54 protein-coding genes, 1 pseudogene and 1 riboswitch (1 of these 56 running past the window's edge) are annotated in these 54968 nt (G+C 70.3%); of the genes and pseudogenes, 20 read left to right on the top strand and 35 right to left on the bottom strand.

Going from position 1 to position 54968, the window contains the following annotated elements; genetic code table 11:
• Both ACFDTC_RS02795 and thiB read right to left on the bottom strand, forming a co-directional pair.
• Positions 1-867: pseudogene (locus ACFDTC_RS02795) on the bottom strand (thiamine/thiamine pyrophosphate ABC transporter permease ThiP); the annotation flags it as partial.
• Between the two features lie 26 nt (positions 868-893).
• A complete protein-coding gene (thiB, locus tag ACFDTC_RS02800; protein WP_375257346.1) occupies positions 894-1874 on the bottom strand; it encodes a thiamine ABC transporter substrate binding subunit in 981 nt (326 codons plus the stop codon).
• Positions 1875-1909: 35 nt separating this feature from the next.
• A riboswitch (TPP riboswitch) is annotated at positions 1910-2010 on the bottom strand.
• Between the two features lie 98 nt (positions 2011-2108).
• Here thiB and aroC point away from each other — a divergent pair.
• A complete protein-coding gene (gene aroC, locus ACFDTC_RS02805) occupies positions 2109-3212 on the top strand; it encodes a chorismate synthase (RefSeq protein WP_375257347.1) in 1104 nt (367 codons plus the stop codon).
• Between the two features lie 6 nt (positions 3213-3218).
• Here the strand turns inward: aroC and ACFDTC_RS02810 are convergent, their stop codons facing one another.
• The 11 genes from ACFDTC_RS02810 to ACFDTC_RS02860 all read right to left on the bottom strand — a co-directional run bounded on the left by ACFDTC_RS02810 (position 3219) and on the right by ACFDTC_RS02860 (position 15213).
• Entirely contained in the window at positions 3219-4097 is an 879-nt protein-coding gene (locus ACFDTC_RS02810) for a DMT family transporter (RefSeq protein WP_375257348.1), read from the bottom strand.
• Between the two features lie 204 nt (positions 4098-4301).
• Positions 4302-5417 (bottom strand): site-specific DNA-methyltransferase, encoded by a 1116-nt coding sequence (locus tag ACFDTC_RS02815; protein WP_375257349.1) that lies wholly within the window; start codon positions 5415-5417, stop codon positions 4302-4304.
• An 89-nt stretch (positions 5418-5506) separates the two neighbouring features.
• Positions 5507-6109: a ribonuclease HII gene (locus ACFDTC_RS02820; protein WP_375257417.1), complete on the bottom strand. Its 603-nt coding sequence runs from the start codon at positions 6107-6109 to the stop codon at positions 5507-5509.
• 154 nt (positions 6110-6263) lie between these two features.
• Positions 6264-7907 carry a chaperonin GroEL gene (gene groL, locus ACFDTC_RS02825; protein WP_375257350.1) on the bottom strand — a complete coding sequence of 548 codons (1644 nt, stop codon included), beginning with the start codon at positions 7905-7907 and terminating at the stop codon, positions 6264-6266.
• A 104-nt stretch (positions 7908-8011) separates the two neighbouring features.
• Positions 8012-8323: a co-chaperone GroES gene (locus ACFDTC_RS02830; RefSeq protein ID WP_375257351.1), complete on the bottom strand. Its 312-nt coding sequence runs from the start codon at positions 8321-8323 to the stop codon at positions 8012-8014.
• A gap of 263 nt (positions 8324-8586) precedes the next feature.
• Entirely contained in the window at positions 8587-10608 is a 2022-nt protein-coding gene (locus ACFDTC_RS02835; RefSeq protein WP_375257352.1) for a M3 family metallopeptidase, read from the bottom strand.
• A 98-nt stretch (positions 10609-10706) separates the two neighbouring features.
• On the bottom strand, positions 10707-11771 hold the full coding sequence (locus ACFDTC_RS02840; RefSeq protein WP_375257353.1) for a ThiF family adenylyltransferase: 1065 nt from the start codon (positions 11769-11771) through the stop codon (positions 10707-10709).
• The gene (dut, locus tag ACFDTC_RS02845; protein ID WP_375257354.1) at positions 11771-12226 is read right to left on the bottom strand and encodes a dUTP diphosphatase; all 456 of its coding nucleotides are present in this window, start codon (positions 12224-12226) and stop codon (positions 11771-11773) included. Before dut ends, ACFDTC_RS02840 begins: the two co-directional genes overlap by 1 nt.
• On the bottom strand, positions 12223-13425 hold the full coding sequence (gene coaBC, locus ACFDTC_RS02850) for a bifunctional phosphopantothenoylcysteine decarboxylase/phosphopantothenate--cysteine ligase CoaBC (protein WP_375257355.1): 1203 nt from the start codon (positions 13423-13425) through the stop codon (positions 12223-12225). The genes dut and coaBC overlap by 4 nt, the downstream gene beginning before the upstream one ends.
• A gap of 73 nt (positions 13426-13498) precedes the next feature.
• Complete coding sequence (locus tag ACFDTC_RS02855) at positions 13499-14296, bottom strand: ChaN family lipoprotein (protein ID WP_375257356.1); 798 nt, start codon at positions 14294-14296, stop codon at positions 13499-13501.
• A 38-nt stretch (positions 14297-14334) separates the two neighbouring features.
• Positions 14335-15213, bottom strand: a complete 879-nt coding sequence (locus ACFDTC_RS02860) for an RNA polymerase factor sigma-32 (RefSeq protein WP_375257357.1) — start codon at positions 15211-15213, stop codon at positions 14335-14337.
• Between the two features lie 268 nt (positions 15214-15481).
• On the opposite strand from ACFDTC_RS02860, the gene ACFDTC_RS02865 reads away from it, so the two are divergent.
• A complete protein-coding gene (locus tag ACFDTC_RS02865; protein WP_375257358.1) occupies positions 15482-16996 on the top strand; it encodes a YifB family Mg chelatase-like AAA ATPase in 1515 nt (504 codons plus the stop codon).
• Here the strand turns inward: ACFDTC_RS02865 and ACFDTC_RS02870 are convergent.
• The 4 genes from ACFDTC_RS02870 to rsmI form a co-directional block, all read right to left on the bottom strand.
• Entirely contained in the window at positions 16966-17865 is a 900-nt protein-coding gene (locus ACFDTC_RS02870) for an alpha/beta hydrolase fold domain-containing protein (RefSeq protein ID WP_375257359.1), read from the bottom strand. The genes ACFDTC_RS02865 and ACFDTC_RS02870 overlap by 31 nt on opposite strands.
• Complete coding sequence (gene gshB / locus ACFDTC_RS02875) at positions 17862-18797, bottom strand: glutathione synthase (RefSeq protein ID WP_375257360.1); 936 nt, start codon at positions 18795-18797, stop codon at positions 17862-17864. The genes ACFDTC_RS02870 and gshB overlap by 4 nt, the downstream gene beginning before the upstream one ends.
• Before the next feature lie 67 nt (positions 18798-18864).
• On the bottom strand, positions 18865-19236 hold the full coding sequence (locus tag ACFDTC_RS02880; protein WP_375257361.1) for a YraN family protein: 372 nt from the start codon (positions 19234-19236) through the stop codon (positions 18865-18867).
• On the bottom strand, positions 19233-20117 hold the full coding sequence (gene rsmI, locus ACFDTC_RS02885; protein WP_375257362.1) for a 16S rRNA (cytidine(1402)-2'-O)-methyltransferase: 885 nt from the start codon (positions 20115-20117) through the stop codon (positions 19233-19235). Before rsmI ends, ACFDTC_RS02880 begins: the two co-directional genes overlap by 4 nt.
• 87 nt (positions 20118-20204) lie before the next feature.
• On the opposite strand from rsmI, the gene ACFDTC_RS02890 reads away from it, so the two are divergent.
• The 4 genes from ACFDTC_RS02890 (at position 20205) to ACFDTC_RS02905 (ending at position 27293) form a co-directional block, all read left to right on the top strand.
• Positions 20205-21374: a penicillin-binding protein activator gene (locus ACFDTC_RS02890; RefSeq protein ID WP_375257363.1), complete on the top strand. Its 1170-nt coding sequence runs from the start codon at positions 20205-20207 to the stop codon at positions 21372-21374.
• A complete protein-coding gene (locus ACFDTC_RS02895) occupies positions 21334-24135 on the top strand; it encodes a [protein-PII] uridylyltransferase (RefSeq protein ID WP_375257364.1) in 2802 nt (933 codons plus the stop codon). Before ACFDTC_RS02890 ends, ACFDTC_RS02895 begins: the two co-directional genes overlap by 41 nt.
• A 129-nt stretch (positions 24136-24264) precedes the next feature.
• On the top strand, positions 24265-25812 hold the full coding sequence (gene murJ, locus ACFDTC_RS02900; protein WP_375257365.1) for a murein biosynthesis integral membrane protein MurJ: 1548 nt from the start codon (positions 24265-24267) through the stop codon (positions 25810-25812).
• Positions 25809-27293 (top strand): phospholipase D family protein, encoded by a 1485-nt coding sequence (locus ACFDTC_RS02905; RefSeq protein ID WP_375257366.1) that lies wholly within the window; start codon positions 25809-25811, stop codon positions 27291-27293. Before murJ ends, ACFDTC_RS02905 begins: the two co-directional genes overlap by 4 nt.
• Positions 27294-27296: 3 nt before the next feature.
• Here ACFDTC_RS02905 and ACFDTC_RS02910 read toward each other — a convergent pair whose 3' ends face one another.
• Positions 27297-27983, bottom strand: a complete 687-nt coding sequence (locus ACFDTC_RS02910; protein ID WP_375257367.1) for a rhomboid family intramembrane serine protease — start codon at positions 27981-27983, stop codon at positions 27297-27299.
• 76 nt (positions 27984-28059) lie between these two features.
• On the opposite strand from ACFDTC_RS02910, the gene trpS reads away from it, so the two are divergent.
• On the top strand, positions 28060-29091 hold the full coding sequence (trpS, locus tag ACFDTC_RS02915) for a tryptophan--tRNA ligase (protein WP_375257368.1): 1032 nt from the start codon (positions 28060-28062) through the stop codon (positions 29089-29091).
• A 6-nt stretch (positions 29092-29097) separates the two neighbouring features.
• Here trpS and ACFDTC_RS02920 read toward each other — a convergent pair whose 3' ends face one another.
• The 4 genes from ACFDTC_RS02920 to ruvC are packed head-to-tail and all read right to left on the bottom strand — an operon-like array spanning position 29098 to position 31933.
• On the bottom strand, positions 29098-29730 hold the full coding sequence (locus ACFDTC_RS02920; protein WP_375257369.1) for a hypothetical protein: 633 nt from the start codon (positions 29728-29730) through the stop codon (positions 29098-29100).
• Complete coding sequence (gene ruvB, locus ACFDTC_RS02925; RefSeq protein ID WP_375257370.1) at positions 29727-30773, bottom strand: Holliday junction branch migration DNA helicase RuvB; 1047 nt, start codon at positions 30771-30773, stop codon at positions 29727-29729. The genes ACFDTC_RS02920 and ruvB overlap by 4 nt, the downstream gene beginning before the upstream one ends.
• 9 nt (positions 30774-30782) lie before the next feature.
• On the bottom strand, positions 30783-31439 hold the full coding sequence (ruvA, locus tag ACFDTC_RS02930) for a Holliday junction branch migration protein RuvA (RefSeq protein WP_375257371.1): 657 nt from the start codon (positions 31437-31439) through the stop codon (positions 30783-30785).
• Positions 31436-31933, bottom strand: coding sequence for a crossover junction endodeoxyribonuclease RuvC (ruvC, locus tag ACFDTC_RS02935; RefSeq protein WP_375257372.1), 498 nt, complete (start codon positions 31931-31933; stop codon positions 31436-31438). Before ruvC ends, ruvA begins: the two co-directional genes overlap by 4 nt.
• Before the next feature lie 323 nt (positions 31934-32256).
• Between ruvC and ACFDTC_RS02940 the strand changes: the two genes are divergently transcribed.
• Positions 32257-32460 (top strand): DUF1127 domain-containing protein, encoded by a 204-nt coding sequence (locus ACFDTC_RS02940; protein ID WP_375257373.1) that lies wholly within the window; start codon positions 32257-32259, stop codon positions 32458-32460.
• A 72-nt stretch (positions 32461-32532) separates the two neighbouring features.
• Here ACFDTC_RS02940 and ACFDTC_RS02945 read toward each other — a convergent pair whose 3' ends face one another.
• The 6 genes from ACFDTC_RS02945 to hemE all read right to left on the bottom strand — a co-directional run bounded on the left by ACFDTC_RS02945 (position 32533) and on the right by hemE (position 38158).
• Positions 32533-32877 carry a hypothetical protein gene (locus tag ACFDTC_RS02945; protein ID WP_375257374.1) on the bottom strand — a complete coding sequence of 115 codons (345 nt, stop codon included), beginning with the start codon at positions 32875-32877 and terminating at the stop codon, positions 32533-32535.
• A gap of 97 nt (positions 32878-32974) precedes the next feature.
• Entirely contained in the window at positions 32975-33853 is an 879-nt protein-coding gene (locus tag ACFDTC_RS02950; RefSeq protein ID WP_375257375.1) for a 50S ribosomal protein L11 methyltransferase, read from the bottom strand.
• 58 nt (positions 33854-33911) lie between these two features.
• Positions 33912-35144, bottom strand: coding sequence for an MFS transporter (locus tag ACFDTC_RS02955; RefSeq protein ID WP_375257376.1), 1233 nt, complete (start codon positions 35142-35144; stop codon positions 33912-33914).
• A gap of 170 nt (positions 35145-35314) precedes the next feature.
• A complete protein-coding gene (locus tag ACFDTC_RS02960) occupies positions 35315-36076 on the bottom strand; it encodes an ABC transporter permease (protein WP_375257418.1) in 762 nt (253 codons plus the stop codon).
• Between the two features lie 8 nt (positions 36077-36084).
• On the bottom strand, positions 36085-37020 hold the full coding sequence (locus ACFDTC_RS02965) for an ABC transporter ATP-binding protein (protein ID WP_375257377.1): 936 nt from the start codon (positions 37018-37020) through the stop codon (positions 36085-36087).
• 103 nt (positions 37021-37123) lie between these two features.
• A complete protein-coding gene (gene hemE, locus ACFDTC_RS02970; RefSeq protein WP_375257378.1) occupies positions 37124-38158 on the bottom strand; it encodes a uroporphyrinogen decarboxylase in 1035 nt (344 codons plus the stop codon).
• Between the two features lie 114 nt (positions 38159-38272).
• On the opposite strand from hemE, the gene hemC reads away from it, so the two are divergent.
• Positions 38273-39235 carry a hydroxymethylbilane synthase gene (hemC, locus tag ACFDTC_RS02975; protein WP_375257379.1) on the top strand — a complete coding sequence of 321 codons (963 nt, stop codon included), beginning with the start codon at positions 38273-38275 and terminating at the stop codon, positions 39233-39235.
• Positions 39236-39311: 76 nt separating this feature from the next.
• Here hemC and ACFDTC_RS02980 read toward each other — a convergent pair whose 3' ends face one another.
• From ACFDTC_RS02980 to ACFDTC_RS02990, 3 genes are all read right to left on the bottom strand, one after another.
• A complete protein-coding gene (locus ACFDTC_RS02980) occupies positions 39312-40286 on the bottom strand; it encodes a quinone oxidoreductase (RefSeq protein WP_375257380.1) in 975 nt (324 codons plus the stop codon).
• Between the two features lie 58 nt (positions 40287-40344).
• Complete coding sequence (locus ACFDTC_RS02985; RefSeq protein WP_375257381.1) at positions 40345-41328, bottom strand: NAD(P)H-quinone oxidoreductase; 984 nt, start codon at positions 41326-41328, stop codon at positions 40345-40347.
• A gap of 74 nt (positions 41329-41402) precedes the next feature.
• Positions 41403-42083 (bottom strand): COQ9 family protein, encoded by a 681-nt coding sequence (locus ACFDTC_RS02990; protein ID WP_375257382.1) that lies wholly within the window; start codon positions 42081-42083, stop codon positions 41403-41405.
• Positions 42084-42228: 145 nt separating this feature from the next.
• On the opposite strand from ACFDTC_RS02990, the gene rpsU reads away from it, so the two are divergent.
• Positions 42229-42435 carry a 30S ribosomal protein S21 gene (rpsU, locus tag ACFDTC_RS02995; protein WP_008207378.1) on the top strand — a complete coding sequence of 69 codons (207 nt, stop codon included), beginning with the start codon at positions 42229-42231 and terminating at the stop codon, positions 42433-42435.
• Between the two features lie 196 nt (positions 42436-42631).
• On the opposite strand, the gene ACFDTC_RS03000 is transcribed toward rpsU, so the two are convergent.
• The gene (locus tag ACFDTC_RS03000; protein WP_375257383.1) at positions 42632-44245 is read right to left on the bottom strand and encodes a serine hydrolase; all 1614 of its coding nucleotides are present in this window, start codon (positions 44243-44245) and stop codon (positions 42632-42634) included.
• Between the two features lie 243 nt (positions 44246-44488).
• On the bottom strand, positions 44489-45187 hold the full coding sequence (locus ACFDTC_RS03005; RefSeq protein ID WP_375257384.1) for an HAD family hydrolase: 699 nt from the start codon (positions 45185-45187) through the stop codon (positions 44489-44491).
• A gap of 137 nt (positions 45188-45324) precedes the next feature.
• On the opposite strand from ACFDTC_RS03005, the gene clpS reads away from it, so the two are divergent.
• From clpS to hemF, 4 genes are all read left to right on the top strand, one after another.
• On the top strand, positions 45325-45681 hold the full coding sequence (clpS, locus tag ACFDTC_RS03010; protein WP_375257385.1) for an ATP-dependent Clp protease adapter ClpS: 357 nt from the start codon (positions 45325-45327) through the stop codon (positions 45679-45681).
• 16 nt (positions 45682-45697) lie between these two features.
• Positions 45698-46738, top strand: coding sequence for a class I SAM-dependent methyltransferase (locus ACFDTC_RS03015; protein WP_375257386.1), 1041 nt, complete (start codon positions 45698-45700; stop codon positions 46736-46738).
• 1 nt (position 46739) lies between these two features.
• Positions 46740-47540 (top strand): SDR family NAD(P)-dependent oxidoreductase, encoded by an 801-nt coding sequence (locus ACFDTC_RS03020; RefSeq protein ID WP_375257387.1) that lies wholly within the window; start codon positions 46740-46742, stop codon positions 47538-47540.
• A gap of 81 nt (positions 47541-47621) precedes the next feature.
• Entirely contained in the window at positions 47622-48512 is an 891-nt protein-coding gene (gene hemF, locus ACFDTC_RS03025; protein WP_375257388.1) for an oxygen-dependent coproporphyrinogen oxidase, read from the top strand.
• A 214-nt stretch (positions 48513-48726) separates the two neighbouring features.
• On the opposite strand, the gene ACFDTC_RS03030 is transcribed toward hemF, so the two are convergent.
• Both ACFDTC_RS03030 and ACFDTC_RS03035 read right to left on the bottom strand, forming a co-directional pair.
• A complete protein-coding gene (locus ACFDTC_RS03030; RefSeq protein WP_375257389.1) occupies positions 48727-49272 on the bottom strand; it encodes a pseudouridine synthase in 546 nt (181 codons plus the stop codon).
• Complete coding sequence (locus ACFDTC_RS03035; RefSeq protein WP_375257390.1) at positions 49269-49724, bottom strand: nucleoside deaminase; 456 nt, start codon at positions 49722-49724, stop codon at positions 49269-49271. Before ACFDTC_RS03035 ends, ACFDTC_RS03030 begins: the two co-directional genes overlap by 4 nt.
• A gap of 76 nt (positions 49725-49800) precedes the next feature.
• On the opposite strand from ACFDTC_RS03035, the gene ACFDTC_RS03040 reads away from it, so the two are divergent.
• From ACFDTC_RS03040 to ACFDTC_RS03065, 6 genes are all read left to right on the top strand, one after another.
• Complete coding sequence (locus tag ACFDTC_RS03040; RefSeq protein WP_375257391.1) at positions 49801-50658, top strand: pseudouridine synthase; 858 nt, start codon at positions 49801-49803, stop codon at positions 50656-50658.
• A gap of 74 nt (positions 50659-50732) precedes the next feature.
• Positions 50733-50921, top strand: a complete 189-nt coding sequence (locus ACFDTC_RS03045) for a hypothetical protein (RefSeq protein ID WP_375257392.1) — start codon at positions 50733-50735, stop codon at positions 50919-50921.
• The gene (locus ACFDTC_RS03050) at positions 50918-51757 is read left to right on the top strand and encodes a hypothetical protein (protein WP_375257393.1); all 840 of its coding nucleotides are present in this window, start codon (positions 50918-50920) and stop codon (positions 51755-51757) included. Before ACFDTC_RS03045 ends, ACFDTC_RS03050 begins: the two co-directional genes overlap by 4 nt.
• Positions 51758-51963: 206 nt before the next feature.
• Positions 51964-52842 (top strand): 5-bromo-4-chloroindolyl phosphate hydrolysis family protein, encoded by an 879-nt coding sequence (locus ACFDTC_RS03055; protein WP_375257394.1) that lies wholly within the window; start codon positions 51964-51966, stop codon positions 52840-52842.
• Positions 52843-52918: 76 nt separating this feature from the next.
• Complete coding sequence (locus tag ACFDTC_RS03060; RefSeq protein WP_375257395.1) at positions 52919-54109, top strand: toxic anion resistance protein; 1191 nt, start codon at positions 52919-52921, stop codon at positions 54107-54109.
• On the top strand, positions 54106-54968 hold the 5' portion of the coding sequence (locus tag ACFDTC_RS03065; RefSeq protein ID WP_375257396.1) for a DUF2927 domain-containing protein. Its footprint extends 127 nt past the window's final position; only the first 863 of its 990 coding nucleotides appear in the window; the start codon lies at positions 54106-54108; its stop codon lies beyond the right edge, outside the window. Before ACFDTC_RS03060 ends, ACFDTC_RS03065 begins: the two co-directional genes overlap by 4 nt.

Below are 54968 nucleotides of genomic sequence, written 5' to 3' on the forward strand. Positions count from 1 at the left end.
CAGCAGGAAGGCGCCCGCCAGCGCGATCCACGCGGCATCCGACAGGCGCGCGGCCTTGCCCTGACCGTCCCAGCGCAGCGGCAGCCGGTCGAGGCCGGTGCCGAAGCCCGCGCCGCGCGACAGGCGCAGCGCCACCCAACCCGCCCCCAGCGCCAGCGCCAGCTGGATCAGCGCCAGCGTCGCCGCGCGCGACAGGTCGAAGTCGAAGCGCATCGCTTGGTAGATCGCCAGCTCGACCGTCGTGGCGCGCGGGCCGCCGCCCAGCGTCAGCGCGACCGCGAAGCTGGTCAGGCAGATGACGAAGATCACCGCGAAGGCGCCGGGCAGCAGCCGGCGCAGCAGCGGCCATTCCAGCGTGGTGAAGATCGCCCAGGGCGTCAGGCGCAGGCTGGCGGCGAGGCGAAAGCGCTCGGCCGGCAGGTCCAGCCAGCCCTGCAGCAGGATCCGCACCGCCAGCGGCAGGTTGAAGAAGACATGCGCGATGACGACGCCGTGCAGCCCGTAGATGTCCATGCGCGGCAGGCCCAGGGCCGCCAGCGCGTCGTTGACCAGCCCGGCCTGACCGAAGAGCGCGATCAGCCCCATGACGGCGACGATCACCGGCAGGATGAAGGGCGCGCCCAGCAGCGCCACCAGCGCGCCGCGCCCGACGAAGCGCCGCCGCGCGAGCGCGCGCGCCACCGGCACCGCCAGCGCGCAGGAAAACGCCGCCGACAGCGCCGCCTGCACGATCGTGAAGCGCAGCGCGGCGAGATCGGCCGCCGACACCGCGCCGGGGCCGCCCGCGCGCACCAGCACGGCGGCGATGGGCCCCAGCGTCAGCGCCGCCAGCATCCCGGCGGCGCACGGCGCCGTCACCCGGGCCATGCCCCCGCCGCCGAGCGCGCGCGGGATCAGCGCGACAGGCCCTGGCGCCACGCCTCGATCGCCTCGTCGCGCAGGGCGGCAGCCTCGTCTTCGGAATAGAACAGCACCTCGTCGGGCAGGTCTAGTTGCTGGAAGCCCGCGGGCCACTGCTCGCGCGGCAGGGCGGCGGGGAAGGACCAGTTGCCGGTGGCGATCATCGACTGGAAATCCTGCGACAGGATGAAGTCCATGAAGTCCTGTGCCAGCTCGGGCTGGTCCGTGCCGGCGACCTTGGCGGCCAGTTCGACCATGAAGTAGTGGCCCTCGGGGAAGATCGCGGCCTTCTTGGTGTCGTCCTCCTCGGCGATGAGGTGGTAGGCGGGCGAGGTGGTGTAGGACAGAACCATGTCGGCCTCGCCATCGGTGAAGAGGCCGTAGCTTTCCGACCAGCCGCGCGTGACGGTGACGATCTTGGGGGCGAGCTGCGCCCAGGCGGCCTGCGCCTCGTCGCCATAGATCGCGTGGACCCACAGCGCCATGGCGAGGCCCGAAATCGAGCTGCGCGGGTCCTGGATCACGATCCGCAGGTCATCGGGGGCGTTCAGCAGCGCGTCGAAGCTGTCGGGCGGGGTGTCGAGCCGCGTGGTGTCGTAGACGAAGGCGGTGTGGCTGTAGTTGAACGGCACGAAGACGTCGTCGTCCCATTCGATCGGCAGGGTCAGCGGCCCAAGGTCGACGCCGTGCGGCGCGAAGAGGCCGCTTTCGCGGGCGCGTTGCGTCACGTCGGTGTTCAGGCCGATGACCACGTCGGCCTCGGTCCGCTCGCCTTCGAGCAACAGGCGCGGCAGCAGGTCGCCGGGCAGGAACTGCAGGTCGCAGTCGCAGCGCGCTTCGAACAGCTCCTCGATCCGGGGGCCGGGGCCCCATTCGGACACGAAGTAGTCGGGCGCGTAGACGGTCAGCGTCTCCTGCTGCGCGGCGGCGGCCGTCGCAAAAGCAAGGCCCGCTGCAAATGTGAGGGCTTTCATGCCATCCTCCACGTTTGCGGCGGAAGGCAAGGATGGGCTTGGCCCGAAACCTTCCCTCCGCCGGTGTTAACCGGGTCAGGTTCGACGGGTTCGCGTGTGCGCATCTCAGCCCGCGTGGGCACCCCGAGGTGACGGGAACCCTAGGGCCGCGCGGGGGGCGCTTCAACCGGAATCCCCTTGAGACGCGGCGCCCCCTGCCCTATCCCGACGCGGCGGCAACCAGGGGAGACGGCCATGAGCGTCAACAGCTTCGGACATCTGTTTCGCGTCACCACCTGGGGCGAAAGCCACGGACCCGCGATCGGCGCGACGGTCGACGGCGTGCCGCCGGGCGTGCCCATCGACGAGGCCGCGCTGCAGCACTGGCTGGACCGCCGCAAGCCCGGGCAGAACAAATACACCACCCAGCGGCGCGAGGCCGACGAAGTGCGCATCCTGTCGGGCGTGTTCGAGGGCGAGACCACCGGCACGCCGGTGCAGCTGATGATCGAGAACACCGACCAGCGCTCGAAGGATTACGGCGACATCGCCGGGAAATTCCGGCCCGGGCACGCGGACATCACCTATTTCCAGAAATACGGAAGGCGCGACTATCGCGGCGGCGGGCGGTCGTCCGCGCGCGAAACCGCGTCGCGGGTGGCGGCGGGCGGGCTGGCGCGTGCCGCGCTGGCGCGCTTGGCCCCTGGCCTGAGCATCCAGGGCGCGATGGTGCAGATGGGCCCGCACGGGATCGACCGCGACCGCTATGACGCGGGCCAGATCGACCGGAACCCGTTCTGGTGCCCCGACGCGCAGACGGCCGACGACTGGGCGACCTACCTCGACGATCTGCGCAAGTCGGGCGAAAGCGTCGGCGCCGTGATCGAGGTGGTGGCGCGCGGCGTGCCGGTGGGCCTGGGCGCGCCGGTCTACGGCAAGCTCGACATCGATCTGGCGAGCGCGATGATGAGCATCAACGCGGTGAAGGGCGTCGAGATCGGCGAGGGCATGGCCGCCGCCGCGCTGACCGGCAGCGCCAACGCGGACGAGATCTTCATGGGGCCGGACGGGCCGCGCTACAGCTCGAACCACGCGGGCGGCATCCTGGGCGGGATTTCCACCGGGCAGAACGTCGTCGTGCGCTTCGCGGTCAAGCCGACCTCGTCGATCCTGACGACGCGGCGCACGATCACCATGGACGGCGAGGAAACCGAGATCGTCACCAAGGGCCGGCACGACCCCTGCGTGGGCATCCGCGCGGTCCCCGTGGGCGAGGCGATGATGGCCTGCGTGCTGCTGGACCACCTGCTGCTGCATCGCGGACAGGTCGGCGACGAGGGCGGCGTGATCGGCGGCTGAGACCGGTCAGGCCCGGACGACCTGCCGGGCCTTCGACAGCTGCACTGCGAGGATGCCGGCCGAGATGATCGCCACGCCGATCAGGTCCATCGGCCCGACGGCCTCGCTGAGGAAGGCGGCGGCGATCAGCACGCCCAGGAACGGGTTGAGGAAGTGGAAGGTCGAGGCGCGCACCGCGCCGATCCGGTCCACCAGGTAGAACCACACCAGCGTCGCCGCGAGCCCCGGCACCAGCGTGGTGTAGAGGAACGCCACGGCCAGCGTGCCCGACCAGTCGATGACGTAGGCCTCAGTCGCCAGCGACACGGGCCAGAGCGCCGCGCTGCCGATCAGCATCTGCAGGCCGACGACCATCAGGAAGTTGCCCCCCGAGGTGGCGCCGCGCACCGCCAGAGTCGCCACGGTCAGCGCGACGACGCCCAGCACGCAGAGCATCACGCCGAACGGGTCGCCCCCGGCCTCGAGCCGCGAGCCCATGATCAGCGCCACGCCCAGCACGCCCGCGACGAGGCCCGCTGCCGCCAGCGGGCGGATCGCCTCGCGGAACACCAGCCAGCCGGCCAGCGCCACGAGCAGCGGCATGGTCGACGCGATGATTGCCGCCAGCGACGCCTCGACCGTCTGCATGGCGACGAAGTTGAGGCCCAGGTACAGCGCGTTCTGGCACAGGCCGAAGACGATCGTGGCGCGCCACTGCGCCCGCGTCAGCCGCCAGCTTTGACCCAGCGCCCAGGCCAGCGCGACCGCGATGAGACCCGAGATGAGGAAGCGCAGCGCCAGCGCGCCCACCGGGGGGGCGGCGGCGACGATGATCCGGGCCGAGGTGAAGGCCGACGACCACATGGCCGCGAAGGCCAGACCCAGAAACAGCGCGCGCAGATCCATGCCCCGAGTGCTAGACGCCCAATGCACCCATGCCAACGTGAAAACGCCGCCGCAGCGCAGCGTGAATGGCCGGTATGCGTTTGGCGACTAACGGAAACGCGAAAAGGCCCCGCCTGCGGGACAGGCGAGGCAAGGCGGCACCCCGGCGACGGGCCGGGGCGCAAGGCATGCGATGTCTGGTGAAGCTGTTGGACGCGCGGCCGTTCAGGCGTGCGGCGCGCCGTCCATCTCGGACCGGATCTGCTGGCGCAGCACGTCGATCGGCACGGTCTTGCCGTCGCGCTTGAAGCACCAGTAGGTCCAGCCGTTGCAGCTGGGCGCGTTTTCCAGCGCGGCGCCGACCTGGTGGATCGAGCCGTTGAGCCCGTCGACGGCCAGCGTGCCGTCGGCGCGGACCTTGGCGGCCTTGCCGTTCATGGAGACCAGCGTCTCGCCCGGGCGGAGCATACCGCGCTCGACCAGCTGGCCGAAGGGCACGCGCGGCTCGGCGCGCTTCGAGCGGGAGACTTCCAGCGCGGTCTTGTCGAGCCGGCGCACGTTGGCGATGCGCTTCTCGGCGACCTCGATATAGGCGTGCTCGCGCTCGATCCCGATGAAGTCGCGGCCCAGCATCTTGGCCACCGCGCCGGTCGTGCCGGTGCCGAAGAACGGGTCGAGCACCACGTCGCCGGGGTTGGTCGCGCCGATCAGCACGCGGTGCAGCAGCGCCTCGGGCTTTTGCGTGGGATGCGCTTTGTCGCCGTTGGCGTCCTTGAGCCGCTCGCCGCCGTTGCAGATCGGCAGCACCCAGTCCGAGCGCATCTGGATGCCCTCGTTCAGGGCCTTCAGCGCCTCGTAGTTGAAGGTGTACTTGGCGCCCTCGCTCTTGGTGGCCCAGATCATCGTCTCGTGCGCGTTGGTCAGCCGCTTGCCGCGGAAGTTCGGCATCGGGTTCGACTTGCGCCAGACCACGTCGTTGAGGATCCAGAAGCCTTCGTTCTGCAGGCTGGCGCCGACGCGGAAGATGTTGTGGTACGACCCGATGACCCAGAGCGCGCCGTTGGGCTTCAGCACCCGGCGCGCGGCGCGCAGCCAGTCGGTGGTGAAGCGGTCGTAGGCGGCGAAGGTGTCGAACTGGTCCCAGTGATCGTCGACGGCGTCGACACGGGAATTGTCCGGGCGGTGCAGGTCGCCGCGCAGCTGAAGGTTGTAGGGCGGATCGGCGAAGATCAGGTCGACCGACGACTCGGGCAAGCTGTCCATGACGGCGACGCAATCGCCGTTCAGGATCGTGTTGAGGGGAAGCGCTGCGGCGCCCTTGGGTTTGGTCATCGTTCTCATGTCTCTGCCTCTGCCCCGGCGCTTGATGCGCTCTGTGGTTGAGGACGAAAATGAGTCAAACCCGATTCGCCGTCAATTTTTAAATTGAATCAGCCAGTTGCGGTTTCTTCTTGATACAAGATATCGTGTACGGGCCGGAACGAACGTCTATGATGTGGGGTGATCCCAAGATTTCGAAGCGCATCCCTGTGGCTTTTCGATCCATACCCGGCGTTGGTCTCCCAGCCGTACCCGGGAAAGTGTTGCGCGAGGTCGCACATATGCGCGTCGCGCCAGCACTTGGCGACGATCGAGGCCGCGGCGATGGACGGGCAGCAGCCGTCGCCCTTCACGATGGTCGTGGCCGCACAGGGCAGTTCGGGCGGCAGGCGGTTGCCGTCGATCAGCAGATGCGCCGGTGCCACGGGCAGCGCCGCGATCGCGCGCCGCATCGCGAGGTAGGTCGCCTGCAGGATGTTGATTGCGTCGATCTCGGCCACGCTGGCCTGGCCCAGGCCCACATGCCCGCCGGCGCGGATCACCAAGTCGAGCGCGACGCGGCGCGGGGCGGGCAGGACCTTGGAATCCGCCAGCCCCTCGGGGATCGCGTGCGCGGGCAGGATCACCGCGGCGGCCACCACGGGCCCGGCAAGCGGCCCGCGGCCGACCTCGTCCACGCCGGCGACGACGCGTCCGGCCGCCCAGTGCGGCATCTCGTATGTCGGCAGTAGCGGCTCCACGCCTCCACTCAAACCGCATCCGCACGCGGCACGCAAGCGGGACGGCGGGGCATCGGCGGCGTGCCGCGCCACGAAAAAGGGGCGCCCCGAAGGACGCCCCCGATGATCCTGGCCAGGATCGGCGTGATTACATCATGCCGCCCATGCCGCCCATGTCGGGCATGCCGCCGCCGGCGCCAGCGCCTTCCTTCTGCGGCTTCTCGGCGACCATCGCCTCGGTGGTGATCAGCAGGCCGGCGATCGAGGATGCGTCCTCGAGCGCGGTGCGGACGACCTTGGCCGGGTCGATGACGCCCCACTTGAACATGTCGCCATATTCGTCGGTCTGAGCGTTGTAGCCGAACTTCAGGTCGCTGGACTCGCGGATCTTGCCCGCGACGACCGAACCGTCGACGCCTGCGTTCTCGGCGATCTGGCGCAGCGGAGCTTCCAGCGCGCGGCGCACGATGGCGATGCCGGCTTCCTGGTCGCTGTTGGCACCCTTGACGCCTTCGAGCGACTTGGCGCCCTGCACCAGGGCGACGCCGCCGCCGACCACGATGCCTTCCTGAACCGCGGCGCGGGTGGCGTTCAGCGCGTCGTCGACGCGGTCCTTGCGCTCCTTCACCTCGATCTCGGTCATGCCGCCGACGCGGATGACGGCAACGCCGCCTGCCAGCTTGGCAACACGCTCCTGCAGCTTCTCGCGGTCGTAGTCGCTGGTCGTCTCTTCGATCTGGTTGCGGATCTGGCTGACGCGCGCCTCGATCTCGGACTTTTCACCGGCGCCGTCAACAATGGTGGTCTCGTCCTTGCTGATCGAGATCTTCTTGGCGGTGCCGAGCATGTCCATGGTGACGTTCTCGAGCTTCATGCCCAGGTCTTCGCTGATGACCTGGCCGCCGGTCAGGATCGCGATGTCCTGCAGCATGGCCTTGCGGCGATCGCCGAAGCCCGGTGCCTTGACGGCCGCGATCTTCAGGCCGCCGCGCAGCTTGTTGACCACGAGGGTGGCCAGCGCTTCGCCTTCCACGTCCTCGGCGATGATCAGCAGCGGCTTCTGCGACTGGATCACCTGCTCGAGCAGCGGAACCATCGGCTGCAGCGACGACAGCTTCTTCTCGTGCAGCAGCACGAAGCAGTCTTCCAGCTCGGCGACCATCTTGTCCGAGTTGGTCACGAAGTACGGCGACAGGTAGCCGCGGTCGAACTGCATGCCCTCGACGACGTCGGTCTCGGTCTCGAGGCCCTTGTTCTCCTCGACGGTGATGACGCCTTCGTTGCCGACCTTCTGCATCGCGTCGGCGATCATGCGGCCGATCTCGGCCTCGCCGTTGGCGGACACGGTGCCGACCTGCGCGACTTCGTCCGAGTTCTCGACCTTGCGGGCGGCGTCACGGATGTGCTGCACGACCTTCGAGGTGGCGAGGTCGATGCCGCGCTTGAGGTCCATCGGGTTCATGCCGGCCGCGACGGCCTTCATGCCTTCCTTGACGATGGCCTGGGCCAGAACGGTCGCGGTGGTGGTGCCGTCACCGGCTTCGTCGTTGGTGCGGCTGGCCACTTCCTTGACCATCTGCGCGCCCATGTTCTCGAACTTATCTTCCAGTTCGATTTCCTTGGCGACGCTGACACCGTCCTTGGTGATGCGCGGTGCGCCGAACGACTTGTCCAGCACCACGTTGCGGCCCTTGGGGCCCAGCGTGACCTTGACGGCGTTGGCCAGCGTGTTGACGCCTTTCAGAATGCGATTGCGGGCGTCGGTATCGAACTTCACGTCCTTGGCAGACATCTGTGCGTTCTCCTGAATGGGGTGGTTTCGGCAGCCGGTGGCGCGATCGGCGCGCCCTGCCCGGGTGCCGGGTATCCGTTACGTATGGAAGAGCCGGGCGCGTCTCAGGCGGCCTTGGCTTCCTTCCGGCCCTCGATGATGCCGAGGATGTCCGATTCCTTCATGATCAGCAGCTCTTCGCCGTCGATCGTGACTTCGGTGCCCGACCACTTGCCGAACAGGATATGATCGCCGGCCGACACGGCCATCGCGATCAGCTCGCCGCTGTCCTTGCGCGAACCCTCGCCACAGGCAACGACGACGCCCTCGGCGGGCTTTTCCTTGGCGCTGTCGGGGATGATCAGACCGCCCTTGGTCTTTTCCTCACCTTCGACGCGGCGAACCAGCACGCGGTCATGAAGCGGTTTGAATGCCATCTTCGAGTCTCCTAGCTCAAAGTTATCCCTCTGGTCCGGCGCGTTCCGCCGGACCGTTATCACTCGCTTTGGTCGAGTGCTAACGAAGCTGAATTAGGCATGGCTCGCGCGCCTGTCAACAACCCGTGTTGCGTTTTTCGCATGTCCGGCGTGCGCTGCGCGCGGATCGGCGCGGTAATGCCCGGCGCGGCCGCCTGCCGCCCCCAAGGCCGGGGACGGCGGGCGGGGCGATGCGGCCTGCAAGGCCGCGAGCGCCGTCGCCGTCACGCCGCCAGGCCGCGCCCCTTCAGCAGCGCCTCGACGCCGGGCATCCGGCCGCGGAACGCCGTGTACAGGGCCTCGGCCTCGGCCGATCCGCCGCGCGACAGGATGTGCCGCTCCAGCTTCTCGGCCATCGCGGGATCGAAGGCGCCGCCCGCTTCTTCGAACGCCTGGAAGGCGTCGGCGTCCATGACCTCGGACCACATGTAGCTGTAGTAGCCGCTGGAATAGCCGTCGCCGGCGAAGACATGCGCGAAATGCGGCGTGGCGTGGCGCATCGCGATCGCCCGCGGCATGCCCAGACCTTCCAGCACCTCGGCCTGCTTCTGCATCGGGTCGGCCGGGGGCGGTCCCGAGTGGAACTCGAGGTCGACCATCGCCGAGGCGATGTATTCCACCGTCTGGAAGCCCATGTCGAAGGTCGCGGCCGCCAGTACGCGGTCGAGCATCTCCTGCGGCATCGCCTCGCCCGTGGTGGCGTGGGTGGCGAATTCGCCCAGCACCTCGGGCACTTCCAGCCAGTGCTCGTAAAGCTGGCTGGGCAGTTCGACGAAGTCGCGTGCCACCGACGTGCCCGAGATCGAGCCGAACTCCACATCCGACAGCAGCTGGTGCAGCGCGTGGCCGAATTCGTGGAACAGCGTGCGCGCGTCGTCGTAGCTCAGCAGCGCGGGCTTGCCCTTCGACGGCTTGGCGAAGTTGCACACGTTGACCACCACCGGCGTGCGCGGCTGCGGCCGCCGCGCCTGGCTGCGGAAGGCCGAGCACCATGCGCCCGAGCGCTTGGACGCCCGCGCGAAGTAGTCGCCGATGAACACGCCCACGTGCTCGCCGTCGCGGGTCACCTCCCACGCCCGGCAATCGGGGTGGTAGAGCGGCACGTCGAGCGGCGCGAAGTCCAGCCCGAACAGCCGGTTGGCGCAGGAAAACGCCGCCTCGATCATCCGGTCGAGCTGCAGGTACGGCTTCAGTGCCGTCTCGTCGAGGTCGTGCAGCGCACGGCGCCGCTTCTCGGCGTAATAGCGCCAGTCCCACGGCTCGAGCCGGCCGTCATGGCCGTCGGCGCGCAGCATCGCCTGCATCTCGGCGGCGTCCGCCTCGGCCTGCGCGCGGGCGGGCGCCCAGACCTGGCCCAGCAGGTCGCGCACCCGGTCGGGGCTTCCGGCCATCTCGGTCTCGAGCTTGTAATGCGCGAAATCGGGATAGCCCAGCAGCGCCGCGCGCTCGGCCCGCAGCGCCAGGATTTCGGCGGCGATGCCGCGGTTGTCGGTCTCGCCGCCGTTGGCACCACGCAGGGTCCAGCCGCGCCAGGCGCGCTCGCGCAGGTCGCGGCGTGGCGAGAATTGCAGGAACGGCACGATGAGCGAACGCGACAGCGTCAGCGCCGGCCCGTCGAGATCCGCCGCCTCGCCCGCCGCGCGCGCCGAGTCGACGACGAAATCGGGCAGGCCGTCCAGATCGCCCTCGGACAGCGGCAGCAGGAAGTCCGCCTCGTCCTTCAGCAGGTTCTGCGTGAACTGCGTGCCCAGCACCGACAGGCGCGACTTGATCGCGGTCATGCGTTCGGCGTCGTCGCCCTCGAGCGCGGCGCCGGCGCGGACGAAGGCGCGGTGCGACAGTTCCAGCACGCGCAGCTCCTCGTCCGACAGGTCACGATCGGCGCGCGTCTCCCACAGGGTGCGGACGCGGTCGAACAGCCGCTTGTTGGCGTAGATCGCGGCGCCGTGCTCGGCCAGCCGGGGGCTGAAGTCGCGCTGCAGCGCCTGCCGCTCGGGGTTGGAATCGCTGCCCGCGAGGTTGAAGAACACGCCCAGCACGCGGTCCAGTGCCTCGCCCGCACCCTCCAGCGCGAGGATCGTGTTCTCGAAGCTGGGCGGCTCGGGGTTGGCGGCGATCGCCTCGATCTCGACGCGGTGCTCGGCCAGCGCCTCGTCGAAGGCGGGGGCAAAGTGCGAATCCTCGATCGCGTCGAAGGGCGGCAGCGCGAAGGGGGTGTCCCAAGGCGCAAGAAGCGGCGTGGTCATCGGTGTCTCCTCGATTTCCCGACTGATCTAGGCCCCGCCCCGGCCCGGCGCAACGGCACGGGATGCCGCCGGTGGGACAGCGGGCGGGGCGATGCGCGTCAGCGCGAGCGGCGACCGGCGGCCCCGCCGCAGACCGGGCAGGCCTCGGCGCGCTTCAGCGCGATGCGCCGCGTCTCGCCCCACAGCGCGTCGTAGATCAGCATCTCGCCGCGCAGTGCCGCTCCGGCGCCCGTTATGACCTTCACCGCCTCGACCGCCATCATCGAGCCCACCACGCCCGGCAGCGGCCCCAACACGCCCGCCTCGGCGCAGCTGGGCGCGAGGCCCGCGGCGGGTTTCTCGAGGAAGACGCAGGCATAGCACGGCCCCTCGTGCGCCGGATCGAACACGCTCACCTGCCCCTCCCATTGCGACAGCGCGCCGGAGACCAGAGGCTTGCCCTGAGCCACGGCCACGCGGTTCACCAGCTGGCGGGTGTCGAAGCTGTCGCAGCCGTCGAGGATCAGGTCGTAATCCTCGAACAACGCGCCGGCGATGTCCTCGGTCAGCGCGCGGTGATAGGGCCGCACGGTCACGAACGGGTTCACGCTCGTCATCGCCGCCTCGGCCGAGAAGACCTTGGGCATGCCGATCCGGTCGTCGCGGTGTATCACCTGGCGCTGCAGGTTCGTGGCATCCACCGCGTCGTCGTCGATCACGCCGATCGTGCCGACGCCCGCCGCGGCGAGGTACAGCAGCGCCGGAGAGCCAAGCCCCCCCGCGCCGACGACGAGAACGCGCGCCTGCTTCAGCCGCTTCTGGCCCGGCCCGCCCAGTTCGCGCAGCACGATGTGACGGGCGTAGCGGTCGAGCTCGCCGTCGGCGAAACGGCCCGGCTCGGGCGCGGGGCGGGCGGCATCCTCCTGCGCCTCGGCGCGGACGCGGACGCGGCGCAGCACGCGGGCATAGGCCGCCCAAAGCACGACGAAACCGCCCAGGATCAGCCAGGGCGCGGCCTCGCCCCCGGTCGCCTCGCGCAGCGGATGCCCGTCGGGCAGGATCAGGTGCAGCCCCACAACGGCGACGAACAGCAGGCCGAGCATGTAGACGCGCGCGCTGCGCGGCGCGCCCGTCAATCGACCCACGCCCCACAGCGCGGCCGCCATTGCCAGGACCAGCAGCATCACGTCCTCCCGGTGGAACCGAACCCGCCGGCGCCGCGCCCGCTGGGGGGCAACGCGTCGACCTCCCGGAAACTGGCCCGCAGAACCGGCGCGACAACCATCTGCGCGATCCTGTCGCCATGCGCGATGCGGAAGGGCGCGCCGCCCGCGTTCATCACGATCACGCCCAGCGGTCCGCGATAGTCGCTGTCGATCGTGCCCGGCGAATTGGGCAGCGTGATCCCGTGCTTCAGCGCCAGCCCGGACCGCGGGCGGATCTGCACCTCGTACCCGTCCGGGATCGCAAGGCGCAGACCGGTGGGCACAAGCGCGCGGCCGCCGGGGGCGATGTCGATCGCCCCACGGTCGGGCAGGTTCGCGCGTAGGTCGGCGCCGGCGGCGCCCTCGGTCTCGTAGCGCGGCAGGCCCAGCGCGCGGTCGGCGCCGTCCTCCCAGGCGATGGCGATCGCGATCATGCGCCCGGCGCCAGCGCGTCGGCGATCCGGTGGGCAAGGCGGCGGGCGACCTCGGCCTTGGCCATGCGCTCCCAGGTCTCGGCACCGTCCGCGGTCACCAGGACGACCGCGTTCTCGGTCCCGCCCATGATGCCCGTCGCCGGCGAGACGTCGTTGGCGACCAGCCAGTCGCAGCCCTTGCGCGCACGCTTGGCGGTGGCATTGGCCTCGACGTCCTGCGTCTCGGCCGCGAAGCCCACGACCAGCGCCGGCCGGCCGCCCCGCAACTGCGCCACCTCGGCCAGGATGTCGGGGTTCTCGACGAAATCCAGCAGTGGCTGCCCGTCGGGCGATTTCTTGATCTTCTGGTCCGAGGGCCGCGCCACCCGCCAATCGGCCACCGCCGCGGTGAACACGGCGGCGTCGGCGGGCAGCGCGGCCAGCGCCGCCTCGCGCATCTGCACGGCGGTCTCGACCTCGATCACGCGCAAGCCCTGCGGGCGCGGCGCATCGGCCGGGCCCGTGACGAATGTCACATCGGCGCCGAGATTGCGCAGCGCCTCGGCGATCGCGGTGCCCTGCCGTCCCGAGGACCGGTTTGCGATGTAGCGCACCGGGTCGATGGGCTCGTGCGTCGGGCCCGAAGTCACCAGCACGCGCTTACCCTTCAGCGGGCCGTCGCCCAGAACGGCCTGCACGGCGCGCAGGATCGCGGCGGGCTCGGACATCCGGCCGGGGCCGTATTCGCCGCAGGCCATGTCGCCGTCGTCGGGGCCGATCACGCGGATGCCGTCCATGTGCAGCACGGTCAGGTTGCGTTGCGTGGCCGGGTGTTCCCACATGCGCACGTTCATCGCGGGCGCGATCATCACCGGCGTGTCGGTGGCCATCAGCAGCGTGCTGGCGAGATCGTCGGCATGGCCGCCGGACATCTTCGCCATCATGTCGGCGGTCGCGGGCGCCACCACCACCAGGTCGGCGACGCGCGAAAGCTGGATATGCCCCATCTCGGCCTCGTCGGTGAGGTCGAAGAGATCGGTGTAGACCTTCTCGCCCGCCAAGGCCGAGACGCTGAGGGGGGTGACGAATTCCTGCGCGGCGCGGGTCATCACGGGGGTCACGGCGGCGCCGTCGCGGCGCAGCAGGCGGATCAGCTCGAGCGTCTTGTACGCCGCGATGCCGCCGCCGATGATCAGCAGAATGCGCTTGCCCGACAGCATCGCCACCCCCGTTCGTTCGCGCCGACCCTAAGGCGAGCCGACAGGCCTTCGCAAGGGCGGCCGGGCGGGGCGGCTAGTTGAACGCGGCGCAGGGATCGCCCCGGTCGACGGGCGCCGTGATCTCGACCGCGTCGAAGGTGCCGTCGGGCGGGCCGGTGTCGTCCTCGCCCTGCCCCAGCGCGCGCTGCGTGACGTCGGGCGCGACACGCGCCACCGCCGCCGGCGCGCCCCAGTCGGTGCGGGCATGGCCGTTGCCGGTGATGACCACCACCGGCGCGCTGGTGGTTTCCAGCGCCTGCAGCGCGGCGCGGGCCAGCGCGGCGTCGCGCAGGCGCTGAATATCGACCATCATCGGCAGAATCTCGGCCGGCAGGGCGTCGCAATGCGCGGCCATCTGCAGCGCCTCGCGGGCCTGCTGGTCGGTCTCGGGCAGCGGGTCGGTCAGACCGTAGCGCGCAGCGTCCTCGCCGAAGACCGGGTCTATGCCCTCGTCCATGACGCGCCGGGCCTGGTCGCGCGGGATTGCGGCGCCGTAGATGGCGGCCTCCGGTGCCGCGGTGAAGATCGGGTAATACATGGCGAAGTCGGGCCAGCCGGAAGCGTTCCAGCCCAGCGCGGCCTCCATCGCGGCCTCGTCGGCGATCAGATCGGGCGTGACGAGCGACGCCTGGTCGGGCGTCAGCATCTCGAACACCAGCGCCGCGGGGTCGAGGGCGGCGACGAGGTCGGCCTGCCGCGCGTGGTGTGCGGGGTTGTCGTGCTGTTCGCCGAGGTAGACGATATCCGCGTCGTCCCAGCCTTCGGGCGCCGCGGCGTCGTCCTGCGCCGAGGCCGGGACCCACAGGCACAAGGACGCGGCCAGGGCGGCCATGAACGGGCGCATCGGCCCGCGTATGGCCGCCGCAATCGTCATGCGAGGAAGTGCTGAACCTCGCGGGACTGGCTTTCCAGCGACTTGCGCATCTTGGCGAAGGCCGCGGCCTCGAGCTGGCGCACGCGTTCCTTGGACAGCCCCAGCTCGTTCCCAAGGCTTTCCAGAGTGCGCGAGTCGTCGCGCAGCTTGCGTTCGCGGACGATGAAGCGCTCGCGCTCGTTGAGCGCGCCCATGGCGGCGATCAGCCAGTCGCGCAGGCGGTCGGTGTCGTGCCGCCCCTCGACGATCTCGGAGGCCTGGGCGCTGTTATCCTCCAGCGCGTCGATCCACTCACGCCCCTCGTCCTCGACCGACTGGGTGGCGTTGAGCGAGTAGTCGGACCCGCTCAGCCGGCCCTCCATCATCTCGACATCGGCCAGCGGCACGCCGACCTCGGTCGCGATCATCTGACGGAGCTGGTGGCGGTCAAGCGACTGGCCCGCGGCGGCGGCCTCGCGCTCGAGCCTCGCCTGAACGCGGCGCATGTTGAAGAACAGCGACTTCTGGCTGGAGGTGGACCCGGTGCGCACCATCGACCAGTTGCGCATCACGTAATCCTGGATGCTGGCCTTGATCCACCAAACGGCGTAGGTCGAGAACCGCACGCCCCGATCCGGGTCGAACTTGTCGGCGGCCTTCATCAGGCCAAGGCCGGCCTCCTGGATCAGGTCGTTCATCGGGGCGCCGTAGCGCTTGAACTTCGCCGCCATCGAGATCGCCAGCCGCATGTAGGCGGTGATCAGGCGGTGGAGGGCCTCTTCGTCGCGCTGATCGCGCCACGCGTAGGCGAGTTTCAGTTCGGTCTCCGCGTCCAGAAGTTCTGCCTTCATGGCGCGGCGCGACAGCGTCTGATCGTTTAATCCGTCAAGTGCCATAGTCGCTCCCATGATCTGCCGCTGGGCGGCCCTGTTCCAGGTTACTCGCTGACAGATACGTCTGCTGAACGACACCGGATCACTTACGGTTGCGAAAAATGTTTCGTGCGCGGCGGAATCTTCGCAATCATCGAACGACGCTTGGCGATCCGCCCCTCTTGAAATGTCGTTTTCGTGCCTCGGAGCGTACAATCGGCGCCCCGGCGCGGTGGCGTTAACCATGCGCTAACCACGATGGCGCACCCTGCCGCGTGGTGGAAGGGGTATCATGGTCGCGCACGCCTACACGGTTGCATTCGAGGGGGTCGAGGCCCGCACGGTCGAGGTGCAATGCGCCGTCAGCCCCGGCCTGCCCGCCTTCTCGATCGTCGGCCTGCCCGACAAGGCGGTGTCCGAGGCGCGCGACCGGGTGCGCGCGGCGCTGACCGCGCTGGCCATCGCGCTGCCGTCGAAGCGGATCACCGTGAACCTCTCGCCGGCCGACATGCCCAAGGAAGGCTCGCACTTCGACCTGCCGATCGCGCTGGGCCTGCTGGCCGCGCTCGACATCGTCCCCGCCGAGGCGGTGGCCCGCACCGTGGCGCTGGGCGAGTTGTTGCTGGACGGCACGCTGGTGCCGGTGCTGGGCGCGCTGCCGGCGGCGATGGCCGCGGCGGCCGACGAACGCCAGCTGCTGTGTCCGCGCGCCTCGGGCCCCGAGGCCGCCTGGGTCGACGCTTGCACCGTGCTGGGCGCGGCCACGCTGATGGACGTGGTGCGGCACTTCTCGGGGCAGTCGGTGATCGCGCCGGCGGTGGCGGGCGTGGTGGCACCCGAGACCGGCCTGAAGGACCTGCGCGACGTCAAGGGACAGGAACGCGCCAAGCGCGCGCTGGAGATCGCCGCCGCCGGGCGGCACCACCTGATGCTGACGGGCACGCCCGGGTCGGGCAAGTCGATGCTGGCGGCGCGCCTGCCGGGCATCCTGCCGCCGCTGACCCCGATCGAGGCGCTCGAGACGTCGATGATCCACTCGGTCGCCGGGCTGCTGGACGAGGGCGGGCTCTCGCGCGCGCGCCCGTTCCGCGAGCCGCACCACACCGCGTCGATCGCCGCGATCACCGGCGGCGGGCGCGGCGCCAAGCCGGGCGAGATCAGTCTGGCCCATAACGGCGTGCTGTTCATGGACGAGTTTCCGGAATTCCCGCGCGCGGTGCTGGAAACCCTGCGCCAGCCGATCGAGACCGGAGAGGTCGTGGTCGCCCGCGCGAACGCGCATGTGCGCTATCCCTGCCGGTTCATGCTGGTCGCGGCGGCGAACCCGTGCAAGTGCGGCTACCTCAGCGATCCGGCCCAGGCCTGCGCGAAGGCGCCGGGCTGCGGCGCGGATTACATGGCGCGGGTGTCTGGCCCGCTGATGGACCGCTTCGATCTGCGGATCGAGGTGCCGCCAGTGGCCTTCACCGACCTGAACCTGCCGCCGCCGGCCGAAGGCTCGGCCGAGATCGCGGCGCGGGTCGCCGCGGCGCGGGCGCGCCAGGGCGCGCGGTTCGAGGGCGTCGCCGGCGTGCGCACAAACGCCGATGCGGAAGGACAGCTGCTGGAGGAAATCGCGCCGCTGGACGCCGAGGGACGCGACCTGCTGTCGCGCGCCGCGGACCGGTTCGGCCTGTCGGCGCGCGGCTACCACCGGGTGCTGCGCGTCGCACGCACCATCGCGGATCTCGACGGCGCCGATGCCATCGCGCGCCCGCACCTGGCCGAGGCGCTGGGCTACCGGCTGGTCGGCGCGAAGGAGCGCTGAACGAAGCGCGCCACGGCGCTCAACGTGGCGTCGGCCTCGGGCGCGTAGCCGTGGAACATCGGCCAGACATGCGGCCCGTGCGGGGCTTCCACCGCCTCGACGGTCGCGCCGAAGCCGCGCAGCCGGTCAACCATGCGGCGGGAATCGTCGCGCAGGATCTCGGTCGCGGACCAGTCGATGCGCACCGGCGGGCAGCCCGGAAAGTCGGCAAACAGCGGCGACAGGCGCGGATCGGCGGGATCGCCCTGCGGCAGGATGTAGTCGCGCACCTCCTCGACGCGGTCCACGGGCAGAAGCACCTCGGTCGCGGCGTTGTCGCGCAGGCTGTCGCCGCTGAGCGTGATGTCCGTCCAGGGCGACAGGGCGAAGGCGGCGGCGGGCAGCGTGGCGCGCTGGCACAGGGTCGCCAGCAGCGCCAGCGCCAGCCCGCCGCCGGCGGAATCGCCGCCCAGGACGATGTCGGCCGGCGCGAAGCCGGAGGCGATTAGCCCGTCCCACGCGGCGACGGCGGCGTCGTACGCGGCGGGGTGCGGATGTTCGGGCGCCAAAGGATAGTCCGGTACTCGGATCTCGGTGCCGGTCATGCGGGACAGCCGGCCCAGCATCGCGGCGTGCGTGCGCGGGCTGCCGGCGATGTAGCCGCCACCGTGGAAATAAAGGATCGCCCGGCCGGGCGTGACCGCGCCCGCGCTGATCCGGTCGGGTTCGCCCGCAACCGACACGTGCCGCAGGCCGGCGGGCGGGCGGAACATCAGCCGGGCGCCGGCCTCGAACTCGGCGCGGGCCTCGGCGGGGTCTGCCACGCGCTCCATCCGGCGCCGCGCCACGAGGCGCAGCTGCGTCTCGAGAGCGCGAAGCCGCAGTGTCATCCCAGCTTGGCCTCGATGGCCTCCCACAGGCGGCCGGCCACGTTGATGCCGTCGAAGCGCTCGAGCTCCTGGATGCCGGTGGGCGAGGTCACGTTGATCTCGGTCAGCCAGTCGCCGATCACGTCGATGCCGACGAAGACCTGTCCGTGCTCGCGCAGGCGGGGGCCTATGATCGAGCAGATCTCGCGGTCTCGATCCGTCAGCGCGACCTTCTCGGGGCGGCCGCCCACGTGCATGTTGGAGCGCACCTCGCCCTCGGCGGGGACGCGATTGATCGCGCCCACGGCCTCGCCGTCGACGAGTATGACGCGCTTGTCGCCCTTGCTGACCGCGGGCAGGTATTTCTGCACGATCAGCGGCTCGCGCGAGAAGCCGGTGAAGAGTTCGTGCAGCGACGACAGGTTGCGATCGCCGGTCTCCAGACGGAACACGCCCGCGCCGCCGTTGCCGTAGAGCGGCTTGAGGATGATGTCGCCGTGTCGGTCGCGGAAGGCCTTGAGCGTCGCCAGGTCGCGCGCGATGGCGGTGGGCGGCGTCAGCTCGGGAAAGTCGAGGACCAGCAGCTTCTCGGGGAAGTTGCGCACCCAGAACGGATCGTTGACCACCAGCACCTTGCCCTTCAGGCGGTCCAGAAGGTGCGTCGTGGTGATGTAGTGCATGTCGAAGGGCGGGTCCTGGCGCAGCCAGATCACGTCGAAATCCGACAGGTTGACCACGCTGACCGGGTCCAGCACCGCCGGCTGTCCCTTGACGCGCTGGACCTTCATCCAGTGGCCGCGCGCGGTGATGCGGCCCTCTTCGTAGGCCAGCGCCTCGGGGCTGTAGTAGAACAGCTCGTGCCCGCGCGCCTGCGCCTCTTCGGCGATCCGGAACGTGCTGTCGGCGTCGATATTGACCCCGGTGATCGGGTCCATCTGGAAGGCGACCTTCATGCGTATCCCCGCAACTGAACAGGTGGTCTTGATGGCGCAAGCGCGCGGCGCGCGCAATGGCGGCGGCTCAGGCCAGCGCGTTCTCGATCACGCGGACGGCGCCCTGCCCGTCGACCAGCGCCACGTCGAAGCGCATCTCGGTGAGCGTCCCGGCGGCGTGGGCGCCGGCATATTCCTCGGCCGCGGCGCAGAGCCGGGCGATCTGCCGCGGCCCCAGATGCGACAGCGCGCGGTCGAAATCGCGCGAGGTCTTCACCTCTACGAACACGATCGTGTCGCCGTCGCGCGCGATCAGATCGATCTCGCCGGCCCGGCCGCGCCAGCGGCGGGCGAGGACGGGCATACCGCGGCGTTCGTAGTCGCGCACGGCCGCGTCCTCGGCAGCAAGGCCGGCGTGATAGCCGGTGGTGCCGCGCGCACGGCGGTTGCCGGTGCTCATGCGTCGCGCTCCGGCGTGTCGTCCTCGGCCGAGAGGCGCATTGCGGCCTGGTAGACCTGCCGCCGCTTGACGCCCAGCGCGCCCGAGACGCTGTCGGCGGCGTCGCGCACCGACATGGTGGTCAGCGCGTCGCGCAGCGCGTCCTCGATCGCGGTGTCGCCGACTTCGGTCGGGGTGCCGCGCCCGACCAGCACGACGATCTCGCCCTTGGCGGGCGCGTCGGCGTAGTGGGCGGCCAGCGTGTCGAGCGTGCCGCCGCGCAGCTCCTCGAACTTCTTGGTGATCTCGCGGCAGACGGCGGCCTCGCGCGCGCCGCCCAGTACGGCGGCGGCGTCGGTCAGCATTGCGTCTAGGCGCCGGGGCGATTCGTAGAACACCAGCGTGCCGGGGATGGCCGCGACCTCCTCGAGTGCGCGGCGGCGGGCCTTGGCGGCGTTAGGCAGGAAGCCCGCGAAGAAGAACCGGTCGGTCGGCAGCCCCGCCATTGTCAGCGCCGCGACCACGGCCGAGGCGCCGGGCGCGGTGGTCACCGCCAGCCCGTCCGCCCGCGCGGCGCGGGCGAGGTCGAAGCCCGGGTCGGAAATCGTCGGCGTGCCGGCCTCGGACATGTAGGCGACGGCGCGGCCGGCGGCGATCTCGGCCAGCAGGCGGGGGCGCATCTTGGCGCCGTTGTGCTCGTGGTAGGACAGCAGCGGACGGTCGGCGAGGTCGATGCCGTGCAGCTGCGCCAGCCGCCGAAGGCTGCGCGTGTCCTCGGCCGCGAGCACGTCGGCCGCGCGCAGAATGTCCAGCGCGCGCAACGTGATGTCGCGCGCGTTGCCGATCGGCGTCGCCACCAGGTAAAGCCCCGCGGAAAGCCGCCTTTCGTCCGGATTCGTCATTGGACCCCTACGTGCAACCGGCTATGATCGAGCCGCGTTTACATGTGGCACGCCCATCCCATGACAAACAACGAGGGAGTTTCCCCCATGCCCGCCCTGCCCTTCCCGCTGCGCAGGCTGCTGCGCCCGCTTGCAGCCCTTGCCGCGGCCGCGACGATCGCCGCCTGCGACGTCGCGCTTCCCGAGACCTCGGGCCAGACGGGCGGCCCCGCGTCCTCCGGCCAGCCGGTGCAGGTGGCGCTTCTGGTGCCGCGCAGCGACGCGAGTGCCGGCTCGATCGCCGTGGCGCTGGAAAACGCGACGCGCATGGCGATCGCCGACAACCCGGGCAGCCGGATCGACCTGCGGGTCTACGACACCGCCGGGAACGCGTCGACCGCCGCCGCGCGCGCGCAGCAGGCCGTCGACGAGGGCGCGGACGTCATCCTCGGGCCGCTCTACGGCGAGGCGGCGAACGCCGCGGGCCTTGCGGTGGCCGACGAGGGCGTGAACGTGCTGAGCTTCTCGAACAACCCGTCGATCGCGGGCGGCAACGTCTTCGTGCTGGGCACCACCTTCGACAACACGGCGCAGCGGCTGCTGACCTATGCCGCAAGCCAGGGGCGCGACAGCGTCGTCGTCGTGCACTCCGACGACGTGCCGGGCCAGGTGGGCCGCGTCGCGGCCGAACGCGCAGCCGCGCGTGCAGGGCTGAACGTCATCGCCTCAGAGGGCTACCCCCTGTCGGTCGAGGGCGTCGCCGCCACCGCGCAGCGCGCCCGTGCCTCGGCCGAGGCGGGTGCCGACACGGTGTTCATCACCACCGACGCCACCAACGCGGCCATGCCGATGCTGCTGCAGATGCTGCCGGAAAACGGCCTAGCGCCCGCGAAGGTGCAGTATATCGGCCTGACCCGCTGGGACGTGAAGCCCGAGCTTTACAACCTGCCCGGCGCGCGCGGCGCGTGGTTCGCCGTGCCCGACCGCAGCCGCCAGTCCGGGTTCGAGGGGCGCTACGCCCAGACCTACGGCAGCGCGCCGCACCCGCTGGCGGGTCTCGGCTACGACGGGATCTCGGCGATCGCGGCCAGCGCGTCGCGCAACGGGGTCCCGGCCAGCGCGCTGACGCGGGGCAGCGGCTTCGACGGTGCGACGGGCCGGTTCCGGCTGGGCGCCGACGGCTCCAACCAGCGCGCACTCGCCGTGGCGAGCATCCAGAACGGACAGGTGATCATCGTTGACCCCGCTCCCAGCAGCCTCGGACGCGCCGGTTTCTGAACCGGCCGCACCGCGGCACCCTGACGACCTCATCGCGCCGGCAGCCGATATCCTCGACCTGCCGGCGCTGCGTGAATCCCTGTTCGCGTCGCTGCCCGCCGGCGGCGACGAGATGGCGATCCGCCAGGCGACGGTGAAATGCCTGCGCGAGGCGGTCGAATCCGGCCGCGCCGCAATCGCCGAGGCCTTCGCGCGCGACCCCTTCGCCGCGCGGCGCACCACGCGGTCCTATCGCCACGTGGTCGATTGCGTCGTGCTGCTGACCTTCGAGATCGCGACCGAGCGGCTGCACCGCAAGCCGAACCCGACCGAGGGCGAACAGCTGGCCGTCGTGGCGGTCGGCGGCTACGGGCGGGGCGAAATGGCGCCGTTCTCGGACGTCGACCTGCTTTTCCTGACGCCCTACAAGATCACCGCCTGGGCCGAGAGCGTCATCGAGTCGATGCTCTACATCCTGTGGGACCTGAAGCTGAAGGTCGGGCACGCCTCGCGCACGGTGAAGGACTGCCTGCGGCTGGGGGCCGAGGATTTCACCATCCGCACCGCGCTGTTGGAGACCCGCTTCCTTGCGGGCCGCGAGGCGCTGGCAGACGAGCTCGACGCGCGGCTGTGGTCGGACCTGTTCGAGGGCACCGCGCGCGACTTCATCGCAGCCAAGCTGGAGGAACGCGACGCCCGGCACGTCAAGCAGGGCGAACGCTACATGGTCGAGCCCAACGTGAAGGAGGGCAAGGGCGGGTTGCGCGACCTGCAATCGCTGTTCTGGATCGCCAAGTACGTTCACCACGCCGACGACCCGGCCGAACTGATGCGAAAGGGGCTGTTCCGGCTCGAGGAATACGAGACCTTCGTCGCCGCCGAACGGTTCCTGTGGGCGGTGCGCTGCCACCTGCACCTGGCGTCCGGCCGCGCCAACGAGCAGCTGACCTTCGACATGCAGGTCGAGATCGCCGCGCGCATGGGCTATTCCGATCGCCGCGGACGCCGGGCGGTCGAGCTTTTCATGCAGGACTATTTCCGCCACGCCACCGCGGTGGGCGACCTGACGCGCATCCTGCTGGCGGCCCTCGAGGCCGAGAACACCAAGGATGCGCCGCTGATCCTGCGGATCCTGAAGCGCCAGCCCCGCACCAAGCCCGGCTACCGGGTCGAGCGCAACCGCCTGGCCATCGTCGACGACGCGGCCTTCCTGTCGGACAAGCTGAACATGCTGCGCCTGTTCGAGGAGGCGCTGCGCACCGGGCTGCTGATCCACCCCGACGCGATGCGGCTGGTGAAGGCCAACCTGCACCTCATCGACCGCGAGCTGCGCGAAAGCCGCGAGGGCCGGCGCATCTTCCTCGACCTGCTGCTGAAGCACGGCAATCCCGAACGCGCCCTGCGCCGGATGAACGAGCTTGGCGTGCTGGCCGCCTTCATCCCGGAATTCGCGCCGGTCGTGGCGATGATGCAATTCAACATGTACCACCACTACACGGTGGACGAGCACACCATCCAGTGCATCCGCACCCTGTCCGAGATCGAGCACGGCGAACTGGAAGAAGAGCTGCCCGTCATCAGCCGCATCGTGGCCGACGGCGTGAACCGCAAGGTGCTGTACGTGGCGCTGCTGCTGCACGACATCGGCAAGGGCCAGGACGAGGACCACTCGGTCTTGGGTGCGCGCATCGCCCGCACGGTGGCGCCGCGGCTGGGGCTGAAGAAGGCCGACGTCGCGACAGTTGAATGGCTGGTGCGCTACCACCTGCTGATGTCCGACATGGCGCAGAAGCGCGATATCGCCGACCCGCGCACGGTGCGCGACTTCGCCAAGGCGGTGCAGACGGTCGAGCGGCTGGACCTGCTGTCGGTGCTGACGGTCTGCGACATCCGCGGCGTGGGTCCGGGTGTCTGGAACAACTGGAAGGGCGCGCTGATCCGCGCGCTCTATCGCCAGACGCGCCGCGCGCTCGAGGACGGGATGGAGGCGCTCAACCGCGAGAACCGCGGGGCCGAGGCCAAGCGCCTGCTGCGCGAACGCCTCGCCGGCTGGGACGCGCGCGAGATCAAGACCGAGACGACGCGCCATTACGAACCCTACTGGCAGGGCCTGCACGTCACCGCGCACGAGGTCTTCGCCCGCCTGCTGCGCGACATCACCGCCGACGAGATCGGCATCGACATCCACCCCGACGAGGATCGCGATGCCACCCGCGTCTGCTTCGCCCTGCAGGATCACCCTGGCATCTTCTCGCGCCTCGCGGGCGCGCTGGCGCTGTCGGGAGCGAACGTGGTCGACGCGCGCACCTTCACGACCAAGGACGGCTACGCCACCGCCGCGTTCTGGATTCAGGACGAGGACGGCAGCCCCTACGACCCGCACCGCCTCGACCGCCTGCGCGAGACGATCCGCAAGACGCTCGCCGGCGAGGTCGTGGCCCGCAAGGCGATCGAGCCGAAGGAGAAGTTCCGCAAGCGCGAGCGCGCGTTCAGCGTGCCCACGTCGATCACCTTCGACAACGACGGGTCCGAGATCTTCACCATCATCGAGGTCGACACCCGCGACCGGCGCGGGCTGCTCTACGACCTGACGCGCACGCTGGCCGCGCAGAACATCTACATCAACTCGGCGGTGATCGCGACCTACGGAGAGCAGGTGGTCGACACGTTCTACGTCAAGGACATGTTCGGGCTGAAGCTGCATTCCGCGGTCAAGCGCGACCTGATCGAGAAGAAGCTGCGCGAGGCGATCGAGGCCGGCAAGGAGCGTGCGCGCAGCTGATCCAGGCATCGCGCGGGCCGCTGCGGCGGCAATCCGCGCAAGCCGCCGACAAACGACCGGCGCCCCGCGCGGACAGCCTTCCCGGAGCGCGGGCTTCCGTCTAATCCATTGCGGAAAAGGGAGTCCGCCTTGAAACCTGTCCGCCTGCTCTCGGGCATTCTGACCGTGGGCGTCTGGACGATGCTCAGCCGCGTGCTGGGCGTCGTGCGCGAGATCATGATCCTGGCGCTGATCGGCCCCGGACCGGTGATGGACGCCTTCGTCGCCGCGTTCCGCCTGCCCAACATGTTCCGCCGCTTCTTCGCCGAGGGCGCGTTCAACGCCGCGTTCGTGCCGATGTTCTCGAAGAAGGTCGAGGCCGACGAGGCGCCGCTGGTCTTCGCGCGCGACGCGCTGAACGGGCTGGTCACGGTTCTGATGACGCTGACCGGCCTTGCGCTGGTCTTCATGCCGGCGCTGGTCTACGCGACGGCGGGCGGCTTCGCGGGCGACGAACGCTTCGACCTGACCGTGGCCTTCGGGCGGATCATGTTCCCCTACATCCTGCTGATCTCGCTTTCGGCAATGCTGTCGGGCGCGCTGAACGCCACCGGGCGCTTCGCCGCGGCAGCGGCGGCGCCGGTGCTGCTGAACGTGCTGGTGATCGCCGCGCTGGCGATCGCGCCGCACGTGGGCGGCGACGCGATCCTGTGGCTGATCTGGACCGTGCCGGTGGCGGGCGTGGCGCAGCTTGCGCTGGTCTGGGTCGCGGCCGAACGCGCGGGCCTGCGCATCCGCCCCGGCCGCCCGCGCCTGACGCCGGACATGAAGCGGCTGGTGGTCGTCGCCGTACCCGCCGCGCTGGCCGCGGGTGTCATGCAGGTGAACCTGCTGGTGGGCCAGCTGGTCGCCAGCCATTTCGAGAAGGCCGTGGGCTGGCTCTACGCCGCCGACCGTCTGTATCAGCTGCCGCTGGGCGTGGTGGGCATCGCCATCGGCATCGTCCTGCTGCCCGAATTGTCGCGCCGTCTGAAGGCCGAGGACGAGGCCGGCGGCCGCGCCGCCCTGTCGCGCGCGGGCGAGCTGTCGCTGGCGCTGACGGTGCCCTGCGCGGTGGCGCTGATGGTGGTGCCGCTGCCGATCGTGTCGGTTCTGTTCCAGCGCGGCGCGACCGGCCCCGACGACGCGGCGGCGATCGCGCTGGCCGTGGCGATCTACGGTCTCGGGCTGCCCGCCTTCGTGTTGCAGAAGGTGCTGCAGCCGATCTTCTTCGCCCGCGAGGATACCAAAAGCCCGTTCCGCTACGCGGTCGTGGCGATGGTCGTGAACGCCGCGCTCGCCATCGGGCTGGCGCCGGCGATCGGCTGGATCGCGCCTGCCATCGCGACCACCGCGGCGGGCTGGATCATGGTCGCGCAGCTGTCGATCGGCGGCCGCCGCTTCGGCGAGGTGGCGCGCTTCGACTCGCGCTTCGGCGGGCGGCTGTGGCGGATCATCGCGGCTTCGGCGATCATGGGCGCCGCGCTGTGGGTCATGCAGCTGTGGCTGGGCGGCCTGCTGGCCACGCCCGGGTTGCGCTACGCGGCGCTGGCGATCCTGATCGGCGCCGGAGTCGTGGTCTACGCCATCGCGGGCCAGGCGACCGGCGCCTTCAACCTGGCCGAGATGCGCGCCACCTTCGCCCGGAGACGCGCATGACCGTGACGCCCCTGATCACCGCCGCCGAAGGCTTTCCCGCCCTCGAAAGGCTGATCCTGGGTGCGCGCGACACGCTGCTTCTGTCGTTCCGGGTGCTCGACCCGGACACCCGGCTGCGCTCGGCCGAGGCGCGCGAGAAGGGCCTACAGGACTGGGGCGACCTGATCGCGGACGCGGGCGCGCGCGGCGTCGCGCTGCAGATCCTGGTCACGGATTTCGACGCGATCTTTACGCGCGACCTGCACCGCCAATCCTGGCAGAACGCGACGCGCTTCGCCGCGCAGGCGGCGGGACGCACGCAGATCCTGTGCGCGCCGCACGGCCAGCGCGCCGGGCCGCTCTGGGCTGTGCTGATGCGGCGCAAGGTGGGCCAGGCGCTGCGCGCGATACGCCGCGCGGACGGGTCTACCCTGACGCCGGTCGAGCGTGCCATCCTGAAGGCCGGCCCGATCCTGCGGCCCGCGACGCTGCACCAGAAGTTCGCGATCGCCGACGGCGTGCGCAGCATCATCGGCGGCCTCGACGTTGACGAGCGGCGCTACGACACGCCCGGCCACGACTGTGCGTCGGACGAGACGTGGCACGACGTCTCGCTGGCGATCGACGACGCGGATTTCGCGGCGGTGCTGGCGGCGCATTTCACCGAGTGCTGGAACGACGCGCTGGAATGCGGCGCACCGGACCTGGACACCGGGGCGACGCCGCTCACGGTTACAGCGCCGCCGCCGCTGCCCGACGACCTTTCGCTGCTGCGCACCCGCTCGATCCAGTGTGCCGGCGTCGCGCGGCTGTCGCCCCGGCACCACCTGACCGAACACGCCGACGTCCTGCCGCGGCTGATCGCCGAGGCGCGCGACAGCCTCTACATCGAGACGCAGTTCCTCCGCGACGCCGGCATCGCCGAGGCACTGGCCAAGGCCGGGCGCGACAACGAGGCGCTGAACCTGGTGATCGTGCTGCCCGCGGCTGCCGAGCGCGTGCTGTTCGACGGCGACCACGGCTGGGACGCGCGGCACGCCCATGGGCTGCAGATGCGCGCGATCGAACGGCTGCGCGCGGCATACGGCGACCGGCTGGCGGTGATGACGACGGTGCAGCCGCGCCCCGCCAATACGGACGAGCCCGAGGTGCAGGGCGCGCCGCCGGTCTACGTGCATGCCAAGGTGATGCTGGTCGACGACGCGGTGACTGTGGTCGGTTCGGCGAACCTCAATGGCCGGTCGCTCTACTGGGACACCGAGGCCTCGGCCGTGGTGCGCGATACGGGCCTGACGACGACGTTGCGCGACCGGCTGGCCGGGATCTGGCTGCGCGACGCGGCAATGCCCGGCCCGGCGCGCGCGGCGCACTGGAACGCCGTGGCGCAGGCGGATGCCAAGCGCGATCCCGATGCGCGCAAGGCGCTGGTGCTGCCGTTCCCCCGCGAACGCGGGCACCGCTTCTCGTGGCGCATGATCGGGCTGCCCGACGCGATGTTCTGACGCTCAGCCCCGGCGCAGCCGGTCGAGCAGCCGGTGAAACCCGCCCGGCACCAGCACGATGGTCAGCGCGAAGCCCGCGACGAAGCCTGCCACGTCCGCGACCCAGTCCAGCCCGCCGCCGAACAGCACGCCGAAGACCAGCTGAATCCCCAGCAACACCCCGATCAGGGAAAACGCCCGGACCTGCTGCGCGCCCATCTGGCCAAGCCGCACCCACAACAGGTAGGTGAATGCGCCGATCAGCCCGTAGACCGGCGGGAACGCCCCGAATAGCGGCTGCGTCGTACCCGGCAGCGCGGTGAAGACCAACGCACCGCCCAGGGCCGACACGAAGAACACCGCGACCATAGCCGTCCCGCCGATCGTCTCTGCCACGATCTTGCCCAAAGCCAGCAGCATGACGGCGGCGAACAGCGCATGGGTGAAGCCCGCGTGCACGAACGGGTAGGACAGCAGGCGCAGCAGGTGCTCGGGCGGATAGCGCCCGGTTTCGACCATCCAGCGCAGGATCTCGGGCGAGAAGGCGTAGCGCTCGATCGCGGCAAGGCGCCATCCCACGGCCTCGGGGCCGCCCAGCAGGCCGCGCGCGCCCAGGCCGAAGACGGCCTCGATCCCCACGATGACCAGCGCCAGCGCGACCACCGCCGGCGGCAGCGGGTTGACCGGGTTCTCGTTGTGCGGATGCACCATGGGCTGGCCTCTTTCTTGACGGCGTGGCGGGCCACCAGTAAGCCACAGCGGCCCGAGTTTCCAGACGGAGTACCCCATGTCCGACGCCACGCCCAACGCCGCCTTCGCGCCGCGCGTCTTTTCCGGCATCCAGCCGTCCGGCGAGCTGACGCTGGGCAACTACCTGGGCGCGATGAAGCGCTTCGTCGACATGCAGGAGGACGGCGGCTACCAGACGATCTACTGCATGGTCGACCTGCACGCCATCACCGTCTGGCAGGACCCCGCCAAGCTGACCCGCGCCACGCGCGAGCTGTGCGCCGGATTCATCGCCGCCGGCATCGACCCCGAGAAGTCCATCCTGTTCAACCAGAGCCAGGTGCCCGAGCACGCGCAGCTGGCCTGGATCTTCAACTGCGTCGCTCGCATGGGCTGGATGAAGCGCATGACCCAGTTCAAGGACAAGGCCGGCAAGAACGCCGAGAACGCCTCGCTGGGGCTGTTCGGCTATCCCGCGCTGATGGCGGCGGACATCCTGGTCTACCACGCGACGCACGTGCCGGTGGGCGAGGACCAGAAGCAGCACCTGGAACTGACGCGCGACATCGCGGCCAAGTTCAACCACGATTACGGCGTGGATTTCTTCCCGCTGACCGAGCCGGTGATCGAGGGCGCGGCCACCCGCGTCATGTCGCTGCGCGACGGGTCCAAGAAGATGTCGAAGTCCGACCCGTCGGACATGAGCCGGATCAACATGACCGACGACGCCGACGCCATCGCCAGCAAGATCCGCAAGGCCCGCACCGACCCCGAGCCGCTGCCGTCCGAGGCGAAGGGGCTGGATGACCGCCCCGAGGCGCGCAACCTCGTGAACATCTACGCCGCACTGGCGGACCAGTCGGTCGATCAGGTGATGAGCGAGTTCGGCGGGCAACCGTTCTCGGCCTTCAAGCCGGCGCTGGCCGACCTGGCAGTGGCCAAGCTGTCACCCATTTCGTCCGAGATGGCGCGCCTGATGGAGGACCCCGCGCAGATCGACGCGATCCTGCACCGCGGGTCCGACCGCGCGCGCGAGATCGCCGCACCGGTGCTACGCCAGACCTACGACATCGTCGGCATGGTGCGCTGACGGGGGTCAGGCCGAAGGCGTCGCGTCGATCCGGGCGCTCAGCCGCAGCGCGTGGCTGGGATCCTGCGCCACCGCAGGCATGACCGGATCGTAGACGGCGCGGATCAGCGCGCCGATCTCGGGGCGCAGCACGACGCGGCCGTCCTCGAGCTGGCCCAGGGGCGAGCGGTCGGTGAAGGCGGTGTCGGACCACAGCACCATGGTCTGCACCACCTGGCTCAGCGCCAGCGTCTCGGCCGGCAGGGCGGACAGCGTGTCGTCCATCCGCAGGAAGACGAAGCAGGCGCGGATGGCGCCGTCGCGGTCGAAGCGGAACACGCGGTACTGGTTCGCTCCGGCCTCCGACAGGCGCTGCACCAGCGGGCTCAGCCCGTCGATCAACCGGTCGAGATCGGGCACCTGCAACAGCTCCTCCCACTCGCGGAAGAAGAATACCATCACGTTGGCGCCAAGCTCGGGATCGGTTTCGGCCATCTGGTGACCGGCGAGCGCGCAGAGCGCCTCGAACGCACCCTTGACGACGCCCAAGGTCGCATCGTCGACACCGAATACGATGGGCGCGATGGGCCGGCCCCAGCGCGCGCAAAGGTAGCTGCCGTCCGAGCGGGTGAACAAGGCGGCGATCTCGTCCGACGTCATGGCTCGTCTCCGAACAGGTCCGTCTGGCCGGGCGCCGCGGGCATCGGCAGGCCCAGATGCGTCCAGGCGCGGCGGCCCAGCATGCGCCCGCGCGGCGTGCGCTGCACCAGACCCTGCTGCAGCAGGAAGGGCTCGACCACCTCCTCCAGCGCGTCGCGGCTTTCGCTGAGGGCCGCGGCCAGCGTCTCGATCCCCACCGGACCGCCGGAATAATGCTCGGCCATCAGCGACAGATAGCGCCGGTCGGCGCCGTCCAACCCCAGCGCGTCGACGCCCAGCCGCGTCAGCGCCCGGTCCGCCAGCGCCTGGCTGACCACGCCTCCACCCTCAACCACGGCGAAGTCGACGACGCGGCGCAGCAGCCGCCCGGCGATCCGCGGCGTCCCGCGCGAGCGCTTGGCGATCTCGTGCGCGCCGTCGCCCTCCATCCGCACGCCCAGCTTGACCGCGTTGCCGCGCACGATGCTTTCCAGTTCCTCGACTGTGTAGAAGGTCAAACGCGTCGGGATGCCGAAGCGGTCGCGCAGCGGCGTCGTCAGCAACCCCAGCCGCGTCGTCGCGCCCACCAGCGTGAAGGGCTGCAGCTCGATCCGGACAGTGCGCGCGGCCGGCCCCTCGCCGATCACGAGGTCGAGCTCGAAATCCTCCATCGCCGGGTATAGCACTTCCTCGACCGCGGGGTTGAGGCGGTGGATCTCGTCGATGAACAGGACGTCGCGCGCCTCGAGATTGGTCAGGATCGCGGCGAGGTCGCCCGCCTTGGCCAGCACGGGACCCGAGGTCATGCGGAAACCCACGCCAAGCTCGCGCGCCATGATCTGCGCCAGCGTGGTCTTGCCCAGGCCCGGCGGGCCGAAGAACAGCGTGTGGTCCATCGCCTCGGCGCGGTGGCGGGCGCTGTCGATAAACACCCGCAGGTTGGCACGCGCCTCGGCCTGGCCGACGAAATCCGCCAGCATCTGCGGGCGCAGGGCGCGGCCCATCTCGTCGGCCTGGTCCTCGGGCAGGGGCGCGGCGCGCAGGGTGGGATCGGGGTCGGTCATTCGGGCGCCTTACTTCGGGGCCAGCAGGCGCAGCGCGGCACGGATCAGCGTGGCGGTGTCGGCGTCGGGCGTCTGGTCCAGCGCCTCGGCCACGGCGCGCGCGGCCTCGGACGGGGCATAGCCCAGATTGGACAGCGCCGAAAGCGCCTCGGCCCGGCCCGAGGGGGCGGCGCGCGCGGGCGGCGGCGGCAGTGCGGCGCCCGGCGCGTCGTCGATGACCGAGGCGTCGGGGGCCGAGACCGCCTGTTCGCCCATCGCCATGACCGTGGGCGCCTTGTCCCGCAACTCGTTCACCACGCGCTGCGCTGTCTTGGGGCCGATCCCCTTCGCCGCCTTGACCGCGTTCCAGTCGCCCAGCGCGATCGCGCGGCTGACACCGTCGGCGCCCAGCGTGCCGAGGATCGCCAGCGACGCCTTGGCGCCCACCCCCTGCACACCCATCAGCAGCCGGTGCCATTCCTTCTCGACCAGCGTGGGGAAGCCGAAGAGCTGCAGCAGGTCCTCGCGCACCAGAAGGTCGGTCCACAACGCCGCCGCCTCGCCGGCACGCGGCAGCGCTGCCAGCGTCCGGTCCGAACAATAGACCACGTAGCCCACGCCGCGCACGTCGATCAGCACGTGATCGTCGCCCTTGTACTCGATGCGGCCCGCGATGCGCCCGATCATGCCTTGATCCGCAATGCGCTGGCGCCGGCATATCGCGCGTGACAGATCGCGATGGCCAGCGCGTCGGCGGCATCGGGCCCGGCCAGCTTCGCGCCCGGCAATTGCATCAGCACCATGTGTTCCACCTGCCGCTTGTCCGCGTGGCCGACGCCCACGACCGTCTTCTTGACCTTGTTGGGCGCGTATTCCCCGATCGGCAGGCCGAACTGCGCGGGCACCAGCAGCGCGATGGCGCGCGCCTGGCCCAGCTTCAGCGTCGCCACCCCGTCCTTGTTGACGAAGGTCTGCTCGACCGCGGCCTCTTGCGGCAGATAGTGGCGGAACACCTCCGAGAGCTGTCCGTGCAGCGACAGCAGCCGGTCGGCCAGCGCCGCGCCGCCGGCGGACGAGGTCTGGCACAGCCCGTTCGCCACGTGCCTGATTCGGTTTCCGTCGACCTCGATGACGCCCCAACCGAGGGATCGAAGCCCCGGATCGATGCCCAGAACCCGCATTGCCGCCCCATTCGAATTATTTTTTTCACCGCTAGCACGAAACGCGAACACAGGCCAAGGTTAATGCGGCGCGATCCGAAAACGACACGCACTTTTCCACAGCCGACACGCGCCGGAAAACGACGTCTGAAACCGGCACTTCGGGCCTTGGATGCGACACCCCTTTCATGCCGATTTTTCCATATGTAACAGACCATTAACAGGACACACTGCCGCGGCGAGGCGACCCGCGGGGCGGTGTCGATTTTCGCCCTTGCGGCGCGAAATACGCCCTCCTAGATCGGGTGGACGACGGCACCGCCCAGCCCGCAAGGAGACCCGCCATGTCCACGTTCGAAACCAACCGCCCCTATGCCAGCGCAGGCTCGGCCGGCCGCATCGGCTCGATGTTCCTGTCGGCGTTCAACATCTTCGCCGCCTGGAACGACACGCGCGCGACGCAGACCAGCCTCGATCGGCTCAGCGACCGCCAGCTGGACGATATCGGCCTGCACCGGGGCGAGCTTCCCCGCCTGCGCAAGCCCTGAGACCAGGCGATTGTACGTACCAAGGCCGCGCCGGAAATGACCGGGGCGGCCTTCTTGCGTCGTGACGCGCGGTCAGGGCAGCAGCGGCCGCATCCAGTCCGCGACTCGCGCGGTCAGCGGATCCACCTGCATCAGCAGCGCGCCCGCCCGCTCGACCCCGTTGCCGGTGACCAACTCGGCGCGCTTGGCCTCGTAGGCTTCGGGGCCCATGCCGGACAGGATCAGCACCTTGATCCCCAGCGCGCCCACGAAGGCCAGCGCCAGCGGCCGCCAGACGGCGGGCCGCGCGCGCTGGATCGGCGTCTGCAGGATCACCCCGGACCGGTCCAGCCGCGTCACGTAGCCCGAGGCCATGCGAAGGTGCTTGCGGCGCACCGTGCTGCACCGTTGCTCGAATCGTCGCTGTGCGTCGTCCATAGTCGCCTCGTCGCTCCGGCCCCACCGGATCAGGCGACATTGACGCCGCTTTGCGGCAGCATTTGGGCAGAAAGCCGGTATTTTAGGTAAACCCGGTTCAGTTGCCCGGTTTCTGCAGCGTCAGCGTCGCCCAGTCGCCGATCGTGTCGCGGCGCATCAGCGGGACGCCGGCGGCCTCGTAGGCCTCGACCACCTCGTCCACCTGGCGCGTCAGCAGGCCCGACAGGATCGCGTGCCCGCCCGGCGCGAGGTTCGCCGCCATGTCCGGTGCCAGGTCGATCAGCGGCTGCTTGAGGATGTTGGCGAAGACCAGGTCGAACGGCGCGCGGGCGGCCAGGTCGGGGTGGTCGAAGCCCGTCGCCTCGACGCAATGCACCCGGCCCGACAGACCGTTCGCATCGACGTTGGCCTGCGCCACCTCGACCGCGACGGCGTCGATGTCCGACGCCACCACCGCGCCGCTCCAGATCCGCGCGGCGGCCATCGCCAGCACCGCCGTGCCGCAGCCGATATCGGCGACGTTGCGCCCCTCGAACCCGCCCGAGGCGAGACGGTCGAGCGCCTCGAGACAGCCCTGCGTCGTGCCGTGGTGCCCGGTGCCGAAGGCCATCGCCGCCTCGATCAGCAGCGGCTGGGATCCCTCGGGAATCTTGTCGGCGTCGTGGCTGCCATAGACGAAGAAGCGCCCGGCCACGACGGGCGTCAGTTCGCGCCGGACCTTGTCGACCCAGTCGGTGTCGGGCACCTTCGAGACGACGAAATCCGCGGCCTCGAACGCGCGGGCCAGCAGCGTCAGCTCGATGTCGTCGGGCGGCTCGAGGAAATAGCCGCCGACCTCCCAGGTGCCCGACCCGTCCTCGATCTCGAACACGCCGACGCCGGTGGGTTCGGGGTCGAGCGATTCCATCGCCTCGCCCAGCGCCTCGGCGGCCTCTTGCGACCGGAGTTTCGTGAAGGCGGTGTAGGTGGTGGGCATCGCGTCCTCCGCTGGCTGATGCGGCGCAGATGGCAGCAAAGCCGCCGCGCCGCAAGCCTCACTCGGCGGGGGCGGCGGGCATCAGTCGGGCGAAGACGGTCTCGTTGCCGGGCTCGGGGTGGCGCGGGATCATCAGCGCCAGCGCCAGCGACGTGGCCGCCATCATCGCGGCCAGCCCGAACACCGCGCCGGGCGAGACCAGCCAGAGGTAGCCCAGCGAGGCGGGCAGGAACACGGCGGCGATGTGGTTGATCGTGAAGGCGACGGCGGCGGTGGGGGCGATGTCCCGGGGATCGGCGATCTTCTGGAAGTAGGTCTTCAGCGCCAGCGCCAGGGCGAAGAAGATGTGGTCGACCACGTAGAGCGTCGCGGCCAGCACCACGCCCCAGCCGAACCAGTAGATGCCGCCATAGGCCATGAAGACCACGACCAGCCCGACATACTCGACCGCGAGCGCGTTGCGCTCGCCGAAGCGGTGGACGACGCGGCCGAAGATCGGGGCGAGGATGATGTTGGCGACGAGGTTGATCAGGTAGAGCGACGTGATGTGGTGCACGTCGAAGCCGAAGCGCTCGACCATCATGAAGCCGGCGAAGACGGTGAAGATCTGCCGGCGGGCGCCCGACATGAATTGCAGCGCGTAGTACAGCCAGTAGCGGCGGCGCAGGACGAATTCCTTGGTCTGCGGATGCGGGCTTTCGAACTGGGGGAAGGCGAACCAGCAATAGGCGACGATGATCAGCGTCAGGCTGCCCGCGCTGACGTAGACGAAGGTGTAGGACAGGTCGAACGCGCGCCAGGTCAGCACGATGGCGACGTAGGCGACCAGCGTCGCGGCGGACCCGACGGCCAGCAGCAGGCCCAGCATCTGCGGCGCGCGGTGCTTGGGCAGCCATTGCAGCTGCAGGCTCTGGTTCACGGTCTCGTAGTAGTGGAAGCCGATCGAGCTGAGGAGCGTGACGAACAGAAGCCCGCCCATCGTGGGGAACTGCGCGGTGATCGCGGTGGCGACGCCCAGAAGCGCGAGCGAGACCAGCGCGATGGTCTGCTCGCGCATGACGAAGAGAAGCAGGATCACCGCGATGGCGAGGAAGCCCGGCACCTCGCGGACGGTGTGGAGCCAGCCGATGTCGGCGCCGTCGAACTGTGCGGCCTCGATGACGAAGTTGTTCAGCAGCGCCGACCAGGTGGCGAAGCTGAGGGGCATGGCGATGGCCATGAGGAACAGCAGCGTCACAGGGCGGCGCCAGACCGGCAGGCCCCGGGCCTCGGACAGAGGGACGGGAGACATGATTCCGCTTTAGGCCCTTTCCGCGACCTTGGCGAGAGGCCTTGAAGGGCCCGTCCGAAAAAGCGCGGCGCGGACGTGTCCCACGATGGGACAGGTCCGCGACCTAGAAAAATCAATGGCTTGCAGAGACGGATTCAGAATCCGTTAGGAATTGCCCCGGCGCGGGCAGCTCAGGTGCGGATGCGCCACCCGGTGCGGAAGATCCACCACAGCACGGTCAGGCACAGCGCGGTGAAGCCCGCGATGGCCAGCAGGCTGAGCCCCACCGGTACGTCGGCCATGCCGAAGAACGACCAGCGGAAGCCCGAGATCAGGTACACCACCGGGTTGAACAGCGCGATGGTCTGCCACGCCTCGGGCAGCATCGAGATCGAGTAGAACGAGCCGCCGAGGAACACGAGCGGCGTGACGATCAGCAGCGGGACGAGCTGCAGCTGCTCGAAGTTCTCGGCCCAGATGCCGATGATGAAGCCCAGCAGCGCGAAACTGACGCAGGTGAGGATCAGGAAGGCGAGCATGGCGAAGGGGTGCGCGATCTGCACCTCGACGAACAGCGCGGCGGTGCCCAGGATCACCGCGCCGATGAACAGCGCCTTGGTCGCCGCGGCGCCGACGTAGCCCGCGACGATTTCCAGGAAGTTCACCGGGGCCGAGAGCAGTTCGTAGATCGTGCCGATGAACTTCGGGAAGTAGATGCCGAAGCTGGCGTTCGAGATCGCCTGCGTGATCACCGACAGCATGACCAGACCCGGCACGATGAAGGCGCCGTAGCTGACGCCCTCGACCTGGTCGATGCGGCTGCCGATGGCGGCGCCGAAGACCACGAAGTAGAGCGAGGTCGAGATCACCGGCGAGACGAAGCTTTGCCCCAGCGTCCGGAAGAAGCGCGACATCTCGAACAGGTAGATCGCCCGGATCGCGCCGAAATTGATGCTGCCGCTCATGCCGCGCCCTCCTGCCGTTCGTGGACGAGTCCCACGAAGATGTCTTCCAGGCTGTCCTGCGCGGTCGAGACGTCCCGCACGGCCAGCCCCTCGGCCGTGAGGTCCGCCATGAGGCGCGCGATGCCGCTGCGCTCGGACCCGGTGTCGTAGGCGTAGACCAGCGTGGCGCCGTCGTCCTCGAGCGTCAGCCCGTGATGGGCGAGACCGGCGGGAATGGCGTCGAGCGGCCGGGCGAGGTCGATGCGCAGCGTCTTGCGCCCCAGCCGGGCCATCAGCGCGGCCTTGTCCTCGACCAGCAGGATGCGGCCGGCGCTGATGACGCCGATGCGGTCGGCGATGGCCTCGGCCTCTTCGATGTAGTGGGTGGTCAGGATGATGGTGACGCCGTCGGCCTTCAGCTCGGCCACGGTTTCCCACATGTCGCGGCGCAGCTCGACGTCGACGCCGGCGGTGGGTTCGTCGAGGAACAGCACGCGCGGCTCGTGCGCCAGCGCCTTGGCGATCAGCACGCGGCGCTTCATGCCGCCCGACAGCGCGCGGATCGGCGTGTCGCGCTTGTCCCACAGCGACAGCTTGCGCAGGATCGCCTCGATCTTCGCCTCGTCGGCGGGCAGGCCGAACAGCCCGCGCGAGAAGCGCACGGTGCGGATCACCTTCTCGAACGGCTCGAGGTTGACCTCTTGCGGCACGAGGCCGACCAGCCGCCGCGCGGCGCGGTAGTCGCGCACCACGTCGTGGTCGCCGACGGTGATGCGGCCGCCCGAGGGCACGGTGATGCCGCAGATCGCCGAGATCAGCGTCGTCTTGCCCGCGCCGTTGGGGCCGAGCAGGGCGAGGATCTCGCCTTCGCGGATGGACAGGTCGACGCCCTTGAGCGCCTCGAACCCGTCGTCGTAGACCTTCCGCAGGCCGGTGATGTCGACCATCGCCATGATTGAGACGTCTCCTGTTTGCGCCAACATGGTGCGCCGGGCGCGCCGCCGCAATCCATTGCCTGCGCACACTCGACCCGCGCCTGGCGCGCAGGCCGGCGCCTTAGCGGGCGCCCTCGCGCACGGTGTCGATCATCAGCTGCACGTTCTCGGGGTCGGCATCGGGCGTGATGCCGTGGCCGAGGTTGAAGATGTGCGGGCCGTTCGACAGCGCCTTCACGATGGCGCGCGTCTCGCGCACCAGATCGTCGCCGCCGGTGACCATGTGCTTGGACGCGAGGTTGCCCTGCACGCAGCCCGAGGGCTGGACGTGCCGGGCGACCCATTCGGCGCTGACGCTGTCGTCGACGGCGACGCAATCGGCGCCGGTCGCCTCGTGGAAGCCGATATACTTGTCGCCCGCCTGGCGCGGGAAGGCGATGACCGGAAGGCCCGGGTGACGGCGCTTAAGCTCTTGCGTGATGCGGCGCGCGGGTTCCAGCGCGTAGCGGTCGAAATCGTCGCCCTTCAGGCTGCCGGCCCAGCTGTCGAAGATCTTCACCACCTCGGCGCCGGCCTTCACCTGTTCGGACAGGTACTCGATCGTGCCCTCGGTGATGCGGTCGATCAGCGCCTCGAAGACCGGGCGGTTTTTGTCCTTGAGCGCGTGGGCGGGCGCCTGGTCGGGCGTGCCCTGCCCGGCGATCATGTAAGTGGCCACGGTCCAGGGCGCGCCGGCGAAGCCGATCAGCGTCGTCTCGGCCGGCAGGTCGCGCGACAGGCGGCGCACGGTCTCGTAGACCGGGTGCAGCGTGTCGTGGATGGCCGAGACCGGGTTCAGCGCGTCGAATTCTCCTTGGGTCGTCACGGTGGTCATCCGCGGGCCTTCGCCGGTGACGAACCACAGGTCGACCCCCAGCGCCTGCGGCAGCAGCAGGATGTCGGCGAACAGGATCGCCGCGTCGAAGCCGTAGCGGCGGATCGGCTGCAGCGTCACCTCGGCGGCAAGCTCGGGGTTGTAGCACAGCGACAGGAAATCCCCCGCCTGCGCGCGGGTGGCCTTGTATTCGGGCAGGTAGCGCCCCGCCTGGCGCATCATCCAGATCGGCGGCGTCGGCAGCGGCTCGCCCGCCAGCGCGCGCAGGATCGTCTTGGTCATGTGCTCGTCCCTTCCCGTGTCGGCAACAGGCGTCCCCCGTCGGGCCACCGGTGTCAAGCTGCGGCTGTAAAGACGGGCATTGTCAGGCTGGCGTGACGGGACTAAGCCTTGGGCATGACGCTCCGTTTGCCCTCCCCCGCCTCGCCGCTGAAGATCGGAACCCGCGGCTCGCCGCTCGCGCTGGCGCAGGCGCACGAGACGCGCGCGCGCCTCGCCGCCGCGTTCGACCTGCCCGAGGCGGCGTTCGAGGTGGTGGTGATCAAGACCACCGGCGACGACCGTTCGATGATCGCCGCGGACCGGCCGCTGAAGGAGATCGGCAACAAGGGGCTGTTCACCAAGGAGATCGAGGAGGCGATGATCGCCGGCCGCATCGACATCGCGGTGCACTCGATGAAGGACATGCCGACCGAGCAGCCCGCGGGGCTGATGCTGGATTGCTACCTGCCGCGCGAGGACACGCGCGACGCGTTCATCTCGCCCCACGTCACCACGATCCACGACCTGCCCACGGGTGCTGTGGTGGGATCGAGCTCGCTGCGGCGGCGGGCGCAGCTGCTGAACCGGCGCGCCGACCTGCGCGTGGTCGAGTTCCGCGGCAACGTTCAGACGCGCCTGAAGAAGCTGCACGACGGCGTAGCGCAGGCGACGTTCCTGGCCATGGCGGGGCTGAACCGGATGAACATGACCGAGGTGCCGAAGACCCCGATCGCGCCCGAGGACATGCTGCCCGCGATCGCGCAGGGCGCCATCGGGATCGAGCGGCGCAGCGACGACGACAGCGCGGCCGAGATGCTGGCGGCGATCCACGACACCCCCACGGCGCAACGGCTGGCGGCGGAACGCGCGTTCCTCGCGCGGCTCGACGGGTCGTGCGACACGCCGATCGCGGGGCTGGCGGAGCTCGACGGCGACACGCTGCGGCTGCGCGGCGAGATCTTGCGCCCCGACGGATCGGAAGCCCAGGCGGGCGAACGCAGCGGGCCGGTGGCCGACGGCGCCGCGATGGGCCGGGACCTCGCCGACGAATTGCTGAGCCGCGCCGGCCCCGGCTTCTTCGACTGGCGCGCCGCCTGAGCGACGCGTGATGGGACGGCGGGCGGGGCGAGGTCCCGGCCGCACGGCCGGGACGAGCGCCGTATCGCCGGCCCCCTCAGACCGTCAGCACCGTCTGCCCGGTCGTCTCGCGCGCTTCCAGCGCGCGCTGCGCGTCGGCCACGTCGTCCAGCGCGAACCGCTGGTCGATGCGGATCTCGACGTCGCCCTTCGCCACCTTGTCGAACAGCGCGGCCGCGATGGCCTGGCAATCCTCGTGTTTCGCGATGTGGGTGAACAGCGTCGGCCGGGTGATCCGCAGGCTGCCCTTCGCCGCCAGCGTCGCGAGGTTGAACGGCGGGACCGGGCCCGACGCGTTGCCGAACGAGATCATCATGCCCAGCGGCTTGAGGCAATCGAGCGAGCCGTCGAACGTGTCCTTGCCCACCGCGTCCATCACCACGTCGACGCCGGCGCCGTCGGTCAGGTCGCGCACCGTCTTGACCCAGTCGCCGTCGCGGTAGTTGACGCAGACGTCGGCGCCGTTCTCCTCGGCCAGGCGGCACTTCTCGTCGGTGCCGGCGGTGCCGATCAGGCGGATGCCCTCGGCGCGCGCCCACTGGCACGCCATCAGGCCGACGCCGCCCGCAGCCGCGTGGAACAGCACCGTGTCGCCGCGCTTGATCGGCGTCGTGCGCTGGAACAGGTAGACCACGGTCATGCCCTTCAGCATCATCGCCGCGCCCTGCTCGAAGCTGATCGCGTCGGGCAGCTTGCAGACCTGCGCGGCGGGCATCACCCGCGCCTCGCAATACGATCCCGGCGGCATCGACGCATAGGCGGCGCGGTCGCCCTCTTTCAGATGAGTCACCCCCTCGCCCACGGCCTCGACCACGCCGGCGCCTTCCATGCCCATCGCGTGCGGCAGCTCGAGCTTGTAGAGCCCGGCGCGCTGGTAGACGTCGATGAAGTTGAGGCCGCAATTCTCGTGGCGGATGCGGATCTCGCCCTTGCCGGGCGCGCCGACCTCGCGATCGACGAACTTGAACTGCTCGGGCCCGCCATGGGCCTCGATGATGACGGTCTTGACCATTGTCCCCTTCACTCCCTCTTGCGCGGCCGCGTCGGGCCGCTTGTCGGTGCGGCCGTGTTCAGCCGACGTTCAGTACGATCTTTCCGATGTGTTCGGAGGATTCCATGCGCGTATGCGCCTTGGCCGCGTCTTCAAGCGCGAAGGCGCGGTCCATGACCGGCGCGACCATGCCCGCCTCCAGCAGCGGCCAGACGTCGGCGCGCAGGGCCTCGGCGATGCGGGCCTTGGCGAGGTCGCTTTGCGGGCGCAGCGTGCTGCCGGTGATGGTCAGGCGGCGCATCATCACCTGGGCGAAGTTCAGCTCGACCTTGGGGCCCTGCAGGAAGGCGATCTGCACCAGACGGCCGTCATCGGCCAGCGCCTTGACGTTGCGCGGGATGTAGTCGCCGCCCACCATGTCCAGGATCAGGTCGGCGCCGCCCTCGGCGCGCAGCACCTCGACGAAGTCCTCGTCGCGGTAGTTGATCGCGCGCTCGGCGCCCAGGGTCTCGCAGGCGGCGCACTTGTCGGCAGATCCGGCGGTGGCGAAGACGCGCGCGCCGAAATGGCGGGCGAGCTGGATCGCCGTCGTGCCGATCCCCGACGAGCCGCCGTGCACCAGGAACCGCTCGCCGGCCTTCAGGCCGCCGCGCATGAAGACGTTCGACCAGACGGTGAAGAAGGTTTCCGGCAGGCAGGCGGCCTCGCGCAGGTCCATGCCGTCGGGCACGGGCAGGCAATGCGCGGCACGGGTGGCCACGTATTCGGCGTAGCCGCCTCCCGGCAGCAGCGCGCAGACCGTGTCGCCCACCCTGGGCCAGTCGACGCCGTCGCCCACCGCGTGCACCTCGCCCGCGGCCTCGAGCCCAGGCAGGTCGGACGCGCCGGGCGGCGGCGCGTAGGCGCCCGCGCGCTGCAGCGCGTCGGGACGGTTCACGCCGGCATGGGCGACGCGGATCACCACCTGCCCGTGGCCGGGCCGGGGGATCGGGCGCTCGCATTCCGTCAGGACCTCGGGGCCGCCCGGTTTCGAGATCTCGACCGCGCGCATCGTGTCAGGCATTCGCTCTCTCCCTGTCCGGCGCGACCATGGCGCATCGCCCGCGCGACCTCAATGCCCCGGGGGCGGCCGGCTTGTCAGCCGCGGGGCGGCATGCCGCCGGGCATGTCGGCGTCGCGCCGGGGCGCGCGGATGCGCGAAGCCAACCATTCCGGCCCGGCCATCAGGCCGCGGGTCAGGGGGTTCTTGCGCATCTGCGCCTTGAAGCCCTCGATCCGCATGACGTCGTCGATGCGCCGGTCGAGGAAGGCCCAGGTGGCGTCGCTGTCGATCGAATCGTCGCCCAGCCAGTAGAGGACGGTGGACGAGTAGACGCCGGACAGCGTCGCGCGCTTGGAGTACCAGTTGAGGTCCTGCGAGGTGTCGCCCAGCGCGGTCCAGATCCGGTCGGCGGTGCCCCAGATCAGCTTCGCCCCGTCGGCGGCGTGCATCGGCAGCGCGAACAGCGTCGTGCCGCGGCGCACCACCTCGCGATCCTGCGCGGCCTCGATCCGGGCGCGCACGGCGAAGGCCACGCGGTCGCGGAAGCGCATGTCGCCGAGATCGGTCTCGGCGATGCGGGCGGCCATGGCGTCGTCGCCGCGGCGGTGGAAGGCGATCGCGAGGTCGAGAGCGCCGCGCGGGTAGAGGCCGCGCGCCACGGTGGGGTCGATGTCGGCGTCGCGGGCGGCGGCGCGGAAGGTCTCCTCGGACCAGCCGTCGAAGGGCACGTGCGTCAGCGCCGCGTCGAGCAGCCTGTCCTGGGGATTGTCGGTCATGGCGCGTCTCCTGGCGGTGAATGTCGGCCCGGGCGTCGGTGTTTGCCGGTGTCTGTCCGGGACTGGACAAGTTAGCCTGTGATTGCTATACGGCCACCTCCTGCAATTCCTTGCAACTCGAACCTAGAAAGGTGGTGACAACCACATGCAGGTCAGTGTTCGCGACAACAATGTCGATCAGGCGCTTCGTGCCCTGAAGAAGAAGCTGCAGCGCGAAGGCGTGTTCCGCGAAATGAAGCTCAAGCAGCATTTCGAGAAACCGTCCGAGAAGAAGGCCCGCGAGAAGGCGGAGGCGATTCGCCGCGCCCGCAAGCTCGCGCGCAAGAAGGCTCAGCGCGAAGGGATGCTTTGAGCCCGCGCCAGCCGATTTGACGCTGAAAACGACGACGACCCCCGGGGCGAGAGCCCGCCGGGGGTTTGTCATTTTCGGGGGGTGGTTTTCGTGGTGCGCGGGCGCGGGATGCGTCCCCCGGAAACGGAAACGGCCCCGTCGCGGGGGCGATCGGGGCCGTCTGGATGTGCGCGGGGCGGGGTCCGCCGGTCGCGGCTCAGCCCGGTCCCATCATGAAGCAGGTCACCTGCCGCGCCTGAAGCCGGCGACACGCCAGTTCGGCGGTGTCGCGGGACAGACCGTGAAAGGTCGCGTCGAAGCCCTGGTTGCTGTGCACCACCTTGCGCAGCGCGCCGTCGAGCGTCGCGGTCTCGGACAGGGCGGTGCGCAGCAGGATCTTCTCGGCGGCGAAGCGGCTGCCGTAGCGGCCCAGGTTGATGCCCCAGTGCCGTCCGCCCGAGGTCGACAGGCGGGTGACGACCTCTTCGTCGCGCGCGGGCGTCGCCGTGTCGCGCAGCGCGGCGATCGAGACCGGGCGCAGGACGGGCGTGGTGATCGCGGGTGCCTCGGCCACCTCGACCGTTTCGGTCGCAGTTTCGGCCACGGCGTCGGTCACGGTCCCGGCGGCGGGTGCGCTGCCGGCGACGGCCTCGGGCGCGGGGTCCACAGTCGTGTCGAGCGCGGCGAGTTCCACCGCTTCGGCCACCGCCTCGGCGGGAACGGCGTCGGTGGCGGTTGTGTCGGCCGCCGGCTCCATCGGGGCCGAGGCCATCTGCACGCCCTCGACCAGAGTCTCGATGTCGGTCTGCAGGGCGGCGACGACGGGCGCGACCGCCTGCTCCATCCCGGGCCGCGCGAAGGGGCGCAGGCTGCGGGTCACGGCGGCGCGGGCCACGCGGATGGTCTTGGCCTGCTCGCCCGCGGTCGGGTTCACGCCATGCGCCAGCAGCACGTCGCCGGAATTGCCCAGGTAGGGCGGCTTGGCGGGGCGGTGCAGCGCCACATGGGTACCCGCGCGCTGGAAACCGAGGTCCATCAGCTTGGCCACCTCGGCGTTGCGCGACGCGGTCGAGTTGCCGCCGAAGACCGTGGTGATGATCCGCTCGCTGCCGCGCTCGGCCGAAGCGACGAGGTTGAAGCCCGCCGCGCGGGTGTAGCCCGTCTTGATCCCGTCGGCGCCGGCGTAGTCGCGCAGGAAACGGCGGTTGGTGTGGTAGACCGTCTTGATCCCCGCATCCGCCGCCTCGCGCGAGAAGAGGTTGTAGTATTCCGGGTAGTCGTAGAGCACGTGGCGCCCGAGAATGGTCATGTCGCGCGCGGTCGACAGGTGCCCTTCCTCGGTCAGGCCGTGCATGTTCTTGAACGTGGTGTTGGTCATGCCCAGCGCCTTGGCGGTGCGGTTCATCCGCCGGGCGAAGGCCGCCTCGGAGCCGGAGATCGCCTCGCCGATGGCGGTGGCGGCGTCGTTGGCCGATTTCACCGCGGCCGCGCGCACGAGGTAGCGCAGCTTGATCTGCTGGCCGGTGCGCAGGCCCAGTTCCGACGGCGGCTCGGCCGCCGCGTTGCGCGACACCGTGACCAGCGTGTCCATCGAGATCTCGCCGTTCTGCACCGCCTCGAATGCGATGTAGAGCGTCATCATCTTGGTGAGCGATGCGGGGTGAAGCCGGGTGTCGGCGTTGTGCGCGTGCAGCACCTCGCCGTTGCGCGCATCCATGACCATCGCCGCGTACGGGGCGGCCGCCGCCCCGATCGGCGCGATCAGCACCATCCACACGATCGCGATGATATACAGGCCGGGCCGGCCCGTCTGCCAGTGACGTCCCGTCATGATTTCTGCCTTCTCTGCCTCGTCCCGCCAGGGTTGATCCCAGGTCGGGTCTCCTGCGCCGGTCATTGTTGACCGATCTTGATTAAGCGGACGTTAACATGGCTGTGTCTTGGCGGGAAGCACGCAATGCGGCGCGACGCGGGCGGTGGTCCCGGCGCCACAGCGTATCTTGTGCCGGTCGCAGCGACATCCCCATGATCAGGCGACACCGCCGGGATCTTGTGGATCCTGATTGCCGCGTTTTCAGGCCAATCGCTCAACCAAGGCGGGTAAATCGGCCAGCGTGTCGATTTCGTGGAACTTTTCGCTGACCGGCGCGTCGGCTTTCTCCAGCGCCCAGCCGAGGTCGTGCGGCACGAAGACCCCGTGACCGCCCGCCGCGACCGCCGGCACCACGTCGGATTTCATCGAATTGCCCACCATCATCGCCGCCGCGACCCCGCCGGGCAGCGCGCCGAAGATGCGGGCGTAGGTCTCGGGGCGCTTGTCCGAGACGATCTCGACCGCGTCGAACAGCTCTCCCAGCCCGGACTGGGCCAGCTTGCGCTCCTGATGCAGAAGGTCGCCCTTGGTGATCAGAACCACGCGATGATCGCCCGCCACTGCCTCGACCGCCTCGCGGGCGTGGGGCAGCAGTTCGATCGGGTGGTCGAGCATCTCGCGCCCGGCGGCGAGCAGGTCCGATATGACGGACGCCGGTACGCGCCCGTCGGTGACTTCGATCGCGGTCTCGATCATCGACAGCACGAAGCCCTTCACGCCGAACCCGTAATGGCCGATGTTGCGCCGCTCGGCTGCCAGCAGCCGGGTCTCGAGGTCGTGCCCCTCGACATGGTCGGCCAGCAGCGCGGCGAATCGATCCTGCGTCAGCTTGAAGAATTTCTCGTTGTGCCAAAGGGTATCGTCGGCATCGAATCCGATTGTCGTCAAGTTTCGCGCCATTTCTTCCCGCCTCGCCGGTGATGCCCCCCTTTTCGCACTGCGCCCACAGGTTATATAGGGGTTCCGGAACCACCATCATCCGGCCGGGACATTTCCACGGCCGCACAGCCGCCACCGGGCAAAGACGAAGGCAAGGCATGGACGCGACCCGCACGACGATGGCCAAGATGGCCGGCACGCCCACGCCGGGCGATCCGGGTGACGCCACCGGTGTGGCCGTCGACACCCGGCCCAAGACGAAACGCCCGCCTCTCTACAAGGTGCTGCTGCTGAACGACGACTACACCCCGATGGAGTTCGTCGTGCACGTGCTCGAGCGGTTCTTCGGCATGACCCACGCCCAGGCGTTCGAGGTGATGCTGACCGTGCACAAGAAGGGCGTTGCGGTCGTCGGCGTGTTCAGTCACGAGATCGCCGAGACCAAGGTCGGCCAGGTGATGGACTTCGCCCGCCGGCACCAGCACCCGCTGCAATGCACGATGGAAAAGGAATAGGCGCCGCGCGCCGCCCATGTCCAACCCCGACCGCCAGACCGCCGACCGGCTGAGCCATGCGATGGCCGCCGGGTTGAGCCTGCCGCCCGAGCGGCGCATCGCGCTCTTCGCCCCGCCGATCGAATCCCCCCTGCCGCCCGTCGAGCCCGAACGCTGCACCATCGTGCAGCCGGTGAAGCCCGACCACGACCTGTGGCGCGACCGCGGTATGGCCGTCGAGACCGCGCTGGACGGCACCTTCGCCGCCAGCATCGTCACCCTGCCCCGCGCCCGCGACCTGGCGCAGGACCGCATCGCCCGCGCCGAGGCCGCCACGCCCGGCGGGCTGGTGGTGGTCGAGGGCGCCAAGACCGACGGGGTCGAGGCGATCGTGAAGGCGCTGGGACAGGAACTGGGCGAGGCGCTGCACGGCCCCGTCTCGAAGGCGCACGGCAAGGTCGTGTGGTTCGAGGCCTCGGACAAGCTGGCGCACTGGATCCGCCCCGACATGGAAGCGAACGCCGGGGGCGACATGACCGCGCCGGGCATCTTCTCGGCCGATGGCGCGGATGCGGGATCGCGGGCGCTGGTCGAGGCGCTGCCCGCAAAGCTGCCCGACCGCGTGGCCGACCTGGGCGCCGGCTGGGGATGGCTCGCGCGCGAGATCCTGGCCCGCGGGGTGTCCGAGCTTCACCTCGTCGAGGCGGACCTGCGCGCGCTCGACTGCGCGCGGGCCAACATCGACGATCCGCGTGCGCAGTTCCACTGGGCCGACGCCACCGCGTGGGAGCCCGAGACCCCGCTGGAGGGCGTGGTGATGAACCCGCCGTTCCATGCCGGGCGCAAGGGCGATCCGTCCATCGGCAAGGCGTTCATCGCCGCCGCCGCGCGGATGCTGGGACCGCGCGGGCAGCTTTGGCTGGTCGCCAACCGGCACCTGCCCTACGAGCCGGCCCTGACGGCCGCGTTCCGCGACACCACCGAGCTGGGCGGAGACGCCCGGTTCAAGATCCTGCACGCAGCCCGGCCGATCCCGGCCGGGCGCGGCCGGACCACCGGGACAACAGGCCGAGGCTGAGATGAGCTTTTCCGTAGAAGGCAAGACCGCGATCGTCACCGGCGCGGCCAACGGCGTCGGGCTGGCCATCGCGCGGCACTTCGCCGCCAAAGGCGCCAACGTCATGTTCGCCGACATCGACGAGGACCGCCTGATCAAGGAATGCGGCGAGCGCGAGGACGGCGACGCGATGCGCTACTTCGCCGGCGACCTGCGCGAGCGGCTGACCATGGCGAACCTGCTGTCGGCCACGCTGGACGCGTTCGACCGGGTCGACATCCTCGTCAACGGGTCGCGGCAGATGCTGACCTCGGACGCGCTGGACCTCGACGACACCTCGATCGAGCTGATGCTGTCGCAGAACATGATGACCGCCCTGCGGCTGAGCCAGCTGGTCGCCAAGCGCATGATCAAGCAGGCCGAGGGGCAGGAGGGCGGCCAGGTGGGCGCCATCGTCAACCTGTCCTCGATCGCGGCGCGGCGCACGCATCCGTCGCTGCTGGGCTACTCGATCTCCTGCGCGGCGATGGACCAGATGACGCGCGGCATGGCCGTGGCGCTGGCGCCCGAGCGGATCCGCGTGAACGCGGTGGCCTTCGGGTCGGTCATGTCGACCAGCCTAAAGGACACGCTGCGCGACAACCGAGACTACCGGTCCGACATCGAGGATCACACGCCGCTGGGCCGCATCGCGGGTCCGGGCGAGCTGGCCGAGGCGGTGCAGTTCCTGACCTCGGAAAGCGCGGGTTTCATGACGGGGCAGATCATCACCGTCGACGGCGGCCGCACGCTGGTCGACCCGGTGGCGGCACCGGCGCACTAGTCGACGGCAGCGGGACGGCGCGCCGCGTTGCGATGCGCGCCGGCTGCATCTAGGGTGTCGCCGAACAGCAGGGTTGCCCACATGAAAGACGTCTTCGACAGCGAGAAAGCCCGCGCGGCGGCCTGGTTCCGCGCGTTGCGCGACCAGATCGTGGCGGCGTTCGAGGGGCTGGAGGACAGCCACGACACCGGGCCCTTCGCCGACGCCGAACCGGGCCGGTTCGAGGTGACGCGCACCAGCCGGACGTCGGACGACGGCTCGGACGCGGGCGGCGGGCTGATGAGCGTGATGCGCGGCGGCCGGGTCTTCGAGAAGGTCGGCGTCAACGTCTCCGAGGTCTACGGCACGCTGGGCGAGGCGGCGCAGAAGGCGATGGCCGCGCGCGGCATCCCGGGCATGGACAGCGATCCGCGCTTCTGGGCGTCCGGCATCAGCCTGGTGGCCCACATGCAGAACCCGCATTGCCCGGCGGTGCACATGAACACGCGGATGTTCTGGACACCGCATGCCTGGTGGTTCGGCGGCGGGTCGGACCTGAACCCGTGCCTCGAGTACGACGAGGACACGGCGCATTTCCACGCCACCCAGAAGGCGCACCTGGATCCGCACGGCGCGGATCACTACCCGAGGCTCAAGGCCTGGGCGGACGAGTATTTCTACATCCCCCACCGGAAGCGGGCGCGCGGCGTCGGCGGCATCTTCATGGACGACCGCAACTCGGGCGACTGGGAGGCGGATTTTGCGCTGACGCAGGATATCGGCCGGGCCTTCCTGCCGGCCTACCTGCCGCTGGTCGAGAAGCGGCGCGTTCAGGATTTCACCGAGGCCGACAAGGACGCGCAGCTGGTCCACCGGGGTCTCTATGCCGAGTACAACCTGGTCTACGACCGGGGGACCAAGTTCGGGCTGGCCACGGGGCACGACGCCAACGCCGTGCTGATGAGCCTGCCGCCGCTGGCCAAGTGGGCCTGAGGACCGAATGCGCGTGTCCCACGATGGGACATCCCTGCGCCCTAGAGAAATCAATGGCTTGCAGAGACGGATTCACAAAGCGTTAGGATCCGGAGCGGGGGTGGAGCCTCCGTCGGGCCGGGTGCCGGTGCGCAGAAGGGGGCCTCCGGCGGGGATATTTGCGGACCAACGAAGCCTGCGGGGCGGGGAGGTGTCGGGCGTGGGCGATGTGGGCTCAGGCGTCGCGCCACGCGCCGGGGGCGAGGCCGTCGAGGGTCCAGTCGCCCACGGACCAGCGCACCAGCCGCAGGCAGGGCAGGCCCACATGCGCCACCATGCGGCGCACCTGCCGGTTGCGGCCCTCGGTGATGGTCAGTCGCAGCCAGGCGTCGGGCACGGACTTGCGGTAGCGCACCGGCGGGTCGCGGGGCCAGAGGTCGGGCGGGGCGATCGCCTCGGCCTGCGCGGGGCGCGTCGGGCCGTCCTTGAGCGTGACGCCGTCGCGCAGCGCGGCGAGTTGCGCGTCGGTGGGCGTGCCCTCGACCATCACGAGGTAGGTCTTGGGGCGCTTGAACCTGGGCGAGGCGATGCGCGCCTGCAGCTTGCCGTCGTCGGTGAGGATCATCAGCCCTTCGGAATCGCGGTCGAGGCGGCCGGCGGGGTAGACGCCCGGCACGTCGATGTAATCCGACAGGGTGGCGCGCGGGCTGCCCTCGGTCCCGCGGTCGGTGAATTGCGACAGCACGTTCATCGGCTTGTTGAACAGGATCACGCGGGTCATCGGGGCTGCCGGCGCTCGGCGAAGAAGGCGCGCAGCAGGGCGGCCGAAGGCTCGGCCGCGATGCCGTCGTAGATCTCGGGCGCGTGGTGGGCCTGGGGGTGGGCGAAGACGCGCGCGCCGTGGGCCACGCCGCCGGATTTCGGATCGGCCGCGCCGTAATAAAGCCGCCGGATGCGCGCGGCGGCGATGGCGGCGGCGCACATGGCGCACGGCTCGAGCGTGACGTACAGGTCGAAGCCCGCCAGCCGTTCCTGCCCCAGTTCGGCGCAGGCGGCGCGGATCGCCAGCATCTCGGCATGGGCGGTGGGGTCGTTCAGCTCACGCGTGCGGTTTCCGGCGGCGGCCAGAATACCGGAAGGGCCGACCAGCACCGCGCCCACGGGTACCTCGCCGCGCGCGGCGGCGGCGCGGGCCTCGTCCAGCGCGCGGTCCATATGAGAGGTGAAGCCCATGCGCCCCCTATAGCGCCGGGGCCGGGCAATCCGAACCCCCTTCTTTCGGCCGCCCGGATGCTCTAAAGCGCGAAGGATGACCGATACGCCCCCCAAGTCGTCGACGCCGAAACCGGCCCCGAAATCGCCGCCGGGCGACCGAATCGCCAAGGTGATCGCCCGCGCCGGCATCGCCTCGCGCCGCGAGGCCGAGCGGCTGGTCGAGGAAGGGCGCGTCACCGTCAACGGCAAGATCGTCGACCGCGCCGCGCTGAACGTGACCGAGAAGGATACCGTCGCGGTGGACGGCAAGCCGCTGGACGCACCGGCCGCGCCGCGGCTGTGGCTGTACCACAAGCCCACGGGGCTGGTGACCACGACGAAGGACGAACAGGGCCGGCCGACGATCTACGACGACCTGCCCGACGACCTGCCCCGCGTCATGAGCATCGGGCGGCTGGACCTCAATTCCGAGGGGCTGCTGCTGCTGACCAACGACGGCGGCATCAAGCGGCGGCTCGAGCTGCCCTCGACCGGGTGGCTGCGGCGCTACCGGGTGCGGGTGAACGGCCGGCCGACGGACGCGATGCTCGAGCCCCTGCGCACCGGGCTGGTGGTCGACGGGCAGCGGTTCCAGCCGATGGTGGTGGCGATCGACCGCCAGCAGGGTGCCAACGCCTGGCTGACCGTGGGCCTGCGCGAGGGCAAGAACCGCGAGGTGCGCCGCGCGATGATCGATATCGGGCTGACGGTGAACCGGCTGATCCGGGTGTCCTACGGGCCGTTCCAGCTGGGCCAACTGAAATCGGGCGAGGTGCAGGAGGTGCGCGGCCGGGTGCTGCGCGACCAGCTGGGGCTGGAGCCCGAGAAGGACGACACCGGCACCGCGAAGGCGCGCAAGCCCGGGCCGCGCCGGCAGGTGACGCGGGCGCCGCGCAAGCCCCCGAAGCGTTAAGGCCGCGTTAACAAACCCTTGTTTTGACCGGACCTTGCCCCGATTTCGCCCGGTTTCGCCGGAATCCTCGGGGCATGGCTATCACGATCATCGCACTCAGCACGGCGCTCTTCTCTGGCTACCTGGTCCTGACCGGGCTACCGGGGGTCGTGCGCGACACCGCCCGGCTTGTCGCCGGCACGCTGGGCGCGCGGGACGGCCGTGCCTCGGGGCTGGCCTTCGCGGCGCTGTGGCTGATGATCTTCTCGCTGGGCATGGCATGAAGGTGGGCGCGCTGTCCCTGCCGCGGCTGGCGCTGCGCTCCGAGGCGCGCAGCGACGCGGTGGTCGAGTCGCGGCTGGGCTGCCTGCTGCTGGCGGCGCTGCCGCTGGTGGTCTGGGCGCTGCACGGCTCGCGCCCGATGCAGCTGAGCGCGCTGATGCTGGCGGTTCTGCTGATCCTGGCGGTGCGGCTGATCGCGCGCGGCCAGCGGGTCGCCCGGGCCTATGCCGCCGCACGGGTGGCGGCGGCGCCGCGGATCCCGCGCAAGATCCTGGGCACCCTGCTGATCGGGTTCGTCACCTTCGCGCTGGCGCTGCACCGGTTCGACGCGGCGGGAATCGCGGCGTTGACGGGCCTGCTGGCCTGCGTGCTGTCGCTGGTCGCCTTCGGGCCGGACCCGCTGCGTGACAAGCGCGCCGCCGACGCCGCGGTCGACGAGGCCGAGGCCGCGCGCCGGCCGGTGCTGATCGCGCTCGAATCGGCGTTGGCGGATGCCGAGGCGCGGGTGATCTCGCTGGACGACAAGCTGCTGGCGCACGAGACGACGGCCTTCGCCGACCACGTGGCAGCGACGCTGCACCGCGCCGCGCGGCAGGACCGGGGGCGAGTCGCCCGGATGCAGCCGCAGCTGGATCTTCTGATCGGGCGGCTGGCGGCCGAGGTCGCGCGCCTGGAAGAAGGCGATCGCGGCCCCTTCGCGGCGCGCCGCTACTGCGCCCGCCTGGCGCTGATGCGCGAGGCGGTCGACGACTGGGTGTCCGAGGCGGCCGAGCACGCCGCGGGACCCGAATCGCCCGACGGACAGCACCGCCGCGGCGGAGCGACGCTGGCCGCCTGAAGCAGCCCGACGTGCGGCACGTCTGCATCGCGCGACCGCCGCGTGCCGGCGCCACTGGCAAGCGGGGCCGGGAATCCCTACGTTCAGGACGGTGACGCGTCCAGGGAGTCTCGGGTGTCCGGCAAGGGCCTACGCAAAACGACATACGTGCTGTTGATCCTGCTTCTGTTCGGCGTGACGTCGGGCGTGATCGGGGGGCTTTAGGCATGGCGCGGCGCTACGGCGGCCGCCACAGCCCCGGCGGGGCGGACCCGGCGCAGTCCGGGCGCGTCGGCGTGCCGCCGCGCGTTGATCCGGTGGGCGCGCGGTCGAACGTGATGTTCCTGCCGCCTGTGGTGCTGGCCTTCACCTCGCTCGGCGCGGGTGCCGCGGGATTCGCCGCGGGGCTGGTCGGCGCAGGGGCGCTGCTGCTGGGCGCGTGGCTGTTGCGCGACGGGCTGCGCGCCGAGGCGGCCTACGCGCACCGCGCGATCGCCCGCCGCCCGGCGCTGCCGCGCAAGATGCTGGCGGCGGTGTCCTGCGGGCTGGGAACCGCGATCGCGGCCTGGACCTCGGACCCCGGGCTGGTGGCGCCGGTGCTGTTCGGCGCCTGCGCCACCGCGCTGCACCTGGGCGCCTTCGGGCTGGACCCGATGCGCGACAAGGGGCTGGCCGGCGACACGCTGCACGGCAAGCGCGTCGCCCGCGTGGTGGACGAGGCCGAGGCGCACCTGGCGGATCTGGCCGCCGCGGCGCGCAGCCTGGGCGACCGCGACATCGAGGCGCGGATCGAGCGGCTGGCCGCCACCGTGCGCGACATGATCCGGCAGGTGGAAAAGGACCCGCGCGACCTGACCGCCGCGCGGCGCTATCTGGGCGTCTACCTGATCGGCGCGCGCGACGCGGCGCAGAAATACGCCGCACTCGACCCGCGCACCCGGGCGGGCGGCGCGCGCGACGATTTCCTGCGGTTGCTGACCGACCTCGAGGCGTCGTTCGGCAAGAAGACCCAGACCCTGCTGCTGGAGGACACCACCGCGCTGGAGGTCGAGATCGACGTGCTGCGCGACCGGCTGCGGCGCGAGGGCGTCGCGATGGAACCATGAGGCGCCGCGCATGATCCGACCTATGACACGCCCGCCGAAAAAGGCACACTCGCATTGCATCGCATGAGGTTTCCGCATGTCCGACAAGACCCGTGACCAAGCCAGGACCGACGCCGCGCTGGTCGAGCAGCTGACCGCGCGGCCGCTGCCCGAGCCCACGCCGGGCGACGCGGTGCCCCCGCTTGACGGCGCCGACCCCGAGACCGGCGCCGCGATCCGCCGCCGGATGGCCGAGATCGACCTGCGCGACACCAATTCCATCGTCGCCTTCGGGTCGGCAGCGCAATCGCAGCTGCAGCAGATCAGCCAGTCGATGCTGTCCGAGGTCCGCAACAAGGACATAGGCCCTGCCGGTGACGGGCTGCGCGACATCGTGGCGACGATCCGCGGCTTCTCGATCTCGGAACTCGACGCGCGGCGCAGCCGCAGCTGGTGGGAGAAGCTGGTCGGCCGCGCCGCGCCGCTAGCCAAGTTCAAGGCCCGCTACGAGACCGTGCAGGCGCAGATCGACGCGATCACCGACGACCTGCTGCGCCACGAGCACCAGCTGCTGAAGGACATCAAGTCGCTGGACCTGCTCTACGAGAAGACGCTGGATTTCTACGACGAACTGGCGCTCTACATCGCGGCCGGACAGGCCCGGCTGGACGAGGTCGACGCGACCGAGATTCCGGCCGCGCAGGCCGAGGTGGATTCCGCTGCCGAAGAGGACAAGATGATGCGCGCGCAGGAGCTGCGCGACCTGCGCGCCGCGCGCGACGATCTGGACCGGCGGATCCACGACCTGCGGCTGACGCGGCAGGTGACGATGCAGTCGCTGCCGTCGATCCGCATGGTGCAGGAGAACGACAAGAGCCTGGTGACGCGCATCAACTCGACCCTCGTGAACACCGTGCCGCTGTGGGAGACGCAGCTGGCGCAGGCGGTGACGCTGCAACGCTCGCGCGAGGCGGCCGAGGCGGTGCGCGACGCGTCGGACCTGACCAACGACCTGCTGACCGCGAACGCCGCGAACCTGCGCGAGAGCAACGCCATGATCCGCGCCGAGACCGAGCGCGGCGTGTTCGACATCAAGGCGATCCGCAAGGCCAACGACGATCTCGTCGCCACGATCGAGGACAGCCTGCGCATCGCCGACGAGGGGAAGGCCAACCGCGCCGAGGCCGAGGCCGAGCTGCAGAAGATGGAGGCCGAGCTGCGCACCGCGCTGGCGCAGGCCAAGGCCGGCGGCAGCGGCGCGCCGACGACGGGACGCCCCGCGCGATGAACATGACCCGGCACGCCTGCACCATCGGCCTGACCGCGCTGCTGGCGCTGGGTGCCTGCACGCAGAGCGCCATGGCGCCGCGCGAAAGCGCCGTGTCGCCCGCGCCGCGTCCGGCCGGTCTGCGTCCGCCGGCGCCACCGCCGGCGCCCGAGGCCGCCGCTCCGACGGGCCCGTCGGCCAACAGCCGCGCGCTGGCGGCCTACTATGCCCGCGTGCAGGCCGACCTGCTGGCGCGCGGCCTGATGCGCACCGACGGCGGCGGGCCGGACACGCAGTTCACCGACACGATGCTGGTGCGCAACTTCGAGGCGATCGCCCTGCGCGAGGAATACGCCCGCGGCGAGGGGCTGGTGCCGTCCGAGGGCGAGGACAGCGTGATCAAGAAATGGGTCGGCCCGGTGCGGATCGCGCCCGAGTTCGGCGCCTCGGTGCCGCCGGACCGGCGGGTGAGCGACCGCAACGACCTGATCGTCTACGCGCGCCGGCTGGCGGCGATCACCGGGCACCCGATCTCGGTCAGCGACCGCGATCCGAATTTCCACGTGCTGTTCGTGGGCGAGGACGACCGCCGGGACATCGTGCCGCGCATCCGCGCGCTGGTGCCCGACGCCTCGGCCCGCACGCTGCAGCTGTTCGACGACCTGCCGCGCTCGATCCACTGCCTGGTGATCGCGTTCTCGGACCGGCCGGGCAGCTACGAATACGCCAACGCGATCGCGGTGATCCGCGCTGAGCATCCCGACCTGCTGCGCCAGTCCTGCATCCACGAGGAGATCGCGCAGGGGCTGGGCCTGGCCAACGACAGCCCGCGCGCGCGGCCGTCGATCTTCAACGACGACGACGAGTTCGCGCTGCTGAC

The organism is Citreimonas sp., from assembly GCF_042096055.1.
Lineage (GTDB): Bacteria > Pseudomonadota > Alphaproteobacteria > Rhodobacterales > Rhodobacteraceae > Citreimonas.

What these genes read in the sequence shown, in the direction of transcription:
- ACFDTC_RS03060 (WP_375257395.1), top strand. Translation starts at nt 52,919, where the DNA reads ATGTCCGACAAGACCCGTGACCAAGCCAGGACCGACGCCGCGCTGGTC.
- ACFDTC_RS02820 (WP_375257417.1), bottom strand. Translation starts at nt 6,109, where the DNA reads ATGCCGCACTGGGCGGCCGGACGCGTCGTCGCCGGCGTGGACGAGGTC.
- ACFDTC_RS02840 (WP_375257353.1), bottom strand. Translation starts at nt 11,771, where the DNA reads ATGCTGCTGGTCCTGGCAATGGCGGCCGCGCTGTGGGGCGTGGGTCGA.
- ACFDTC_RS03035 (WP_375257390.1), bottom strand. Translation starts at nt 49,724, where the DNA reads ATGGGCTTCACCTCTCATATGGACCGCGCGCTGGACGAGGCCCGCGCC.
- ACFDTC_RS02920 (WP_375257369.1), bottom strand. Translation starts at nt 29,730, where the DNA reads ATGACGTCGGACGAGATCGCCGCCTTGTTCACCCGCTCGGACGGCAGC.
- ACFDTC_RS02910 (WP_375257367.1), bottom strand. Translation starts at nt 27,983, where the DNA reads ATGGTGCATCCGCACAACGAGAACCCGGTCAACCCGCTGCCGCCGGCG.
- rsmI (WP_375257362.1), bottom strand. Translation starts at nt 20,117, where the DNA reads ATGACGAATCCGGACGAAAGGCGGCTTTCCGCGGGGCTTTACCTGGTG.
- ACFDTC_RS02990 (WP_375257382.1), bottom strand. Translation starts at nt 42,083, where the DNA reads ATGACCGACAATCCCCAGGACAGGCTGCTCGACGCGGCGCTGACGCAC.
- ACFDTC_RS02880 (WP_375257361.1), bottom strand. Translation starts at nt 19,236, where the DNA reads ATGAGCACCGGCAACCGCCGTGCGCGCGGCACCACCGGCTATCACGCC.
- thiB (WP_375257346.1), bottom strand. Translation starts at nt 1,874, where the DNA reads ATGAAAGCCCTCACATTTGCAGCGGGCCTTGCTTTTGCGACGGCCGCC.
- rpsU (WP_008207378.1), top strand. Translation starts at nt 42,229, where the DNA reads ATGCAGGTCAGTGTTCGCGACAACAATGTCGATCAGGCGCTTCGTGCC.
- ACFDTC_RS02985 (WP_375257381.1), bottom strand. Translation starts at nt 41,328, where the DNA reads ATGCCTGACACGATGCGCGCGGTCGAGATCTCGAAACCGGGCGGCCCC.
- dut (WP_375257354.1), bottom strand. Translation starts at nt 12,226, where the DNA reads ATGATCGCGATCGCCATCGCCTGGGAGGACGGCGCCGACCGCGCGCTG.
- aroC (WP_375257347.1), top strand. Translation starts at nt 2,109, where the DNA reads ATGAGCGTCAACAGCTTCGGACATCTGTTTCGCGTCACCACCTGGGGC.
- ACFDTC_RS02835 (WP_375257352.1), bottom strand. Translation starts at nt 10,608, where the DNA reads ATGACCACGCCGCTTCTTGCGCCTTGGGACACCCCCTTCGCGCTGCCG.
- ACFDTC_RS02905 (WP_375257366.1), top strand. Translation starts at nt 25,809, where the DNA reads ATGACCGTGACGCCCCTGATCACCGCCGCCGAAGGCTTTCCCGCCCTC.
- ACFDTC_RS03055 (WP_375257394.1), top strand. Translation starts at nt 51,964, where the DNA reads ATGGCGCGGCGCTACGGCGGCCGCCACAGCCCCGGCGGGGCGGACCCG.
- gshB (WP_375257360.1), bottom strand. Translation starts at nt 18,797, where the DNA reads ATGAAGGTCGCCTTCCAGATGGACCCGATCACCGGGGTCAATATCGAC.
- ACFDTC_RS02955 (WP_375257376.1), bottom strand. Translation starts at nt 35,144, where the DNA reads ATGTCTCCCGTCCCTCTGTCCGAGGCCCGGGGCCTGCCGGTCTGGCGC.
- ACFDTC_RS03020 (WP_375257387.1), top strand. Translation starts at nt 46,740, where the DNA reads ATGAGCTTTTCCGTAGAAGGCAAGACCGCGATCGTCACCGGCGCGGCC.
- clpS (WP_375257385.1), top strand. Translation starts at nt 45,325, where the DNA reads ATGGACGCGACCCGCACGACGATGGCCAAGATGGCCGGCACGCCCACG.
- ACFDTC_RS02950 (WP_375257375.1), bottom strand. Translation starts at nt 33,853, where the DNA reads ATGCCCACCACCTACACCGCCTTCACGAAACTCCGGTCGCAAGAGGCC.
- ACFDTC_RS02815 (WP_375257349.1), bottom strand. Translation starts at nt 5,417, where the DNA reads ATGAGAACGATGACCAAACCCAAGGGCGCCGCAGCGCTTCCCCTCAAC.
- ACFDTC_RS02945 (WP_375257374.1), bottom strand. Translation starts at nt 32,877, where the DNA reads ATGGACGACGCACAGCGACGATTCGAGCAACGGTGCAGCACGGTGCGC.
- ACFDTC_RS02870 (WP_375257359.1), bottom strand. Translation starts at nt 17,865, where the DNA reads ATGACACTGCGGCTTCGCGCTCTCGAGACGCAGCTGCGCCTCGTGGCG.
- ACFDTC_RS02890 (WP_375257363.1), top strand. Translation starts at nt 20,205, where the DNA reads ATGCCCGCCCTGCCCTTCCCGCTGCGCAGGCTGCTGCGCCCGCTTGCA.
- groL (WP_375257350.1), bottom strand. Translation starts at nt 7,907, where the DNA reads ATGTCTGCCAAGGACGTGAAGTTCGATACCGACGCCCGCAATCGCATT.
- ACFDTC_RS02940 (WP_375257373.1), top strand. Translation starts at nt 32,257, where the DNA reads ATGTCCACGTTCGAAACCAACCGCCCCTATGCCAGCGCAGGCTCGGCC.
- ACFDTC_RS03050 (WP_375257393.1), top strand. Translation starts at nt 50,918, where the DNA reads ATGAAGGTGGGCGCGCTGTCCCTGCCGCGGCTGGCGCTGCGCTCCGAG.
- ACFDTC_RS03005 (WP_375257384.1), bottom strand. Translation starts at nt 45,187, where the DNA reads ATGGCGCGAAACTTGACGACAATCGGATTCGATGCCGACGATACCCTT.
- ACFDTC_RS02810 (WP_375257348.1), bottom strand. Translation starts at nt 4,097, where the DNA reads ATGGATCTGCGCGCGCTGTTTCTGGGTCTGGCCTTCGCGGCCATGTGG.
- ACFDTC_RS02980 (WP_375257380.1), bottom strand. Translation starts at nt 40,286, where the DNA reads ATGGTCAAGACCGTCATCATCGAGGCCCATGGCGGGCCCGAGCAGTTC.
- ACFDTC_RS02830 (WP_375257351.1), bottom strand. Translation starts at nt 8,323, where the DNA reads ATGGCATTCAAACCGCTTCATGACCGCGTGCTGGTTCGCCGCGTCGAA.
- hemC (WP_375257379.1), top strand. Translation starts at nt 38,273, where the DNA reads ATGACGCTCCGTTTGCCCTCCCCCGCCTCGCCGCTGAAGATCGGAACC.
- hemE (WP_375257378.1), bottom strand. Translation starts at nt 38,158, where the DNA reads ATGACCAAGACGATCCTGCGCGCGCTGGCGGGCGAGCCGCTGCCGACG.
- ACFDTC_RS03000 (WP_375257383.1), bottom strand. Translation starts at nt 44,245, where the DNA reads ATGACGGGACGTCACTGGCAGACGGGCCGGCCCGGCCTGTATATCATC.
- coaBC (WP_375257355.1), bottom strand. Translation starts at nt 13,425, where the DNA reads ATGCTGTCGGGCAAGCGCATTCTGCTGATCATCGGCGGCGGCATCGCG.
- hemF (WP_375257388.1), top strand. Translation starts at nt 47,622, where the DNA reads ATGAAAGACGTCTTCGACAGCGAGAAAGCCCGCGCGGCGGCCTGGTTC.
- trpS (WP_375257368.1), top strand. Translation starts at nt 28,060, where the DNA reads ATGTCCGACGCCACGCCCAACGCCGCCTTCGCGCCGCGCGTCTTTTCC.
- ACFDTC_RS03015 (WP_375257386.1), top strand. Translation starts at nt 45,698, where the DNA reads ATGTCCAACCCCGACCGCCAGACCGCCGACCGGCTGAGCCATGCGATG.
- ACFDTC_RS03045 (WP_375257392.1), top strand. Translation starts at nt 50,733, where the DNA reads ATGGCTATCACGATCATCGCACTCAGCACGGCGCTCTTCTCTGGCTAC.
- ruvA (WP_375257371.1), bottom strand. Translation starts at nt 31,439, where the DNA reads ATGATCGGGCGCATCGCGGGCCGCATCGAGTACAAGGGCGACGATCAC.
- ACFDTC_RS02855 (WP_375257356.1), bottom strand. Translation starts at nt 14,296, where the DNA reads ATGGCCGCCCTGGCCGCGTCCTTGTGCCTGTGGGTCCCGGCCTCGGCG.
- ruvB (WP_375257370.1), bottom strand. Translation starts at nt 30,773, where the DNA reads ATGACCGACCCCGATCCCACCCTGCGCGCCGCGCCCCTGCCCGAGGAC.
- ACFDTC_RS02860 (WP_375257357.1), bottom strand. Translation starts at nt 15,213, where the DNA reads ATGGCACTTGACGGATTAAACGATCAGACGCTGTCGCGCCGCGCCATG.
- ACFDTC_RS02965 (WP_375257377.1), bottom strand. Translation starts at nt 37,020, where the DNA reads ATGGCGATGGTCGACATCACCGGCCTGCGGAAGGTCTACGACGACGGG.
- ruvC (WP_375257372.1), bottom strand. Translation starts at nt 31,933, where the DNA reads ATGCGGGTTCTGGGCATCGATCCGGGGCTTCGATCCCTCGGTTGGGGC.
- ACFDTC_RS02865 (WP_375257358.1), top strand. Translation starts at nt 15,482, where the DNA reads ATGGTCGCGCACGCCTACACGGTTGCATTCGAGGGGGTCGAGGCCCGC.
- ACFDTC_RS03040 (WP_375257391.1), top strand. Translation starts at nt 49,801, where the DNA reads ATGACCGATACGCCCCCCAAGTCGTCGACGCCGAAACCGGCCCCGAAA.
- ACFDTC_RS03030 (WP_375257389.1), bottom strand. Translation starts at nt 49,272, where the DNA reads ATGACCCGCGTGATCCTGTTCAACAAGCCGATGAACGTGCTGTCGCAA.